Annotated in this window: 51 protein-coding genes and 8 pseudogenes (1 of these 59 cut by a window edge); 25 read left to right on the forward strand and 34 right to left on the reverse strand. The window is 54.7% G+C overall.

Annotation, left to right across the window (positions count from 1 at the left end; all coding sequences use genetic code 11):
• Positions 1 to 147: 147 nt before the first annotated feature.
• The 4 genes from FY156_27875 to FY156_27890 form a co-directional block, all read right to left on the reverse strand.
• A complete protein-coding gene (locus FY156_27875) occupies positions 148 to 1,047 on the reverse strand; it encodes an AraC family transcriptional regulator (protein UXS05383.1) in 900 nt (299 codons plus the stop codon).
• Positions 1,048 to 1,116: 69 nt separating this feature from the next.
• Positions 1,117 to 1,341 carry a hypothetical protein gene (locus tag FY156_27880; GenBank protein UXS05384.1) on the reverse strand — a complete coding sequence of 75 codons (225 nt, stop codon included), beginning with the start codon at positions 1,339 to 1,341 and terminating at the stop codon, positions 1,117 to 1,119.
• A gap of 124 nt (positions 1,342 to 1,465) precedes the next feature.
• Positions 1,466 to 2,065, reverse strand: a complete 600-nt coding sequence (locus FY156_27885) for an NADPH-dependent F420 reductase (GenBank protein ID UXS05385.1) — start codon at positions 2,063 to 2,065, stop codon at positions 1,466 to 1,468.
• A gap of 26 nt (positions 2,066 to 2,091) precedes the next feature.
• Complete coding sequence (locus FY156_27890; GenBank protein UXS05386.1) at positions 2,092 to 2,988, reverse strand: pirin family protein; 897 nt, start codon at positions 2,986 to 2,988, stop codon at positions 2,092 to 2,094.
• 99 nt (positions 2,989 to 3,087) lie between these two features.
• Between FY156_27890 and FY156_27895 the strand changes: the two genes are divergently transcribed.
• Together FY156_27895 and FY156_27900 are read left to right on the forward strand one after the other, a co-directional pair.
• On the forward strand, positions 3,088 to 4,002 hold the full coding sequence (locus tag FY156_27895; protein UXS05387.1) for a LysR family transcriptional regulator: 915 nt from the start codon (positions 3,088 to 3,090) through the stop codon (positions 4,000 to 4,002).
• A gap of 376 nt (positions 4,003 to 4,378) precedes the next feature.
• Positions 4,379 to 4,711 (forward strand): annotated as a pseudogene (locus FY156_27900) (helix-turn-helix domain-containing protein).
• Here FY156_27900 and FY156_27905 read toward each other — a convergent pair.
• From FY156_27905 to FY156_27935, 7 genes and pseudogenes are all read right to left on the reverse strand, one after another.
• Positions 4,705 to 4,854, reverse strand: a pseudogene (locus FY156_27905) (helix-turn-helix domain-containing protein). The pseudogenes FY156_27900 and FY156_27905 sit on opposite strands and share 7 nt — an antisense overlap.
• Before the next feature lie 120 nt (positions 4,855 to 4,974).
• Positions 4,975 to 5,984, reverse strand: a pseudogene (locus FY156_27910) (IS30 family transposase).
• A 203-nt stretch (positions 5,985 to 6,187) separates the two neighbouring features.
• Entirely contained in the window at positions 6,188 to 6,592 is a 405-nt protein-coding gene (locus FY156_27915) for a helix-turn-helix transcriptional regulator (protein ID UXS05388.1), read from the reverse strand.
• A gap of 606 nt (positions 6,593 to 7,198) precedes the next feature.
• Positions 7,199 to 8,056: an alpha/beta hydrolase gene (locus tag FY156_27920; GenBank protein ID UXS05389.1), complete on the reverse strand. Its 858-nt coding sequence runs from the start codon at positions 8,054 to 8,056 to the stop codon at positions 7,199 to 7,201.
• A 391-nt stretch (positions 8,057 to 8,447) separates the two neighbouring features.
• Positions 8,448 to 8,894 (reverse strand): annotated as a pseudogene (locus FY156_27925) (hypothetical protein).
• Positions 8,895 to 9,232: 338 nt separating this feature from the next.
• Entirely contained in the window at positions 9,233 to 9,529 is a 297-nt protein-coding gene (locus FY156_27930) for a PRC-barrel domain containing protein (GenBank protein UXS05390.1), read from the reverse strand.
• A gap of 190 nt (positions 9,530 to 9,719) precedes the next feature.
• On the reverse strand, positions 9,720 to 10,619 hold the full coding sequence (locus FY156_27935) for a helix-turn-helix transcriptional regulator (GenBank protein UXS05391.1): 900 nt from the start codon (positions 10,617 to 10,619) through the stop codon (positions 9,720 to 9,722).
• Positions 10,620 to 10,881: 262 nt separating this feature from the next.
• On the opposite strand from FY156_27935, the gene FY156_27940 reads away from it, so the two are divergent.
• Complete coding sequence (locus FY156_27940; GenBank protein UXS05392.1) at positions 10,882 to 11,784, forward strand: DMT family transporter; 903 nt, start codon at positions 10,882 to 10,884, stop codon at positions 11,782 to 11,784.
• Between the two features lie 519 nt (positions 11,785 to 12,303).
• Here FY156_27940 and FY156_27945 read toward each other — a convergent pair.
• Complete coding sequence (locus FY156_27945) at positions 12,304 to 12,486, reverse strand: hypothetical protein (protein UXS05393.1); 183 nt, start codon at positions 12,484 to 12,486, stop codon at positions 12,304 to 12,306.
• 236 nt (positions 12,487 to 12,722) lie between these two features.
• Here FY156_27945 and FY156_27950 point away from each other — a divergent pair, with 236 nt between their 5' ends.
• The 3 genes from FY156_27950 to FY156_27960 are packed head-to-tail and all read left to right on the forward strand — an operon-like array spanning position 12,723 to position 14,717.
• Positions 12,723 to 13,631, forward strand: coding sequence for a Ku protein (locus FY156_27950; protein ID UXS05394.1), 909 nt, complete (start codon positions 12,723 to 12,725; stop codon positions 13,629 to 13,631).
• Between the two features lie 11 nt (positions 13,632 to 13,642).
• Positions 13,643 to 14,452 (forward strand): Ku protein, encoded by an 810-nt coding sequence (locus tag FY156_27955; protein ID UXS05395.1) that lies wholly within the window; start codon positions 13,643 to 13,645, stop codon positions 14,450 to 14,452.
• 1 nt (position 14,453) lies between these two features.
• Positions 14,454 to 14,717 (forward strand): hypothetical protein, encoded by a 264-nt coding sequence (locus FY156_27960; protein ID UXS05396.1) that lies wholly within the window; start codon positions 14,454 to 14,456, stop codon positions 14,715 to 14,717.
• A gap of 323 nt (positions 14,718 to 15,040) precedes the next feature.
• On the opposite strand, the gene FY156_27965 is transcribed toward FY156_27960, so the two are convergent.
• Both FY156_27965 and FY156_27970 read right to left on the reverse strand, forming a co-directional pair.
• Complete coding sequence (locus FY156_27965) at positions 15,041 to 15,343, reverse strand: DUF982 domain-containing protein (protein ID UXS05397.1); 303 nt, start codon at positions 15,341 to 15,343, stop codon at positions 15,041 to 15,043.
• A gap of 226 nt (positions 15,344 to 15,569) precedes the next feature.
• Complete coding sequence (locus FY156_27970; protein UXS05398.1) at positions 15,570 to 15,773, reverse strand: hypothetical protein; 204 nt, start codon at positions 15,771 to 15,773, stop codon at positions 15,570 to 15,572.
• A 686-nt stretch (positions 15,774 to 16,459) separates the two neighbouring features.
• Between FY156_27970 and FY156_27975 the strand changes: the two are divergent.
• Positions 16,460 to 16,669 (forward strand): annotated as a pseudogene (locus FY156_27975) (transposase).
• A 245-nt stretch (positions 16,670 to 16,914) separates the two neighbouring features.
• Entirely contained in the window at positions 16,915 to 17,853 is a 939-nt protein-coding gene (locus FY156_27980) for a helix-turn-helix domain-containing protein (GenBank protein UXS05399.1), read from the forward strand.
• A gap of 258 nt (positions 17,854 to 18,111) precedes the next feature.
• On the opposite strand, the gene FY156_27985 is transcribed toward FY156_27980, so the two are convergent.
• From FY156_27985 to FY156_28005, 5 genes are all read right to left on the reverse strand, one after another.
• On the reverse strand, positions 18,112 to 18,552 hold the full coding sequence (locus FY156_27985) for a transcriptional regulator (protein ID UXS05400.1): 441 nt from the start codon (positions 18,550 to 18,552) through the stop codon (positions 18,112 to 18,114).
• A 129-nt stretch (positions 18,553 to 18,681) separates the two neighbouring features.
• On the reverse strand, positions 18,682 to 19,260 hold the full coding sequence (locus tag FY156_27990) for an EAL domain-containing protein (protein UXS05401.1): 579 nt from the start codon (positions 19,258 to 19,260) through the stop codon (positions 18,682 to 18,684).
• Positions 19,261 to 19,883: 623 nt separating this feature from the next.
• Complete coding sequence (locus FY156_27995; protein ID UXS05402.1) at positions 19,884 to 20,816, reverse strand: EAL domain-containing protein; 933 nt, start codon at positions 20,814 to 20,816, stop codon at positions 19,884 to 19,886.
• Between the two features lie 617 nt (positions 20,817 to 21,433).
• Positions 21,434 to 24,082 (reverse strand): autotransporter domain-containing protein, encoded by a 2,649-nt coding sequence (locus FY156_28000; protein ID UXS05611.1) that lies wholly within the window; start codon positions 24,080 to 24,082, stop codon positions 21,434 to 21,436.
• Between the two features lie 1,108 nt (positions 24,083 to 25,190).
• Positions 25,191 to 26,300, reverse strand: a complete 1,110-nt coding sequence (locus FY156_28005) for an alpha/beta hydrolase (GenBank protein ID UXS05612.1) — start codon at positions 26,298 to 26,300, stop codon at positions 25,191 to 25,193.
• Positions 26,301 to 27,888: 1,588 nt separating this feature from the next.
• Between FY156_28005 and FY156_28010 the strand changes: the two genes are divergently transcribed.
• From FY156_28010 to FY156_28030, 5 genes are all read left to right on the forward strand, one after another.
• Positions 27,889 to 28,455: a L,D-transpeptidase gene (locus FY156_28010; protein ID UXS05403.1), complete on the forward strand. Its 567-nt coding sequence runs from the start codon at positions 27,889 to 27,891 to the stop codon at positions 28,453 to 28,455.
• Positions 28,456 to 28,806: 351 nt separating this feature from the next.
• Entirely contained in the window at positions 28,807 to 29,331 is a 525-nt protein-coding gene (locus tag FY156_28015; protein ID UXS05404.1) for a hypothetical protein, read from the forward strand.
• A 118-nt stretch (positions 29,332 to 29,449) separates the two neighbouring features.
• The gene (locus FY156_28020) at positions 29,450 to 30,097 is read left to right on the forward strand and encodes a thioredoxin fold domain-containing protein (protein ID UXS05405.1); all 648 of its coding nucleotides are present in this window, start codon (positions 29,450 to 29,452) and stop codon (positions 30,095 to 30,097) included.
• Between the two features lies 1 nt (position 30,098).
• Positions 30,099 to 30,917, forward strand: a complete 819-nt coding sequence (locus tag FY156_28025; protein ID UXS05406.1) for a TlpA family protein disulfide reductase — start codon at positions 30,099 to 30,101, stop codon at positions 30,915 to 30,917.
• Positions 30,914 to 31,468 carry a hypothetical protein gene (locus tag FY156_28030; GenBank protein UXS05407.1) on the forward strand — a complete coding sequence of 185 codons (555 nt, stop codon included), beginning with the start codon at positions 30,914 to 30,916 and terminating at the stop codon, positions 31,466 to 31,468. The genes FY156_28025 and FY156_28030 overlap by 4 nt, the downstream gene beginning before the upstream one ends.
• A 144-nt stretch (positions 31,469 to 31,612) precedes the next feature.
• Here FY156_28030 and FY156_28035 read toward each other — a convergent pair.
• Both FY156_28035 and FY156_28040 read right to left on the reverse strand, forming a co-directional pair.
• Positions 31,613 to 31,759 (reverse strand): annotated as a pseudogene (locus FY156_28035) (type II toxin-antitoxin system RelE/ParE family toxin).
• Entirely contained in the window at positions 31,753 to 32,061 is a 309-nt protein-coding gene (locus FY156_28040) for a type II toxin-antitoxin system RelB/DinJ family antitoxin (GenBank protein ID UXS05408.1), read from the reverse strand. Before FY156_28040 ends, FY156_28035 begins: the two are co-directional and overlap by 7 nt.
• Before the next feature lie 211 nt (positions 32,062 to 32,272).
• Here FY156_28040 and FY156_28045 point away from each other — a divergent pair, with 211 nt between their 5' ends.
• On the forward strand, positions 32,273 to 32,473 hold the full coding sequence (locus FY156_28045) for a type II toxin-antitoxin system VapB family antitoxin (GenBank protein ID UXS05409.1): 201 nt from the start codon (positions 32,273 to 32,275) through the stop codon (positions 32,471 to 32,473).
• Positions 32,470 to 32,853 (forward strand): type II toxin-antitoxin system VapC family toxin, encoded by a 384-nt coding sequence (locus tag FY156_28050; GenBank protein UXS05410.1) that lies wholly within the window; start codon positions 32,470 to 32,472, stop codon positions 32,851 to 32,853. Before FY156_28045 ends, FY156_28050 begins: the two co-directional genes overlap by 4 nt.
• Positions 32,854 to 33,366: 513 nt before the next feature.
• On the opposite strand, the gene FY156_28055 is transcribed toward FY156_28050, so the two are convergent.
• The gene (locus tag FY156_28055) at positions 33,367 to 33,780 is read right to left on the reverse strand and encodes a hypothetical protein (protein ID UXS05411.1); all 414 of its coding nucleotides are present in this window, start codon (positions 33,778 to 33,780) and stop codon (positions 33,367 to 33,369) included.
• Between the two features lie 426 nt (positions 33,781 to 34,206).
• Here FY156_28055 and FY156_28060 point away from each other — a divergent pair, with 426 nt between their 5' ends.
• Positions 34,207 to 34,479: a hypothetical protein gene (locus FY156_28060; GenBank protein UXS05412.1), complete on the forward strand. Its 273-nt coding sequence runs from the start codon at positions 34,207 to 34,209 to the stop codon at positions 34,477 to 34,479.
• Positions 34,480 to 34,635: 156 nt separating this feature from the next.
• On the opposite strand, the gene FY156_28065 is transcribed toward FY156_28060, so the two are convergent.
• A complete protein-coding gene (locus tag FY156_28065; GenBank protein UXS05413.1) occupies positions 34,636 to 35,235 on the reverse strand; it encodes a hypothetical protein in 600 nt (199 codons plus the stop codon).
• Positions 35,236 to 35,256: 21 nt separating this feature from the next.
• Entirely contained in the window at positions 35,257 to 35,574 is a 318-nt protein-coding gene (locus tag FY156_28070) for a PepSY domain-containing protein (protein UXS05414.1), read from the reverse strand.
• A gap of 430 nt (positions 35,575 to 36,004) precedes the next feature.
• On the opposite strand from FY156_28070, the gene FY156_28075 reads away from it, so the two are divergent.
• The gene (locus FY156_28075) at positions 36,005 to 38,152 is read left to right on the forward strand and encodes a catalase (protein ID UXS05415.1); all 2,148 of its coding nucleotides are present in this window, start codon (positions 36,005 to 36,007) and stop codon (positions 38,150 to 38,152) included.
• Between the two features lie 78 nt (positions 38,153 to 38,230).
• Here the strand turns inward: FY156_28075 and FY156_28080 are convergent, their stop codons facing one another.
• Together FY156_28080 and FY156_28085 are read right to left on the reverse strand one after the other, a co-directional pair.
• Positions 38,231 to 38,500, reverse strand: coding sequence for a DUF1488 domain-containing protein (locus FY156_28080; GenBank protein ID UXS05416.1), 270 nt, complete (start codon positions 38,498 to 38,500; stop codon positions 38,231 to 38,233).
• On the reverse strand, positions 38,497 to 38,775 hold the full coding sequence (locus tag FY156_28085) for a hypothetical protein (GenBank protein ID UXS05417.1): 279 nt from the start codon (positions 38,773 to 38,775) through the stop codon (positions 38,497 to 38,499). The genes FY156_28080 and FY156_28085 overlap by 4 nt, the downstream gene beginning before the upstream one ends.
• Positions 38,776 to 39,333: 558 nt before the next feature.
• Here FY156_28085 and FY156_28090 point away from each other — a divergent pair.
• The 3 genes from FY156_28090 (at position 39,334) to FY156_28100 (ending at position 40,840) form a co-directional block, all read left to right on the forward strand.
• Complete coding sequence (locus FY156_28090; protein ID UXS05418.1) at positions 39,334 to 39,543, forward strand: cold-shock protein; 210 nt, start codon at positions 39,334 to 39,336, stop codon at positions 39,541 to 39,543.
• A gap of 130 nt (positions 39,544 to 39,673) precedes the next feature.
• Positions 39,674 to 39,898 (forward strand): hypothetical protein, encoded by a 225-nt coding sequence (locus FY156_28095; protein ID UXS05419.1) that lies wholly within the window; start codon positions 39,674 to 39,676, stop codon positions 39,896 to 39,898.
• Between the two features lie 132 nt (positions 39,899 to 40,030).
• Positions 40,031 to 40,840 (forward strand): transglutaminase family protein, encoded by an 810-nt coding sequence (locus FY156_28100; protein UXS05420.1) that lies wholly within the window; start codon positions 40,031 to 40,033, stop codon positions 40,838 to 40,840.
• Positions 40,841 to 40,941: 101 nt separating this feature from the next.
• Here FY156_28100 and FY156_28105 read toward each other — a convergent pair.
• A pseudogene (locus FY156_28105) lies at positions 40,942 to 41,064 on the reverse strand (ATP-binding protein).
• A gap of 233 nt (positions 41,065 to 41,297) precedes the next feature.
• A complete protein-coding gene (locus FY156_28110) occupies positions 41,298 to 42,401 on the reverse strand; it encodes a hypothetical protein (protein ID UXS05421.1) in 1,104 nt (367 codons plus the stop codon).
• Positions 42,402 to 43,272: 871 nt separating this feature from the next.
• Here FY156_28110 and FY156_28115 point away from each other — a divergent pair.
• Positions 43,273 to 43,856 (forward strand): annotated as a pseudogene (locus FY156_28115) (hypothetical protein).
• Positions 43,857 to 43,977: 121 nt separating this feature from the next.
• Here FY156_28115 and FY156_28120 read toward each other — a convergent pair.
• The 4 genes from FY156_28120 to FY156_28135 all read right to left on the reverse strand — a co-directional run bounded on the left by FY156_28120 (position 43,978) and on the right by FY156_28135 (position 48,135).
• The gene (locus FY156_28120; GenBank protein ID UXS05422.1) at positions 43,978 to 44,262 is read right to left on the reverse strand and encodes a type II toxin-antitoxin system RelE/ParE family toxin; all 285 of its coding nucleotides are present in this window, start codon (positions 44,260 to 44,262) and stop codon (positions 43,978 to 43,980) included.
• Positions 44,259 to 44,567: a type II toxin-antitoxin system RelB/DinJ family antitoxin gene (locus FY156_28125; GenBank protein UXS05423.1), complete on the reverse strand. Its 309-nt coding sequence runs from the start codon at positions 44,565 to 44,567 to the stop codon at positions 44,259 to 44,261. The genes FY156_28120 and FY156_28125 overlap by 4 nt, the downstream gene beginning before the upstream one ends.
• A 330-nt stretch (positions 44,568 to 44,897) precedes the next feature.
• Positions 44,898 to 46,790 carry a molecular chaperone HtpG gene (gene htpG / locus FY156_28130; protein UXS05424.1) on the reverse strand — a complete coding sequence of 631 codons (1,893 nt, stop codon included), beginning with the start codon at positions 46,788 to 46,790 and terminating at the stop codon, positions 44,898 to 44,900.
• Positions 46,791 to 47,220: 430 nt separating this feature from the next.
• The gene (locus FY156_28135; GenBank protein UXS05425.1) at positions 47,221 to 48,135 is read right to left on the reverse strand and encodes a LysR family transcriptional regulator; all 915 of its coding nucleotides are present in this window, start codon (positions 48,133 to 48,135) and stop codon (positions 47,221 to 47,223) included.
• Positions 48,136 to 48,258: 123 nt separating this feature from the next.
• On the opposite strand from FY156_28135, the gene FY156_28140 reads away from it, so the two are divergent.
• The 4 genes from FY156_28140 to pyk are packed head-to-tail and all read left to right on the forward strand — an operon-like array spanning position 48,259 to position 53,368.
• Complete coding sequence (locus tag FY156_28140) at positions 48,259 to 49,575, forward strand: MFS transporter (GenBank protein ID UXS05426.1); 1,317 nt, start codon at positions 48,259 to 48,261, stop codon at positions 49,573 to 49,575.
• A gap of 1 nt (position 49,576) precedes the next feature.
• Positions 49,577 to 50,665, forward strand: coding sequence for a tartrate dehydrogenase (locus FY156_28145; protein UXS05427.1), 1,089 nt, complete (start codon positions 49,577 to 49,579; stop codon positions 50,663 to 50,665).
• Positions 50,662 to 51,930, forward strand: a complete 1,269-nt coding sequence (locus tag FY156_28150) for a glycerate kinase (GenBank protein ID UXS05428.1) — start codon at positions 50,662 to 50,664, stop codon at positions 51,928 to 51,930. Before FY156_28145 ends, FY156_28150 begins: the two co-directional genes overlap by 4 nt.
• Positions 51,931 to 51,940: 10 nt before the next feature.
• The gene (pyk, locus tag FY156_28155; GenBank protein UXS05613.1) at positions 51,941 to 53,368 is read left to right on the forward strand and encodes a pyruvate kinase; all 1,428 of its coding nucleotides are present in this window, start codon (positions 51,941 to 51,943) and stop codon (positions 53,366 to 53,368) included.
• A 150-nt stretch (positions 53,369 to 53,518) separates the two neighbouring features.
• Here the strand turns inward: pyk and FY156_28160 are convergent, their stop codons facing one another.
• Entirely contained in the window at positions 53,519 to 54,670 is a 1,152-nt protein-coding gene (locus tag FY156_28160; protein ID UXS05429.1) for a GGDEF domain-containing protein, read from the reverse strand.
• Between the two features lie 224 nt (positions 54,671 to 54,894).
• Positions 54,895 to 57,671: the 3' portion of an autotransporter outer membrane beta-barrel domain-containing protein gene (locus FY156_28165; protein ID UXS05430.1), read on the reverse strand. It continues 229 nt past the right edge of the window; 2,777 of the gene's 3,006 nt are visible here — the last part of the coding sequence; the start codon falls outside the window, past its right edge — the gene reads right to left on this strand; the stop codon is at positions 54,895 to 54,897.

Consider the following 57,671-nt stretch of genomic DNA (forward strand, 5'->3'; position numbering starts at 1 on the left):
GTCACATTGTTGATCCTCCCTGATCGCCTTCGTTTTGCCGGACCAAAGAATGCCGTGCATCAGACCTGAGGCGGTATAGTGGTTCTCCGGAGCCATTACCCGATCCTGCGAGAATGATTTCTTGCAGGGGACGTACAACACCGCCCGTCATTGCCAGGTCGTCGCGGGCATTGTCTTCATTTTCTCGATGTCCTTCTTCGGAGGAAGGCCAAACATACGGGCATATTCACGCGAGAACTGGGATGGACTGTCGTATCCGACGTTAAAGCCGGCTGAAGCCGCATCGAGCGCCTGCGTGATCATCAAGCGGCGTGCTTCCTGCAGACGGATCTGCTTCTGATACTGAAGCGGGCTCATGGCGGTTACGGTCTTGAAGTGCTGATGGAATGACGAGACGCTCATATGCACCTGCGCGGCGATCTCCTCGATCTTGAGCGCTTTGTCATATTGGCTTTTGATGATGGTGATGGCCCGGTTGATCTGCGCGAGTTTGCTTTCTGCCATGGCGATTTGACGCAAGCGGTCACCCTGTTCGCCAAGCAGCAGCCGGTAGAGGATCTCGCGCTCGGCGAGTGGCGCCAGGACAGCTCGATCGCTTTCACGACCGCTTTCCAAAAGCTCAGCCAGCCTTATGACTGCATCGAGCAGCTGCGTTGGCACATCGCTAACTGCAATGCCGCGTTGCGCCTCTTCATTGCGCAGGCCACCAGGTACAGCAGCACTAATGATATCGGCGATGGCCGCCGGCTCGAGATCGAGCCTCAGGCAAAGATAGGGTTTCTCTGGCGACGCCACGAGGATCTGTCCTGCGATTGGGAGATCTACGCTGACGATAAGAAACTTCATTGGTTCATAGACGAAAGCCTGATCGGCGAGCGTCGTTTGCTTTCGACCCTGTGCGACGAAACACACTGCGGGCTTGTGCAAGATTGGGACCGCCTCCGTCGGCGTAACTGATCGGAGGATATGAACCCGCGGGACATCTGTCTGCGTCACGCCGTCATTACGGCAATTTTCAGCGAGGATGCGCGCCAGACGCTCGATCATCTATGTCTCTCAAAATGTTCGGGAATGTGGAAACGAAGATAGCCGCGAAATTCGCGGCCATCAATATCCTTAACCCAGCTCCCAAGAGAAGCCACGCTCTCGCTGCCTTCTTCGCGCGCGAAGGTACGAAGGGGTGATTGACTGCGAGACTTCCTTGTCTCGGTTGGGGTTGTTGGTCAGAATTCCAAGACGAGACAGACCCAAGTCGGCGTGATGCTCGACCGAGAGGAGATCGAGCTCCTTCTTCATTTGCTTCTGGCGGCAAGACCGGACCATATTGGTAAAGAATTCCATCTGTCACTCCTCTCGTTTCGTTCGATGATTGTTGATCTCACAGATTTCGGAAGAGGTGGTAATACGATGGCCTTCGGAAATTGCATGATCCTACAAAGCTGAGTGTCGCTGTGTTCCCGCCCGATCAGTCCTTGAGTAGAGTGAGCGCCACAAGGGGCTGACCGAAATGCTGCACCGCGCCGGACGCCTTGAAGCTTCCGAGGTCAGAGGGCGCAAAGCCCAAGCGTGCGATCAGGTCGGAAACCTTTTTGCTAGCTTCAGGGAAATTGCCCGAAAGAAAGACGACACGCTTTCCGCTCGGCTTTACCGGGTCCGATGCGAGCACAGCTGCAGGCAATGTATTGAACGCCTTGACGAGCTCGGCGCCAGGGAACAGGTCGGCGACGATTTCCGACGACAGTCGGCCACCGAGGTCGCGGGGCTTGAAAGCGGGAAAATCGATGGCGTTCGTGGCGTCGACGATCGTGCGGCCTTCCCACGCCACATTTTTCTTGGCGACTTCGGGAACGGCATCATAGGGGACTGCAAGGATCAGCACATCAGACGAAAGAGCCTGGTCAAGGTCAACAGCCTTGACCGTGCTGCCGAACTTGTCAGTGATGGACTGAAGCGAGGCCGGCCCGCGTGTATTTGCGATAACCGCGTCGACGCCAGCCGCGTGGAAGCGCTCGGCAAGTGCAGAGCCAATAGCGCCAGAACCGATAATTGCATAGGTAGTAGTCATGATAGTTCTCCTTTGTTGAGTGATTGTCAGTTGAAGTTGTCGGGGAGGGGAATGAATTCATCGTCGCCCGGGACGCCGGGAAACTGTCGTTCGCGCCACAGATCAGCGGCATGACGAATGCGATCCTGGTCCGTTGCGACGAAGTTCCAGCGGATGAACCGCTTATCGGGAAGCGGCTCTCCCCCGAACGCGAGGAACCGGGCGGGCTCGCTCGCCTTGACCACGATTTCTGCGCCAGGTTTGAAAACGATAAGACGGTCAGGGCCGTGCGTGCCGTCCTGGCCCACGATTTCGATGGCGCCACTCACGACGAAGATGGCTCGTTCGATATGCTCGCCGTCGATTCTGTAGCGAGCCCCAGCCTCAAGCTGGATTTCTGCAGAGAAAAGGTCAGAAAACGTGGTGGCAGGGGAGCGACGGCCATGCAGACTGCCCGCGAGCAGCTTCATATTGATACCTTCGCCGTTCACTGCCGGGAGTTCGGCTGCGCCGATGTGCTGGAAAAGAGGCGCTGTCTCTTCGGACTGTTTCGGAAGGGCAATCCAGCTTTGCAATCCTGAAAGCCTCCCGCCGTCTTTTCGGATGTGTTCCGGGGTACGCTCTGAATGGACAATACCAGCGCCAGCGACCATCAGATTGACCTCGCCGGGGCTGATCGATTGCACGTAATTTTCGCTATCACGGTGCAAAAGTTCGCCCTCTAGCAGGTAGGTAAGTGTCGAGAGACCGATATGCGGGTGAGGACGTGTGTCGATACCTTCACCCGCGCCGAAACGCACCGGGCCGAAGCTGTCGAGGAAGATGAACGGCCCAACCATTTGCCGCATGGCGGCAGGCAAGGCGCGTCGGACGGAGAAGCCTCCGAGGTCCCGGGTCGATGGCAGGATGATTTGCTCGATGTCAGCGTTCGACAAGTAAGACATTGTCTTCTCCTGCTGTTGAAGTTTATTGAGAGAAGCTATGCCCACTGGACGTTTCGGAAAACTCATATAATTTCGGCGAAAACGATCGAGGAATTCGAAATGTCAGATCCCGGCCAGCCGACGCTTGATCAACTGAAAGTGTTTATCACCGTTGTGGAAACCGGAAGCTTCGCCGCAGCATCCCGTAAGCTTAACCGAGCCACTTCCGTAATAAGTTACACGATCGCCAACCTGGAGGCCCAGCTCGGCGTCACGCTGTTTGATCGCCTCTCGACGAAGAAGCCCCAGCTAACCGTGGAGGGAAGGACCGTACTGGCCGAGGCTAAAAGTGTCGCTCATGGTATTGATAACTTACGCGCCAAGGTTAAGAGCATGCTGCGCGGGGTGGAACCCGAAGTTCACCTTGCCCTTGACGTCATGCTGCCGGCGGCGCGGGTCATGGATGCGCTTAAAGCATTTCGCAAGGAGTTCCCCAGTGTATCGCTCCGTCTTTACGTTGAAGCCCTTGGTGCCGTCACCCAAATCGTCCTTAACCGGACAGCCTCGGTCGGAATCAGCGGCCCGCTGGATGTAGAGATCGCCGGTCTGGAAAGGATCGGGGTTGGATTCGTAGAGCTTATTCCCGTCGCGTCCCCAGACCATCCCCTGGCCGGCGGATCGCATCCGCCCGGCGCTGCACGAGGCCATATTCAGTTGGTCCTGACGGACAGATCGCCTCTTACACAAGGACACGAGTTTGCCGTCGTGGGAAACCATACATGGCGGCTAGCAGACCTGGGTGCCAAGCACATGCTTCTCAAGGAAGGTATTGGTTGGGGCAACATGCCCGAACCCATGGTGCGTGACGATATCGAAGCGGGTCGGCTCGTCCGGCTGGATCTCCCTGATTGCAAGGGGGGGCCATACCGCCTCCAGGCGGTCTACCGAACCGACACGCCCCCAGGACCGGCCGCCCGGTTTCTAATCGATCATTTCCAGAGCCAGGACATCGATAATCCTATGGCAGCGGGATGAACCTTTGGAGGATGAGTCGCTAGCACCCGTCCAGCCGAAAGCAATCCGGACACGCCGAAATTGCGGCTAGGTTCAGACAATCGAGTGAGACCAAGGCGACCGCCACGGCGACTCCTCGATGCCCAGAGCAGCGTCGTTACAAAGGTCTCCTCGGTAGGTGATGAGGCTCCTACACGAGCGGCCCCTGAATTGAATCGGCTTGAGCTTTCGTGACGCGCAAAACTGAAGAGTTTCATAACCTAGATTTTTGTAGGAGCACGGTTTAGCTTGTAATATCAGTAGCTTAATTATGTGGCAGCAAGGTTGAAATGTCCGCCAGTTTGCAAAATAGAAATGTCACACTCCCCGGGTCTGATTGGCACCTGGGAGATTGCAGATGGGATTGATAGCGATGAGCGAGCGCGATCTGCAGCGGATCGAGGTTTTGTCGAAGGTGACCGCCGGTCGTATGACCGTGGTGTCGGCGGCGCATGTGCTTGACCTGAGTGAGCGTCAGCTGCGTCGGCTCTTGCAACGGATGCGGACTGGCGGCGCGGCGTCGATCCGGCATAAGGCGATCGGCCGGCCATCGAACAATCGGATCAGCGACGGCGTTCGGGATTATGCGATGACGCTGGTTCGCGAACGTTATGCGGATTTCGGGCCGACTTTGGCCACCGAGAAGCTGACTGATCGCGACGGCTTGCGTGTGTCGCGCGAGACGGTCCGCATCCGTTGCAAGAGCCGACGCAGCTGACGCTCACTCAGGTCAAGCACATGCGCCGCCGACACCACGGTCATACGACCGGCGGTCACCTTCGACAAAACCTCGATCCGCTGCAGATCGCGCTCGCTCATCGCTATCAATCCCATCTGCAATCTCCCAGGTGCCAATCAGACCCGGGGAGTGTGACATTCCAACTTTGCAGAAACAGGACACTTTAACTTTGCGTGTGAGTTCATGCTGAACCGCGACTTGCGGGGCATCCGAAGCTAACCGGCATGCCGCATCTGCGCGAGAACTTTCTTGCGGAAAACTTCTGCAGGCGTTCGATAGCCAAGGCATTTGCGCGGCGTTGCGTTGAGCCGACTGCAAATTTCTATCAAGTCCGCGTCGGTGACCGTGAGTGGGTCGACGTCTCTTGAAAGCCATTTCCTCACCCGGCGGTTGGTGTTCTCGACAGTGCCTTTTTGCCACGGCGATTGGGGATCACAGAACCAGGTTTGCGTACCGATGCTTGCCTGAAGATAGGGCCAATCAGTGAACTCTGTTCCGCGGTCGAACGTGATCGATCGGCGGGCAAGGTGGGGCAGGGCTTGCAGGACACGAACAAGGCCATCCATGACGGGCCGGGATTGCCGGTCGTTGTTGCGTAGGAAGATCGCAAAGCGGCTGACCCTTTCTACGAGCGATGTGACGTTTGCCTTCCCAAACTTCTTTCGGAACTGGATCAGATCGCATTCCCAATGACCAAATTGTTTGCGCTCGGCAACAGCATCCGGCCGCCGCAAGATGTTGAGTTCTGACTAAACCGTTGTCCGTGCTTGCGTCTTGCATGTCGTGGTCGCCGTCGAGCACGATGCTCTGGCAGATGCCGCCACAGCTTGATCGCATGCCCGTCGGACGAGTATGCAAACTTATAGATCGTTTCGTGACTGACCGAGACCGGATGGCGCTCCAGGCGCATACGGCCAGCGATCTGCTGCGGCGACCAGCCATGCATGATGCGTTCGATCACCGACTGTCGAACGTACGAGAACCGCGCCAGCTTGCGTAGTTTCGCACGTCGTTCACACGACATGGCGTGCGCAGTCACGCAGTAATAGCCGGTTAGATCGGGCACAACCTTATCGACAAAAGTGTTGCGTTTGATCTCACGAAAGATCGTTGAGCGATGCCGGCCGAGCTGCTCTGCGATGGCACTAACAGTCAGCCCGGCCGTTCGCCAGCGGGCTATCTTACGACGTTCATCAAGATCAATGTGGGAGTAGGTGCGTTCCATTGCATCTTCCTTGTGACTGATAACCCATTGGTATCATTCGCAAGTCGCACTTCAAGCTTGAACCCACCCGGCTACACACAAAGATCGCATAAGATTTATTATGGAACTTTCTCGTTAGTTTGGATGCATTGAGCTATCTACCGCGTCATTCTCTGGATTAGAAGCCAAGGAGCAACGTTATTCGATCACGTCTCCCCACAACATCACTCCTCATTTTCGCTCAACGCCTTTACGAGATTAAAAATTTGCCGTCGAACATGAATATCTCGGATCCTCATAAAGTTTTGGCTGAGTTGCGTTCCTTCTATCGAAGCGATAAATTTATGACCACCTGAGGATACATCGACGTTTTCGATTGATGCCCACTCGCTTCCGGGTGCATCCTCAAAGAAAAATGCGATCGGGACGTTTAAAACGGTGGCTAACGATTGGAGGCGACTGGCTCCAACTCTATTGATCCCGCGTTCGTACTTTTGAACTTGCTGAAATGTGACACCTAGACTTTCGCCGAGACGCTCCTGGCTTATTCCAAGTATCTTCCGGCGAAGTTTTATGCGACTACCCACATGAACATCAGTTGCATTAGGTTGCTTTGCTCGCAAGTTCACTCTTCCCTTCGTTGGGGCATTGAACGATTAACGTCATCCCAAGAAACCCCTGTTTGCGACGCAAAAAATGCTTCGTTGAGAGCTGTTCTCTCGGGGAAATCCATAGTGTCTTTCCCAAGACCACTACGATCGACGGGAAAGTTTGAATGACCCCTGATACACGTGCTCCATCACTAGAGCTACTGTCTTCTCTATGGGTTCATTCGATGCGATGTTCACATTGCCGTCTATGACCGCGAGGGTTTCGTCAACCAACGCGTCCCGATCAGCTCCACTGATAAAGTAACGAAGGGCGTAACGCGCAACAATTCTCTCTATCGGATTTCCAGATCCTGATCCAAGTAGTGTCATGACATGCACTCCAGCAATGCAGGCGGGAGCACGTACAAACTCTCAGGCATCAGCGCCCACATATTCGCTGCTGACGATCACGGCAGTATAGAGGACGTTCTGGCGGTGTCGAGCAGTACGCTCTCCTGGCTTGGAGAGCGCATCACGTTCCGGATACGATCTGCGGAACACGCCTCAATCCTGCAACCGCGACGGCAAACCTTCAATCGCTTTAGTCCGCGGGCGAGCGCCACTTCGTTGCAGCGCTGGCTATGGTTACTCTCCTAAAACCTCACCGCGCTGCAAGATTTGAGCTCGATCGTTCACGAAATCTTCGAAGCGAAGAAGCAACTCGTTGAACCTCGTCGTTTGCTCCCAGTGAACGGCATGGCCAGCTTCCTTAATGCGAATTGGCTCGCCTTCCCAGGCGTTCGCGAAATCCAGACTGTCTATGTAGTCGAGGTTTATCACCGCATCATTCTCACCATTTACGATCGCGATAGGGATTGGTGATGTCTCTACGGTCTGACGCTGATTGCTACCCTCACCTCTCAAGGCCGCTTCGATCATAAATTGGCGCGCAATACCGTCAGTCCGCCGCACGGCATTAAGAAAGAACTCTTCACCAGCACCGTTACTACCCAGCGCGAGTTCGGCAACCATCCCCACCTGATCATCGCTCAACACCGGACTGCCAGTATAGGCCATTTCAGGGCTAGGTTTGAACCCCGCCTGCAAGCCCTCCGAAGAGTTCGCTATTGGCGGCGTCCCATAAATCATGGCTCCATCTATCGAAGCTTTCTTCGCCAACATTTCGAGGACGACATGTCCGCCCAAGGAGTGCCCGAGCGCCACGAAGCGGTCCACGTTCATACCCTCCAATGCCTCAAGCAGTGCATCCGCATAACCAGGGATGCTGTATGTGCGCTGGGGATTAATGGCGTCGTCCGAATAACCGTGTCCGGGGAGATCGAACGCGATCACACGTCGCACTCCAGATAGAGCCTTAATCTGAGGCCTGAACGCCTCTTTGCAGAGCGAGTTGGCGTGTACCATCACCAAAGGAACGCCGGCCCCTTTAGTATCGATGAAAGCAATTGACCCGTGTGAAGTGCTAATCCCCGACGTAAACATATCATCGCCCCTCGGTTGATTTTTATTAAATTCACAACCAACAGACGGACGTCATCGTCAAGTCACAGTTGCTAGAACATAAGGTCTTTCTCGCCACGAAAATCCGCCACGGAATAAGCGTTGACTCAAAATAGTATCAGTTTAGCTTCGATTTTAGCCCTGATGTGATTTCGATCTTCCGGGGTAAACCCGGCTGCTTGGGAGGGCAGCCGGGTTCCTTATCCCGAAAATCGCGATCAACCTTTAAATGATGGCGGCCGCGGAACCGAGCGTCGGCTGGCCCGCGCGACTCCGTGCATCCCCTCGACACAAGCGAGGGTGCTGACCTAGCCGTCATAACTAACCGATCTCTCGGATAGCTACTGCACCACCCCTTTTCGTCGTACAGGTGTCACAAACGATACCGATTGCGTTCGGCAGCGATCTGCTCCTCAGTGTACGGGTCAGCGGTTTCGTCGAATCGTGTCCAACCCTCTTTGGTGTAGGCTTGACGTCGAGCGCCCAGATCGACGGCTCGAGAGCCGTTGAGAATTGCCTGGGACGCGACAACTTTGTCGTCGTCGACCTTAGCGGCGACGACCGCGCCACCACGACGGACGCCTTCGGCATAGAGATGTGCGTCCTCTTCGGAAACACCCGACTCGATCAGCCCACCGACAATACCTCCGGCCGCGCCGCCGACGACAGCGCCTGCAAGGGCCCCTGCAGCCGTAGCTGCGAGCCAGCCTGCGGCTACAACCGGACCAACGCCCGGAATTGCCATAATCCCGAGGCCTGTGAGCAAGCCGCCAGCGCCACCAGCAACCGCGCCGATGCCAGCACCCGTGCCCGCACCCTCGGCGGCGAGCGGAGGCTTGAGCTCATAAGCCCGCGCTACTCTGCTCTTTGTAGTGTCGGCAGGTGGCAAACCAGACTCGTTTCAGCGGTAAGAATGCATGCCACCTACTCGTAGGGCTGGAAGCTACCGTCATCGCAAATAATCTGGACGTCCGAAGTTGCACCCACCCCCCTTCGACACATGCCAAATCAAATTAGAAAAGGCGCGGCTTCGTAGAGCCACGCCTCTCAATGACGTCAGACCAGCGGTTAAAAATAGCCTGACTGACAACGAAACTCTTGTTTGCGACATGTGTTCCGCCGCAAGAGCTATAATAAAGTGACCGCGCCACAAAGACGTTAATCACGATGTTCTGGCATTTCCTTGAGCTGATCCTTTGTCCAGGACGTGAGAGCATGGACTTCTCCGTCCTCGTCTCGCATGAAATCCAGATCAGTTATCGAGACTGCAACAGGCTTCGCTCCAATCCCGAGGAAACCTCCGACATCGATTATGACTGTGCTGTTCGCTCCGATGCCGTGAACGTGGTCTACTTTTCCGACCTTGTGGTCGTCCGCTCCGTAGACGGTCGTCCCTTCGATCAGCGACGCTTTAAGTTCATCGGTTGTCAGGCGAACGTGATTTGTGTGGTCCATGATATTCCTCCTTTGAATAAATGGAGAACTCACGGAGCGCGTTGGTGTTCCGAAGGTGAGCGTCGGACGGGTCGCCTTAAGGTTCAGATTGGCATTTGAGTGGGTTACGCCCTACCAAAAGACAGCCGATTCACTCCTCCAAAATATTACGGAAGCAAACGACGAACCGAAGCAAACAAATCGGTTCCCGTCACTGAATAGTCTTTCGCCATTGAGCCGGTGGCATACCCACCCGGGTGGTGAATGTCCGCGTAAAATGAGCTTGGTCAGCGAAACCACAGAGAAAGGAAATCTCAGAGATTGAGAACCTGGTTCCTAGCAGCATTTCCTTTGCCTTTTCGATCCGACGAAGCAGCACCCATCGATATGGAGGGTGTCCCATCGTTAAACCAAAGGCTTTGATAAAGTAGCCCCTGGACAAGCCGCACTCGGCCGCAACAGCTTCAATCGAAATGTCTGACGAGAGATTCTCTTCCAGCAGTTCGATCGCGCGCCTTTTTTGCCAAGGTGCCAGATAGCCCTGTATCGGTTTGCTTTGTCTCAATCCACCGTATGTCTTGCAAAGGTGAAAAGTCAGTACGGCGGCGACATGATCCTGAAACAGACGACATGTGGGGGTCGTACTGCTCAAAGATGGCAAGCACGCTTGAGCGAGGCCTTTAACAACCTCATCCTCGATATCTTGTCCCGGTTTCGCGGCGAATGTGTCGATCGCGCGGCCACCTAGTTCCTCTTCGTAGAGCGTCAACGCAGAGCGAGGTATATGAAAGCCGAGGCCATCAAATGTTGATTTCATCTCGGCAGTCCAGGTTCTCCGGTAGTCATAGATGGTGAAATTCCCAGCACGCGATGTCTTGAAATTGACGTGCCTGTTATCGACCCACAAGTTCCCCTGGTAATCCTGCAAATTGAACGCGACGAAGAATGCGTCTTCGTGGAAGTGAGGATCGATCATTCCATGGCCGGGCTGCCGGCATGAAATCCTTGCCATTGTCACTTCCGACTTTCCGAAAATCGGTGCGACCACGATCTCGGACTGTCGGGAACGAAAGAAAGCCATGTCTTGATTGCTGGCGATACTGCACGGCATGGATTCGTCTCAAAAAATTATGTCTGAAAACTATTCTGCAGTTCCGTTACCATCGCCCGCCCCTCCCTGTAAACGGTGCAACCAATGTGACCGCTATGGTCATCTACGGCAAAGACGTCGCCGACTCTCACGGTTTAAGCTGGAACTTTGCGGAATGCCCGGAAGACTGCAGTTTAAATGTTCAGTGCGGGTGTATAGAGGTTCACAATCACGGCGCGGATCGCCCCATTCGCTCACCGTGTTTGCATCGAACACATTAGAAATGCAGCCTACAGAAATGATGAGATTACCGACATCGAGCTTTAGCGTCCTCTTGCTTATTATTTTTGCAGTTTGCCGAGGCAGCGCCTACAGCCTGACGACGGTCGCCCTTGCCTATCTATCCAGCGCAACCATTACATTTTTGCGTCTGGCAATCGCCGCAGCGGCTCTGCTGGTTTGGGCATGCTGGACTTTCGGCGACTTTCGATGGCTGAAAAGTGATTGGAAGCCAATTTTCATTTTCGGAATTTTCGGTAACTCGCTTCCCAACGGTCTGATAACGGTCGGGCAGGAAACGGTACCAAGTGGTCTTGCGGCTGTCATGATGGCGCTTATTCCAATATTTTCTGCGATCATGGCTCATATCTGTCTCGCGACGGATAAGTTAACGCTGAAGTCGTTTGCTGGCGTGTTGATAGGGTTCTTCGGTGTGTTCACGATTGTCAGGGCGCGCAGCGACCTGGAATTGGATGGGCCCATGCTTCCAGGTCTTGGCCTGATGACGATAGCCGCCCTGTCAATTGCGCTTAGTATCGTATCAATGCGCTTTTACCGTCCAGCAAACCAGAAGGCGACTGCTTCATTTAGCCTGCTCGTAGCAGCGGCGACCCTTGCTCCGTTCGTCAGCCTTTCCGATTTCTCCCAAACGGTGCCAACCCATATAATTCTCATCTGCTTAGTTCTTGGATTGGTTTGCCATGGTCTCGCCTGGATCGTGATGATAGCGCTGTCACAGCGAGCGACAGCGGCTTTTGCGTCATCCACAAACTACTTGATCCCTGTCGTCGGTCTGATGGTCGGCGCTATTTTTCTCAGTGAGCCCATCTTCTGGACAGATGGCCTAGCGTTCGGGCTCATCATTGGAGGCACGGCCCTTTTGCGCGATCGGAAACCAGGGGGTTAGCTTCGGCCGCACGCACGCGGCTCTGTGAATCCACGAAACTGCTCTAGCCATCTTCGATAACCGAACGCTCCTACACCTACGGCACCAACACCTATTGACGAAGATCGGAACATGTTGGATGGATCGCGCGGTTGTGGATGTCACGCGCAGCCAAGTCGGGCTTACGACGGGTTCGGCCGTTTTTTGATTCAAAGTACGCCAAGCTTCAGAAGCGTATTTCATTTTGGTTAGTCTTCTTATCTGCATTGCAGCGACGCCTTCACTATGACGTCGCTGCGAGGAGCAATCACCGAGGCTGTTACGTCACAGCGCGGGCCAGTCGTTCCACGGTTCCTCGATTTCTTCCGGATCATCCGCTGGGTGGGGGTCATATTCGTAGGCCGAGCGGATGTTTACAAGCTCAGGCTGCATTCTTGCAATAACATCTGGGAACTGGAGACCCCGGGACGACATACTGGTCGATCAGCTCATCCAGCTTGAACCTTGCTTCATCAGATAGCTTATCCGTCATATCCCGCCTCAATGCTTGGGACGATGGTCACTTTTGTCGCCCTCGCCCGGCTTCGCGTCGTGTTTGGCTTTCCGGCGCCTGTCTGCAGAAAGCGAACGGCCCACGTCCACGCTTTCCTTAAACTGACCTTTGTCGTTTCGACGGACGTAGCGTTTGTCGGTGCTTGTATCGATAAGTTCGCGATTTGACATAACAGCCTCCTCCTTCTGATTGAGCAGAAAGAACGCTCATGATTCCAAAAGGATGCCAAATCTATCGACGTCAACCTGTCCGCTGGACCTTCGGCACTACCGCAGCTCATCCGGTGGAACCAGAATCATCTTGTCAGCCAATCGAACTAACCCATTGAAAATTGATTCGTTTCGAGTCGGAACGAATCACTTCGATTGGGCTTTGAGTCGCATCAAAGTGATTCGGAGTAAGCGTCATGGCGAGTGGTCATAGAGCACAATGGAAAGGTTTCCTGAAGTTTGGGGAAGTCAGCTGCGGAGTGGCGCTTTACACGGCGGCCAGCACCTCTGAACGGATAACCTTCAACACGATCAACAAGGCGACCGGAAACCGCGTCAGTCGCATCTTCATCGACAGCGAAACCGAAGAAGCGGTTCCAAAGGAAAGCCAGACCAAAGGCTTCGAGATCGATAACGGTCGTTACATCATCATCGATCCAGATGAGATCGCGGCGGCGATCCCAGAAAGCAACAAAACGCTCGAGATCGAGGCGTTTATCCCATGCAAGGATGTCGATGACGTCTACTTCGACAAGCCGTACTACCTCACACCTGACAAGATGGGCGAGGATGCCTTTCTGGCGCTTCGCGACGGGATGAAGAAGTCTGATGTCGCGGGGATCGCCCGTACGGTCCTTTTTCGTCGGATGCGGACAGTCCTGATCCGCCCACACGGCAAAGGGCTTATCGCGACGACCCTTAACTTCGACTACGAGGTTCGCTCCTCTAAAACCGCGTTCGAGGAAATGCCGAACATCAAAGTTGAAGGTGAGATGCTGGAGCTTGCCAGGCACATCATCTCGACGAAGAAGGGCGATTTCGATCCTGCCACCTTTGAAGACAGGTATGAGGCAGCGCTGAGCGAGCTTGTGAAGGCAAAGCTCGAAGGCAAGCCGTTGCCCAAGGCGAAGAAGATCGAGGTTTCCAAGCCGAACGATCTGCTTGCAGCACTCCGCGAGAGCGCTGGCATGATGAAATCAGCCGCAGCCAAGCCGAAAAGAACGGCGGCTAACGCAAACAAGGGCGTGGGTCGAGAAAAGGCATCGAGAGCGTCTCCCTCGAAGGCAGGCGCAGCCAAGGCCGCAGGTCAACGCAAGGCGAGCTAGGGAGAACAGCCATGGCACCGCAATACTATTGGAAAGGCTACCTCAAGCTGTCGCTGGTCACCTGCCCTGTCGCAATGAAACCCGCGACGAGTGAGAGCGAGAAGGTCCGCTTTCATACCTTGAACAAGGACACCGGAAATCGTGTGGTGAGCCAGTACATTGACTCGGTGACAGGCAAGCCAGTCAAAGACCAGAACGAAGCCAAGGGATATGCGAGAGGTGAGAACGATTACGTCATCCTCACTGACGACGAGTTGGACGCTGTCGCTCTCGACACCGTCAAAACCATCGACATAGAGAAGTTTGCTCCAGCAGACTCCATCGAATGGATTTATCTCGAGAAGCCACACTATCTCATCCCAAGTGACACTGTGGGAGAGGAGGCATTCGCAGTTATTCGCGACGCGATGAAAGCTGACAACGTCGTGGGGATTTCGAAGCTTGTAATTGGCCGGCGAGAACGTGCCGTCGTTCTTGAACCCCGCGACAACGGGATTGTGCTGTGGTCGGTCAGGTACGGTGACGAGGTACGGCCGGAAGAGAGCTACTTCAATGACATCGCAGATGATGCCGATCCAGAACTCGTACCCCTTGTACAGCAACTCATCAAAAAGAAGACGGCCAAGTGGTCCCCGGACATGGTGAGTGACCCAATCCAGGAAAGTCTCCTCAAGCTAATCGAAGATAAGAAGAAGGCGATGCCCAAGAGGGCGGCGAAGGGGAAGAGCTCTGTGGCGGCACCCGCGTCGAATGTGGTCAACATCATGGATGCTTTGAGGAAGTCAGTCGAGGCTGACCTCAAGAAGAGAAAGGCTGGGTGACATGCATCTCACCGATACACGCGTTCAGCAAGAAACTGATGGCTGGAAAGTGGAATTCGTCGGAGACGACGGCGACAGCGTGTCGGTCCACGTTGCCGAGGCACAAGCAAGAAACGAAACCGAAGCAATGCAGCATGCGAGAGCCATCATGGTCGAACTGACAGCGTTCGGGACGCGTGGTGGAGGCCGGAGCCTCAACAGGTACGATGCGGAAAGCAACGGCAACTTCGATGAGGACGAACCGTTCCCGAGCACAAAGCACTGAATGTGACGTGTTCAGGAGGTCAGCCAGCCAGTTCAATTCGCTTCCGTTGCTGAAGCTGCAACCCTAATAGCTCAGTCCGCCAGGGGTCCGATCCATCCGAAGGCGATTGCCGAGACCCCGCCTACCACGACAGCATTCAAGAGAATAAGTGAGATAACAAATAACCTTTCCATGGTTGTTTCCTTTCAAGAACGGAACTTGACCCGAACGACATGTTAAAGAAGGCAACTGCCCTGACGCGCTCGCTGCGAGTTGAGTAGTCTCCAAAAACGTAGGGCAAGCCATCAAACCTGTCGGAAAGGCCCGCCAAAGCGGGCCAGCGCCTAACCTGTCGCATGGGTATGGGAAATATTGCCGTCCCTTGGATCGGAGCTAGCTTTCACCAGAGGCATGCCTGCCTCAAGACAAGCCGCAATGAAGGCTTCTCTCGCGACCTCAGATGGTAGAGTCCAGGCCAGCGCTGCTCGGCATTCCTCGACAGCTCTTGTGTAACGATCGCCGCGACGAAGCGGCCACTCGTTCTCTAAGACATCCAAGGCGTCATAGACGCTCAGAAACGTCCTCTCGAGTCCGCATTGAAGTCGTGCACGTACTGGTGCTCGAAACGAAACATCTTGGCTGTTCATCTCTAACCTCCAATCTAAACAACCAGATTCAGAAGCACAAACAAGATTGGTTGTCATAATACGGCGATCAAGATGCCGAGCAAATTTTTTCAGATTTGGTCCGTTACCGTACAGAAGATCTTTGACAACGCTCAGCGTCCGCAGGTGCTCAGCCGCCGAAACTATCTCGCGTGAACGGCTCCACTAGACCCCAGTGCGGTTCGTTGTGCTTGCGTGACGACAGCGTTTAGACGCCGGCAAAGATACCAACGATTAATACCCCTTCCAGCACGGCTCCGAGTGAAAAAAGCGACTTTGAAAGTATGGCACTCGCCCCTGTTCGCTGTTCGAACAAATGATGACATCCAACAGCACTTACTAGGCCCGCGGCGATCAGGCTCATGAGGCCAATCATGCCGACCAAGGCAAACATTTCAGATCCAAAAATCATAGGTCGATCCTCCAACTCAACGCGCCGTTTGTATGGGTTTGCCGAACTCAGACGTTTACCACCGAACCTGCTCGCGTTAAAATCGTTCAAATCGCTGACGATCCTACTCAGTCAACCGCATCACCGACCTGAGGGGTATTTTTGCGATCAACGAGCCATCGTAGCGCACCACCTCAAACTCAGTACCATCTAGCACCTCATCTCGAATGATTTTCTCGGCAAGCATCTCTCTCGCCGCCTTCAGCGCTTCAACGAGTGCCTACTCGTCGCCTGAAAGTATCGCGCCTTCATTGTCCTCTGAAAGGCCCTCAGAGTCACGCACGTGAAAGAAGTACCGAGGCATAAGTTGGTATCCTGAATTGACAGTCCACGGAAACTCACCATGTCATGCATAGTTCCTTAGTTATGCGTACATCCTGAACGATGACGTCATTGAGCTCGCGAAGATTGGCCTTTCGCTGTTTTCTCCGCCGCGATCTCGAACAATACACTGATGTTATTCCGCTCGTGACCGAAGCTCTCGGCCTGGGTCAAGATTGGAGAGCCCAAACTCCACCAACGCCAAACGCCGCATTGTCGCGATCAATTGAGTATCAATCTCGATCTCTTAATTTGAACTGCCCCCACTTTCGACGGGACAGTCGGCATAAGCAGAACGGCTCAAGCACAGGCTTGGGTACAGGCTTATGTCTAACGCGTATCGACACGCTGAATTGCTGACAGGTGATGTTCGCCGCAGGCGATGGACAACCGAGCAAAAGCTGACGATCATTGAGCAGAGCTTCGAACCAGGCGCGAAGGTATCGTCCACTGCTCGCCGCCATGGCGTCGCGCCCAATCTGCTTAATCGGTGGCCCAGGCTTTTGAGCGAGGGAGGTGCTGCAGCCGTGGATTCCGCCCGGTTTTTTAGGGGCAACTCCATTGCCACCTAAAATTATGTTATGTTATAACTTATCGAACACCAGTAATTCGGTCAGGACAGGTAGGAACGATTTGACGAATTTTAGAAAATGCTTGAAAGTACTCCGGTGCGTTAGGCTCCGTTGCTCGAGCCAATCCCCAAAGAAACCACGGGCCAAGTCGTCAGTTCTATCATCACATCAGACGGTATAGCCCGATGTGTGCAAAAAGAACTGTTGTAATGGCGTTCACTACCTATTCTACAGCGTTGGACCTAGCTGGTCCAATGGACGTGTTTGCGGCGGCAAACGCATTGCTCGCACCGCAGGATGGATACCGTCTTTTGTATGTGTCGCCGCAACACGGGCCAGTTCGACTTTGTAACGGGTCGCGTATTTTACCCGACCTGAGCTGTGCCGAAGCAAACGGTGATTACGATGTTGTCCTTGTTGCAGGTGGACCTATATACACGCAAGACCCTGCCCTTTGCACCTGGTTAGCGGATGCTTGTCGCCGAGCACGCCTTTTTGGCTCGATCTGCACCGGCGCGTTCGCGCTCGGTGATGCAGGATTGTTAGATGGACATACGGTCACCACACATTGGGAATTTGCACAAAAACTCGCGGCGTGGTTTCCCACGACCATAGTCGACGCAGACCGCATCTTTATAAGAAGTGGTCCGCTCATCACATCGGCCGGTGTGACAGCCGGAATTGACCTCGCGTTGGCACTGGTTGCGGAGGACCACGGTGCGAAACTCTCGTTGCGGATTGCACAGCAACTTGTGGTCCTGGACCAGCGCCAGGGTGGCCAGTCGCAATACAGCCCCTATCTAAGTGCAGCACAAGATGCAAACATGCCCATATCGCGCGTTCAGGCCTATGTGAATGAAAATGTCGGCGAAAACTACAATCTGGAAAGACTAGCCGCTATAGCCGGAATGAGTGTTCGAAGCTTCTCGCGCCATTTTACGCTGATCACCAAAATTACGCCTCGCGAATTCATAGAACGAGCACGGGTTGATTGCGCTCTTCGTTTGCTCGAAGGGACGGGATCGCCTCTAAAAACGATTGCGCACAATTGTGGTTTTGGAAGCGCGGACAACATGTGCCGAGTGTTCAAACGGCGCCTTCGCGTCTCTCCGAGAGATTACCGAGAGCGATTTAACCGCGAACTTTAAGGCGCAGTCGTTCCGACGCCTCGTCTAGAGGGGTGAAGGCGCACTTGAGCGTCTTCTGTTGGTAGGGCCACTTTTCAAAATTAATCCGACGCAGGCCACGTTTAGATAATATATGATTTTATCGACGATAAATCTAAAGGCTCTTGGTGGCGCACCCGTCCGGAGATGTTGGGTTCCCTTCAGAAATTTAGAGAAAGCCTATGTTAGGTTTCTGCATTTCACTGCGACTGAGACACGAGTCATTGTCGTTTTAAAGCATTATCGGTCCGCTTTCAGACGGCGCCGGCGATCGTGTTTACTCCCCAGGCCCGTCTCCTTAGCCAGCCTAGATCTCTGCTTCGCATAGGCAGGCGCAACCATCGGGTAGTCGGCAGGTAGCTCCCATTTATTCCTGTATTGCTCAGGGGTCATTTGATATTTCGTCATAAGATGGCGTTTAAGTGATTTAAACTTTTGGCCGTTTTCCAAACAAATCAAATAGTCGTCGTTGATTGACGCTGCTACTGGCACCTTCGGGATCGGTTTTACAGGCGTAGCTACTTTTACGCACGACATCACTCCAATCAATGCGCCGTGGACGTCATGGATTAATTTCGGCAGTGTTTCTATTGAGACGAGCTGCGTACTCACGAAAGCAGTCACAATATTCGCGGTTAGTTCCACGAGTCGATCATCGGCGATTTCAGCTCTATCATCCATCCAAATGCCTCTATGTGCGAAATTTCGTTCATCCCGATCGAAAAAGGATAACTGCCGTCCGCAAACCGATGCGATTCCGCACCCACGACAACGTCAGCAAAGAAAAAATCGAGCGAAATGCGATTATTCTTATCCATGGTGTATCGGCCTAGTGCCAAATCCAGAGAAACTCACTCCGCATCCAGCTCTCTGAATGGCCATGATAAATCCTATCATTTGCGACCTTTTTGCCAGAACTGAAGGCTCCCTGATTTCGATAACCAGTCGGGCTGCAATTGAAGGATTTCTACGTAGTGTATCTTTGAGTGATGCCCACCAGACATCGTCAACGGCAGATAATACCGAGACTTCACAACCGAGCTTGATTTCCGTGCGTTCTCTCAAACGTTTAATCGCCGACTGGACGACGTATCTATCAAACGCACGTGTGAGCCGGAGCCTTTCCAGAACCCTCAAGAAAACTCCTGCCCCGATCACTCGGTTGCCGTTTTTGACCGCCCGTGCATGACTTTTGTAGTATGGATATTCCGTGCCATTTCCACTCGTTTCCAGTGGATACTCAACCAGTTCTAACTCCTGTTTGGCGAGCGCGTCATAAACCGCGACAGCGATCGCCATATCCTTACGATATTCGTTGATAGCGAGCCATGATGGCGATCCATATCCAATATCGTGATGTCCTGTCCCCTCGTCGCTATCAACGCTCATGGCGACACTTATCTTGGTTCGACCTAGATCGATCGGCCGCTCGCAACAAAGCAGTAGAGCCGGATGAACTCTTGAGAAATCGATTTCGCTGTCCCAGCCCCACCCTTGGATACGCAATCCGCAAGGTTCGATTGTAAGAGCACCGAGAGAGTCGGGCAGTATAGATTCGGTTCGACGGCACACGGCGTGAAGCACTCTCGCCGCAACTCCGTCGCCGTAACACTTCGCAATTTGGGGTAGGTTCTCTAGAGTCAGTCGAATGGAATTTCGCTCAGTTTTTATTGGGATGCTTAACTGATCAACGTTTACCCTCATCCTAAAAGGCCTCGCGAATGCCAGCCAATCAGTACACCAAATAAAAGGGATAAGAGGGCAACGGCTAAAACCGTCACATACCCTGCAACTAGAAAGCCAACCAACAAGCCAGAAATAGCGAATATCATCCCCAAGAAAAACACGGGTGTTACCTGGACAGTAGGCACATTCTCTCTAGCCGGCATGTTCGCAACCTCCGATGTTCTGCAAATGGGCTGGGAAATACGATCGGAATCGCTTGGCGGACCATGCGCAGCACCTGCTTGAAATGCGACCGTCGTTTGAGCGCTATCGGGCGAACGCATTGATCAGAAAAATCGATCCGCAGTTACTCTCTGCGGCCAAACTTGACTGAGGCCACCTGCATGGTCGCCGAGTGTTTTTTCACAATAGGGACGTTCCGCCGCATGCATTCTCTGACCTGCTGGCAAAGGCCGAGAAATGCCATAACCCTGAAGATGCGTTGCACCAGACAACGCAGCCAACTGAGCCTGCTCTACGGTCTCAATACCCTCCATTACAATGATCGGAGAGTAGCAAGAGGCAAAATTTATAAAGTGCGCAAGTGACTCATCATAGAAGGTCGAGGGCCCGATAGGATCCAAAAAAGACCGATCAATTTTGACAATATCGAAGTCGAGCAAACGCACCAAAGCTGGTGACGCATAGCCCGTCCCGAAGTCATCGAGAGCAATTTTACAGCCCACCTCACGGACTTCAGCCAGCATCGCTGATGTCGATGCCATATCTGAAAGTGGACGTGTTTCAGTGAGTTCGAGGATCAAACGCGATGCAAGATCGGGACGAGAGCGGATCTGACCCGATATTCCATGCCAAGCAGCACGATCAGATAGGTTATCGGCTGATATGTTGCACCCGAAAACCGCATCGCGGTCACGATCCAACTCGCTGAGCACAAGCCGCAGCATGTTCTGATCAAGCAGTGAGATGTGACCGGAGGCCTCCAGCTGTGGAATGAAGCTACCAGCACCATAAAGGATACCATCCACACCCTGTATAGTAGCTAGACACTCTTGATAAAATACACCATCGGAAGCGGCGACTGGCCGAACCGCTTGCGTATTGAACCCCGCCCGACCATCAGCAATAGCCGATTTGATGGCATCAACGTGCCCTTCGCCTAATGAGCCCTGGTGATCAAACATATTCGCCTCCAACTGCCCGGAAAAGAGTGTGCTCAAAACGTGCTTGGCCGAAGCCAAGCCCAGAAAATCGCCCACAGTCACTCCGCTTATATTTATGAACGAAGGCCTCGCCAGCACCTTGAGGCACAGACAGGCCGAACAACCAACGGCATCCACGGCGGCTGCGTGAATCGGGACAGAAAGACTTGCCTATGAAGAAAGTCTAGCCGTCATGAAGAGCAGTGTAGAAGATATATTTCGCAGATAGAACGGCGTGGGACCGGCATATTCTGCCAATCGTCAGGCCATTGTCGCCAGACGTTGTACATTTATTGTTTTCGTGGGACGCACGACGAACCGCCTCAGTACAAAAGATATATGCGTATCCTGGTGGCACGGTGAATAAAGCACCAGTGAGATTAGCCGATCTTCATAGACATTCCTTGTTTCTGATTTACGCAATTCTCCGTGGGCGGGGAAGTGTTGTGCCGGTTACCCCATTGGATCATCGAGCAGCGATAGATGTACTGGTCGATCTTTACCCTCCGAAACATAGTGTGAAACGACGTGGGGGGGGTGGCTGGTAAAATATCCGTCGCCTGAAGCGGGCCCTCGCCCATAGAACAAATGGCCCCCCGAAGTCGGAGCTGGAGGCGCTCAAACTTCGGGGGGCCAGAAAGTGATGAAGCAAATTGCTGCTGTGTGAGCTTGCCTTAGAATTTCACACTAAACTTCGCATTCACGCCGTTGTTGGTTGTGCCCGAGCCGAATTGTCCATTGTAGGAGACGCCCAGCTTCGCGGATTTAGTAAGGTGAATGTCAAAGCCTGCCTCGATCAAGGCGACGTCCCTGGCAATCGGAGCCCCTGAGACCGTGAATGCATCGGATCGGACAAAGCTTGCTGTCGACGTGGCGGTGACGTCGCCATAGCTATGCCTCCAGCCGATATCGCCGCGCGCCGTCACCAACGTCTCACCGATGTCGAGTTCCGTCGCCGCGCGCAAACCAATCGTGGTGAACCAGGTGTTCATCGTTGCTGAGGTTACCGACAAAGGTGCTGCGGTAAGACCGACCTCACCAAACTCGTCGCTGTTGAAATGCACAAAACCGGCATTAGCATAGGGTTCGAAAATGGAGCGATCCATGTTCAACTCATACCCCACCTCTGCGAAGAGCTGCAGTGTTGAGGCGTCATACTCACTGGACAGGCGATCGGATAAGCCAGGAAAAGCGACGTTACGGTTCATCGAAAGATCGTGCCATGTGTGCGCCAATCCGGAACGGAAATTGAGCGCGGAACTTTCAGACAGCGTCCACTGTGACGCCGCGTAAGTTCCGAGTGTGTAGTTCTTGCTGTCACCCGACGAAGAGCGTTCGTTCACATCAAAGCTCGAGTGGCCATAACCCGCCATGATACCGACGCGCCATGTATCTACTTCTACGTCGATCCCACTGGCAAAACCACTAATTGAGGACGTAACCTCACCGTAAAGCCTGTTGCCATCATGGCTGCCCCATACACCGTAAGCGTCGCTCCAGGCAAAATATGGCTTTGTGTCCTGCACATCACTGGTGGCGCGCACTCCAAATGTCTGTTGCATGCGGCCATTCATTGTGTTCCGAACGAAATGCGACTGATCAACCAGAATCCCGGCCGCTGTCGCGTAGGCTTCACCTGACAGGCGATCAAAACTGGCCCGCGCTTCGTCTGCATTCAACATTAGGAGATCATTATAGAGTGCAAGGGACGAGCCGGACTGGGCCAAAGTATCCAGACCTCTCGCTGTCGCAAGTTGGTTCGGTGTCTGCGCTACGGTTGGGAAGAGATAACCATGGTCGTTTGCCAGGGCTATTTTAAGATCGACACTTTTGGGCGCGTATACCAACCCGACATTCAAAAAAGCCGAACTCGATTGGGTGTCGGAAAATACACCGTCGACACCGCCATCTGCGTTCAGGATGCGATAGCTCCGTTCGGTCTGGTAACTGGTATCAGCATCGACAGAAACAATGCGGATATTGCTGCCGGCGAGATTGGCTTTCCCTGTCACGTTGACCAGATCGGAGCGACCGTCACCCGCAATTTCCGTTTCAAAATACGAACCGGGAGCCAGCCGCAAATCGCCGTCGATAGTCAGGGTACCGATTGAGTTGCCCGCAGCGAGCGTGCCGCCAGAGGAAATACCGGTTACCGATCCGACACCTGAACCAACAGTCCCGGAGCCACCCAGCTTCGCACCTTCCAGCACGGTCACGCTTCCACCGAGCACCGCACCTTGACCGGCCTTACCCACAAGCAGGCGACCGTTCTCGACAGTCGTGATGCCCGCAAAATCTGAACTGTCGGCTGTTAAGAGAAGTGCACCCGGACCGGCCTGAACAATCTCGCCGGTTCCGCTGATTGTGTTCGCTGATATGACATCGCCGGATCGCTTGAAAACCAGTTTGGCATTGTTGGCGATGTCGCCCTCGATACTACCGGATGTGCCTCCATCGCCGAGTTGAAGTGTACCGGCTTCAATCGTTGTGCCTCCAGAATACGTGTTCGTGCCGGTCAGCGTAAGGGTGCCAACACCAACCTTGCGGAGGCCTCCTGGGGTCAATTCCTCAGTCTCAATAATCCGGCCTACTCCTTCCAAAAGTTGGCGATAAGCCTGCGAATATCCGTCGTGAATCACACCTGTAATCTGATCGTTACTTCGAAGTGCACCGGTAACCAAACTTGCGTTTCCGATATAGACGTCACCAGCGCCGGAAAGTGATCCTACTTCAATAGGGGTCCTTCTGTCAGTGGCGGCCTGAATTGTGCCCGTTTGATCGTTGATGATAGTAGCCGATCCACCCTGTCGTTCTCCACCGAAGAGAACGAACCCCTTCGTTCCGTTGGTTAAAGTTGCGCGGTTGAGACTACCGGTACCACCTAGAACGATTAGGCTTGCCTCGTTGTGCAGATGGGCAGTTCCCCCGTCACTAACACCGACAAGACTAATCACGCTTCCGCTATCAATTTTAAGAGCCGAAGCGCCTAATGTAGAATTGTCTTGAATTGTGAGAGAACCACCTCGGCTTTCGACTGTTGCAGATCCGAGAGAAGCTCTCTCCGACAAGGCGATGCGCCCCCCTTCCGACAACTTGATATTTGCGCGACCTGCGATCGAGTCGTGTGCGAATTGCACTGTGAGACGCTCGACAGTAATTTCACTGCTGCCTGCTGATGAGTGGTCACGAAACAGAATTTGGGGAAGGACATTATCGAGCACGCCACCTGTAACGGCTCCCATGTGCAATTCTATAACGCTTGGCTGTTCCATGCCTATCGAACTTGTGCGCAGTCGAAGATTGGTGGCCGACGAATCGTTCATGAAGCCGATACGGCCACCGTTTGCCACGGTAATCTGATCCTCCAGCTTTAGCGATGACGTTTTGTCATAAAATGCAAAAATGCCCTTATCCATGACGGCAATCTCTTTGGCACTAACCGCTGGAGCGGAGGTGCCTGAGAAAATGAAAACGCCTCCTTGTTCGATTGTGATTTTTTTGGCAGTCGTTCCCGAAATAGTAGATTGCACTTGATGGCCTTTAATCAGCACATCCGTGCCTGAATCAGGCACTTTTCCAGCCTTCCAGTTACCAACGTCAGTCCAGGAGTTGCCAGGACCGACAAACACGGCCTCTTGCGAAAAAGCGGTGACGCTCATTCCCGTGAGGATAGTGGTACTGAGCAAGAGCGTAGAAATCGACTTACATGCTGACATTCTCTTCACAGGCATTTCCCTTCTATTCACAGGGAACACATTGGTCCAATGTGCCCCGTGTTCCGATCGTCTTAACGTCGGGATCCTCGAGTTTGATATTTGATGTGCAGCCGTAGAATGGGCGTATGCGACCCGCAACGCGCTCGATACTGCGCTTCTCGCCAAACGTACGTGCCTTTCGGCCACCAGCGCCGTTTAGGAGCTTCTAAGGAGCTATATCTCGAGCAGCCTTGAGTTTTGAGCACACCAGGCGGAACGCAGCTTAGCCATTGTCGAGTTTGACGGATCAATCGACAATGCCGGTTGACCACACGATCCCACGCTCGAATGTCGAGTTAAGTCCTGAAATACTTCCCACGCTCTGTGATCTGCCCATCTATCTTTCTGGTTTGGACGGCCGACAGGCAAACGTCTGTAGTTGCGATTGGGCGTCTTGGGGGCCTACTCATCGCAGTACAACCTGGTGTGGCGAGTACGATAGTTCATCATCGGTTTGGTCACGGTACGGAGCCGAGCGTATTATCAGCAACGCCTGGGGCCCAGAAAAAACCTGAGCCGCCGCCAACCTTAAGAACAGCCATTAGAGATGTTTGAGGCGCGCCGCTGATCGTTATTCTAGGGTAGCCAATAGCGACTGATTGAAAGGTCGGCATTCGCCGAAGATCACGGAAAGAGCCCGCTAACAATTCTTCCAGGAAACGGCAAGAAACGAGAATCAATGCTCCGGATTGACAATTTGGCTCGCGAGATGAAATGGACTGGACAGGGTTACTCCGATCGCATCGAATACGAATGCTCCCGCTCGACCAAACTCTGTGCCTTGCCTTCCGACGCTCTTTTCTAACTGCGGTAGCAACGCCGCGAGTGCCGTATATCGGTCATGATTAAGCGGACCCGACGCTTCGACATCTGAAACGTCGATAAATTGTACGCCATAGCGCAAAGCAACCCGCTGAACAGCAGGGTTTTCAACATTCAGCGCCCCAATCCGTTTAACATCAGCGCCTAGTAGAGACGAAACTTTGAGTGCACGATCATCTCTTGAGACCATAACGGTTAGAGGCGGTTTAAGCCGCCCGACGACCTCGACCTGTTTCCGAAACACGTCGGCGTCAATATCTGGAGCTGCCAGAACGACCTGAAGTTTGGCAATGACGTCGTCTCGTCCCTGGAAGCGCAATTGGCGCAAGGCTTCCATGACGAGCCATCCTCCCATGCTGTGCCCGAACACAATGATCTTCCGCTCCGGAGATTGCAGGGCGAGGTTCGATATGACATTCGCGAGTGCATCTCGTGAATACGTCGCGGACTGTTTGTCCGCGATATAACCCGTGACCTTTGCCTGCGAAGGCCACGAAAACACCACCGGTACGCCATCGATATCCGCATCGGCAGCCATCTGTGCTGCCCGGAATAAGGCTTCCTGGTAGCTGTGATTGTACCCATGCACGAAAAGGCCTATCTGCTTCCCTGACTTGGCGATCCGGCCAAGATGAGTATTGAACTCGAGTTCGCGGAGCATATTCGCGCGTGTCACGACGAAATCTGTCTTGGGATTTGGCGCTCCCCTCGCCCACTCGATTTCTCCCTTTTCATGCTGAGGCGGAATAGAAATATCAAATCGGGCGTAGTTAGCTCGTGCTGCGCGCTTCGTTCCGAAGCCTTTACCCTGATCGTTTTCCTGGCGTGTGCTTGCCACGTAGGCGGTTACCGTCTTCGCACCGTGTACTTTTGTACCCCTTGCTTGCAATACGTCCGAGCCCGGCCTGCGTGCGCACGATGAGAGCGTGATGAGAACGAGAAAGAGTGAAACTAGCAAGCGCATTATGGACATATACGCCAATAAGACGATCTCCTTCTTGATCCTAACTAACGCTCGCAATTGAGCAACGTGTGCAGAATCTAAGTGACATAGAGGGGATAGTACCCACGCGCGGACGCACCTAACCTCAATAGAATAATGGGAGAAGGTTCTGTTTTGAGGGTCTCATAATCCAACAATTCCGCGGTTATACTACGTGCAACAATAGTGCTCCGAGAAATGATCCGATCAAAGCAGCGAAAACTTTTGCCAATACTATCATTACATCTATCCGCCGATAGGTAATTAAGAACGACACCAGTTCCGATACGACCGCGCCAACGATCATAGACATCGCAACAACACGCCTATTGTTTGGGTACGCTAGGAGAAAGAGGGCAGATACAACGGCGAAGAAAACAGCACTCACTGCCGCCTTATTAGCAAGTCGTTCACCGCAGTTTGGCCACCAGATTGCGGTGACGAAAGCAACAATTAGTGAGATCCACGCCAAAACATCGAGTATTTCTACTCCTGACATTCCCGAACATTGCAAGCCACCCATCCAATTGATAATTCACTTCGTCACCCGGCGATTGAAGCGTACTTCTCCATTCGCCCTCGAAGGCTCTTGCTTGCCTCTGGGTATAGGTGGACGTGACCCAACACCAAATTGCATGCATTCGGCTGGAAACTAAGGGAAACATTGTCACAGCGCAAAGAAGTAAGAGGGTCATTTCTTGCCAAATTTACCGCCATTTCAGCCACGGCTTGTTCCATAACTTATGCTTGGATTTTATCCCACTTCTCGGGTGGTTTTACCGCAGCGGTGATGCGAAGGGGCAATTCGGCATGGGTATTTCAAATTCTTGTCACCATCTCCTCGGGGGTGAACGCCCGCGCTGAACTGATCGATCCGCGATCAGTAGCGTTCCCCAAGGCCTTGGGCAAAACAAATACTTGGAAGCATCGTTCCTGCCAAGATATTACTGCGAAGGACTTTTTTGGACCAACGCTGACTAGGTATCCAGAAACTACGGTCTCAGCGCGAGGGAATAGTAGTTTCCAAAGACGGTGACTGTGGAGCTACCCGAATATGTTCGCATCGTCATTCGATTATTACTGGAGCTGCGAAGAGGGCCATGCCAAACAAGGTCCACATTGCCAAAGTTTGGCCGGGAGTTCGGTTCGGCAACCCGTGTGACCACCTGCGCACGGTGTCAACAGAAATTGTATTGGCGGACTAACGAGATCGCGGTCTAATCGAAGGGCCGTGTTGATCCGCCATTCCACATCAGGAAATTATCTCATTTTTGTGCCCGGGATGACAAGTTTCGGACTGCCACTCTCCGATCATATTTTCTGCTGCCTATCGAACTCGACCCTAGAGAGCGACCCGTTTAAGCCTGCCTTAAGGTGAATGCTAGCTATCGAGGATACCTAGTGAACATTCGAGGGATCAATCTTGACTTCGCAGAGCCAGCCTTCAATTCTAGTAACGCGCCGCGCATTCTTTGCCGGCATCGGAACCGTAGCACTCGCAGGTTGTACTACCAGAACGGAGTTGCCACAAGCAGTGCCCGTAGCGGCGCCCCGACTAGCTACTCCTCCGATGTATTACGCCATGCCCTATGAGCAGTTCCCCATTCCAGAAGTCGACGTTTCCAAGGTCGCCCCGAAATGGTGGCGCGTGGACGTGGATTATCCAACGGACGAGAAGCCGGGCACAGTTATCGTCGATACGCCCAATCGTTACTTGTACCATACGCAGTCAGATGGTCGGGCGACCCGCTACGGTGTTGGCGTCGGGCGCGACGGCTTTCTTTGGTCGGGTCGTGGACATGTGGCCTACAAACGGGATTGGCCGCGCTGGAACCCTCCAAACGAGATGGTGGCGCGGCAGCCGGAATTGGAGCCTTTCAGTATTGCAAACGGCGGAATGGATCCCGGTCTCAACAATCCCCTTGGATCTCGCGCGCTCTACATCCATCAAGGTAATCGGGATACGATCTACCGTATTCACGGCAATCCCGAATTCGCAAGTATCGGACGCGCAGTCTCATCGGGTTGCATACGCATGATCAATCAAGATGTCATCCATTTAGCGGATAATGTCCGGGATGGCAGTGCAATTGTGGTGATCCCCGATCGCGACGGAGCGCAGGCTGTATTGAGCTAGCGGGCAGAGAGCCGCTTTTTAGTGTCCAAAACCAGTTTTAAGGCAGGCTTAAGAGGCGTGTTAGAAAACCATCGTGCTTCTCTGTTGCAGCCTTGGAGTTTTTAAATGCCTCTGCCTCTGCCTCTGCCCCGCTGCGTTTGGCGCTGGGCCCTTTCTGGAATGACAGGACGCAAGGGCTGACGAATTCGGCCCGACCATGGACAGAGGCCTGCTGCGCCTGGCTCTTAGATTTCACGGTAGGAGTGACGCGCCGATGTTCACCAATGCTATGCACGAAGTCACCTCAGCGGGCTTAAGGCTACCTTAAGGGGAAGCAGCTCTGTCGCCATTTACTTTACAAAGGAGCTTTGGATGATCAAACGTACCAATGCACGTCAATGGCCTTGTAGCGTGCCAGGCTGGAGTAACGAGGTCGACAAAACGTCGGTCTTTTCGCGCCGCGAATTCCTTGTGGGGTCGGGTACGTTGGCTGGTACTACCTTAATTCTACCGAGCCAAAGCGCTGTCGCGGCAACGACAGTGGTTCGAGACGTAACATCCTATCAGATGACCCGCTCGCTTCTTACAGCAACATATCCATTCGGGCTTATCGATATACGGGCCGATTGGTGTCCACCATGCATCACAATGGAGCGTGACATATTCCCACATAAAGATGTGAAAGCCGCTCTAAAAAACGTGGCCCTTATAAAAATTGATGTCACTGAGATGAATTCTTCGGCCCGGCACCTATTGTCGCTACTGCGTGCTGATGGACCACCAGCCCTCTTCGTGATCGATATGCATACCGGTCGTGAACAGCCATCGACGCGTCTAGTCGGCTCAATTGAACGCGATCAACTGCTCCTGATCCTTCAACCCTTCAGGTCGACCTGACAAAAACGTCATTCCGCTTATGCGCTTGACGTTTTGACATCTTAAGACTGCCTTAAGTCGAACGAGGCCTGTGCGGCCAATGGTGAGCGTAGAAAAATACAGTTCCTGGCGGTCGAACATGTTCCTCGCATTTCTCTGGCGATCGGTCGCTATCCTGCTTCTCCTGATGATGCCAACGGCGGCATCCAATAAGCCTTTACCGGTTGAAGAGGCATTCCGGCTTTCTCTCAACAAGAACGGCGATGGGCGGATCGTGCTCAATTGGGATATCGAGCAGGGTTACTATCTGTGTCGAGATCACCTCCAGGTTAGGGATGTTGATATGGGAACTGATCTATTCCTCCAAAAATCACCCACGCGCTCGTTGACCAACTTCAGTATGGCCACCTCCACTCAGGACGCCCAGGGTGGCGTGATATTCTCGTCAATAGACGATCTCAATGAGCTAAGCTTCGCAGTCGCTACCTCCAAGGACAAGCCGACGTCGGTCTACTTCACAGCCGATTGGTGCGTAACGTGCCGCACCATCGAAGAAAACGTACTTTCCGAACGTGATGTCATCACTGTAGCTGGACGCTTCGAGCCCCTCAAAATCGATTTGACCGAACTCTCAGATGCAAAAAAGAGACTGATGACTGAGCTTTCAGTCGTCGGTCTTCCGACCATGATTCTGTTTGAGAGTAACGGTCTGGAGAAGACTGTTACACGGCTCGTCGGTGATATGGCGAAATCGTTGCTCTCTACCTCGCTTTCGGAGGTCAAGTAAAATGAACGCGGTCTCAATCGGTCCACTTGTGTTCTCAAATGATCGTTTTGCGGCGCTTGTTGCGGGGGTGGTGTTCTTTGTAGCTTGCAATGTCGTGGTTAGAAGAGTGGATGCGCGTTTTGGACCATGGGGATGGAAAGCTTTCTTGATCTTTGGCATTTGCGCGCGCCTCGGACACGTGCTCGTCAATGCCGATGCTTTCGCTTCGGAGCCCCTTAGAGTATTTTCGATATCGCAAGGCGGATTCCACCTAAGCGTTGGTGCAGTCGGCGTCCTTGCCTACACGGCTTTTTACTTTCGCCGTGATCTGTCCAACGCGGCTTGGACACTGATCCCGGGCGCTCTGTCCGCATTCGCCGCAATGCTAGTAGTTGCGCTTGCTGAGGGAACACCACCTATTGGGCTGCCTGCCGCGAACTTCTCCAACTTACAAGGGGAACGGGTCAACCCGTCCACGTTCCAGGGTAAGCCCATCGTCATTAATCTCTGGGCGAGCTGGTGCGCGCCCTGTCGCCGCGAGATGCCGATGATGGCAGAGGTTGCCGATGGAAACGAGAAAGCCACTTTCCTGTTTGTGAACCAAGGCGAAGGAAGGACGGAAATTGATCGATATCTCAATCACGAGAACATCCTGCTGGAACACGTTCTGCTCGACCCATTGGGGCAGTTTAGCCGCAACTATAAGGTTCCCGGTCTACCAGCTACGCTATTCGTCGGTGGCGATGGCACGTTGCAATCCGTGCATATGGGTGAGATATCAAGGGAGGCATTGATCTTGGATATAAAAAATCTCCAGGATGCTGGTGGTCCTGAAGATTGACGATCAGTAATATTGGCGACAAGCAAATAAGTCAAAGCGCCGGGCACCTGTGTCTGTGGTCGCTCAAGGCTCGGGGAGCGGCAGCCGCGTTTCTTATCCCGATCATCGCGATCAACCTATATGATGGCGGCCGCGGAACTTGCCTTCGCGGGTACTATGAAGCATTGCAATCAATCACCAGCGAGGAAAGCCTTGACATCACGAGCTGGATCGAGTGGTTCCTTGATCGTCTAGGCAATGCCGTCGGCGAGGCACTGCTAACCCTCGACAACGTGATGCTCAAAAATAATTTCGGGCAGGCGCATGCTGCGAGTGAACTTCATTCGCGACAAGCCAAAGTAATCAACCGGCTGCTAGAGGGCAACTTCCAAGGCAAGCTCACGTCAACAAAATGGGCAAAATTGACGAACGCATCCCAGGAAACAGCATCTCACGACATTGCAGACCTGATAGAGAAAGGCGTTCTGCAAAAAGGCGAAGCTGGTGGACGCAGCACGGCCTACGAGTTGGTTTTAAACTATTCTGCAAAGCACCCTCCTCAACGCGGATAACATCCAGTCGTCAGTGATTGCTGCAAGACCACCTCTTCTGCGTAACCCACTGCGCTCATTTTTCAGGCGGGCAGTGTCCCTTAAGGGCGGGGCAGATTGCAAGCCTCGGTGAGCTGCGCTGGAGTCATCGCGACCATGGCTGGGACCCACGCGACCACTGGCAGGAAAATCGAGCAAACGACGGGCAGCAGAGACTATCCGTTCATCTATCAGAACGGCTGCAGGATTATCGGCCTCAATGTATGTAAAGATGGCGTCTCGATCCGATAACGCCGACCAAAGATTCACGATTCTCGCGCACCGGCTTTAAGTCGGGCGGCGGCTCGACGTTTCGCAAAATGCGCCTCGACCCCGTCGTCTGATAAATCCGGGCGAGTATCGTTCAACGCTTCGAGAACCTTGGTACGAAACCAAGCGTCATGCGCTTCACTGCCAGAAAGCAATTCAAGAGGCAGTGCACCCTCGTTAGCAGTCCGAGTGAGCATGATACGAACCGCATCTGACACCGTGAGGCCCATGTTTTCAAGCACCGCAGACGCGCGATCTCGAATTTCTGCCTCAATACGAGTTTGAACAAGTGCGTTTGCGGCCATGGCAATCTCCAATATCTCGCAACACTGCAATTCATTTGCATAACATTTTCTAGATAAAGTTCATCCCGCCATATCCACGACTGCTCTTTTAAGCTCTTGATGAGATACGAACCTGTGACCCGCGATAAGTCTGGTGGCAATGGACTGCTCGTGGGGTGTAGATTATAGCACCAATTGGTGCTATAATCGCATCAAAGTTTGGGAGCTACCTATGCGATCTACTATCAGTCTTGACGATGAGCTCATGGAACGTGCCAAGTCCCTTACAGGCACAAAGGAAACGGCGGCTCTGGTGCGTCAAGCACTCGAGACTTTGGTACGAGTCGAATCCGGCAAGCGGTTGATTGCTCTTGGCGGTACTATGCCTGAGGCCGAAGTAGCGCCCCGCCGCCGGAGCGAAGTGAGCAAGTGATCCTTGTCGACAGCTCAATCTGGATTGATCATTTTCGACACGGCGACTCGGAGTTGACCAAAATCATCGGAGATGATCAGTTGCTTTGCCACCCGTTCGTTGTCGGCGAGCTGGCTCTGGGCAGTCTGCGAGATCGGGATGCGGTACTAGCGTTTCTTGCAGCTCAGCGTGAGGCAGTTGTCGCGACACATGCCGAGGTGATGACCGTCATTGACCGCTATTCGGTATTCAGCATGGGAATAGGCTATACTGATGCCCATCTGTTGACTTCAACCCTCCTCGATCGACGATCAAGCTTGTGGACAAGGGATAAACGCCTCGCTGCTGCGGCTCAGAAGGTTGGCGCGGTGCTTTATCCTTCCGCGAATATTCCTCACTAGACATCCGGGAGGAGCTCTGGCGCGCTGATAGCTAAGCTCTTGATAGGATATGAACCTTAGCCGCCGATAAAAATTCTAAATTTTAGACGCAGGGCCCAAACTTGCTGTGACGAGGATCTGGATCGCTCCAGCTAATGAGTCCGCGTCCTAGTTCGTTATGGTGGCGCTCCCGAGTTCGGCGTCTTTCCGTAGTGCGTCCTCAATCTCCGCAGAGGAAACTTGCAGGAACTGCCGTTTGACCGTTTGAGCGGAAATCGCAGGTATCTCAAGGTGGGTCGCCACGCGCCTGTAGGCCGAAAAACTTAGACCTTCAATGAGTTCTTCGTCTACGACGAGACGATACGTACCTGCGTCTAGAGGTGCAACCAGGCTACTTAGTACAAACGGGTGCGCGAAAGTGATCTCGCTGTTCGTCGTTCTCTCTATCATGTCCCTAGTATCCTCTGTTCTATTGCATAGCCTCTCGCTGAGAGGCGAAATGAGTGATGGGGCACTGCCAACCGTTCTTCTTGATCAGAACAGCTTTGGACTGTGATGGGGATGACCAAGGGGGCGTCGTACCGCGCCGCCTTCATTTTCCCAAGACTGCTCGTCCGCTTCAATTGATCGGGTAGGCACTTTCCGGGATATTCGAAGCACATACCTCATGTTGCGGGGCAGTCCACGAATGGCATACGGGACGAGCGCCGACTGATAAGAGGGTCGATGCAAACTCGCCCTCCCAAGACGGCGTTTAAGTTGGGCTGCGAGCGCATCTGCGGATTTCTCGCCCGCAAGAAACATTCTCATTACGAGAAATGCGGCAGTGTTAAATTGTCTCTGATCATCATTCAGCAATGCGGCGTTATAGCCGACACTCTTCAAGACTGACTGGATTATCTCCATTTCCTCGGGGGAGATGCCAGAAAAGTTGGAATCGGAAGACATCTCGTCCTCCTCTTATTGGGGCTAGGGTGACCTGCCCTCAACCAGTAGCGCCCTTAACATGACCACTGACAACCCAACTTTGCGCCTGAATGACCCCTAACGCAAGCGAATAAGGCTTCAGTAAGTGATCCCTCAAACGTTTGGGGCTCCTGAACGCCCGTCCGACCCACCAACCTCGAACATTTGGATTTGACATGGGAACTCTGAAATTCCAGCCTTCGTGTCAAAGTCTTTTTAAACTCTCCTTGAGCTGCTTCGAAAGAGGGCCGCTTAGGAAATTGCCACGCACAGTGTTTCGAGTTTACTGCTCATTGGACTCTTTCAGGAAAGAAGTATAGGTTGGGGCTATCGTCAGCAACCGATTACGTAGGCGCTGGCGGCTAAGGGTTATCACGTGCTCTTGCCTGCCGAAACAGGAGAGCAACAATGGTTCCCTCCGTTTATCAAGGCATCAATCTGAAATTCGGGGTTGAAAAGGTGCTCTATGATCGAGCATCGCTTTACTCGCCGACACCCGCCAAAAAGCGAATGATTGTTGAAAAGACAATTCTGGTTGCGTCCCGCGATCTAAATTTCTTCACGCATAAGGATGTCGAAGAAGAGCTTTTCCGGGTTATGCATCGCGTTGTCCAAGAGCAACTCGCGTCAATGTTTTTTCCCCGCAGATCACGCGCGACTTTAGGCGTGGCAGGTTGTTGAAACCCTAAACTCCTAGCAAAGATCGAAGCTATTATCGGGTGAGCCTCCCGGCCGCTGTAGGATTATCTGCCTCGATGTATGTGAAGATGGCGTCGCGATCCGACGACCCCCTGGATTTGAAAGAAAAGGCCGGCAGATGCCAGCCTCTCTTCGTTGTTAGTTCTGGCGTCTGTAGCGCATACGCTCCTGTTCGATTTCAGCTGGTTCATAAGGATCCAGCGTGTCATCAAAGCGTGACCAGCCCTCTTTGGCATAGGCCTCACGGCGCTGATCGGGATCAACCCAGTTGGACTGGCGAAGGATGTCCTGCGCGTCCGCATAAAGGCTGTCTTCCACTTTCGCGGTTACCAGCGTGCCGCCGCGGCGAACGCCTTCCGCATAGACGTGAGCATAGTCTTCCGGGACGCCGGACTCCGTCAGCGCGCCGATAAGCCCGCCGGCGGCACCGCCTGCCACGGCACCGGCTACTGCGCCCGCCGCTGTTGCGGCAAGCCAGCCTGCGGCAACCACCGGTCCGACGCCGGGAATTGCCATGATGCCGAGGCCGGTGAGCAGACCGCCCACGCCACCAACGGCGGCGCCGATGCCGGCACCTGTGCCGGCGCCTTCAGTGGCATTTGTAGACTTGCCGTGGCGTTCATCTGCATTGTTGGACACGATGCTAATATCCGAGGATGGCACACCGCGTTCTTCGAGCGCGCTAACGGCCGCGCTGGCATCGGAGTAGTCGTCGAAAAGTCCTGTAACGATCTTCATAGGATTCTCCTGAAAATTGAATTATTTAGCGACAATGTTGCCCTGATAGTCGAGCGCGAGGCTTACCGGCTTGCCATCTTTCGAGGCCTTGGCCTGCCAGACACCCTTGTCATCCTTCATAAGGCCAGTGATATCGGTATATCCGGCTTCCGTGAGGCGTGTTTTCGCCTGTTCCTCGGTAAAACTGTTGGCGCCTTCGACAGGCGCTGTAGGATTCTTGGTCTGGGGCGTGGCCACGGCGGGCGTTTTCCCGTCGGTTGCCGGGGCGGGGGTGGTCTGTGCGAAGGCGGCAAGCGTCGAGGCGCCGACAAGCGCTGCGGCTAAGAGAAGTTTTTTCATGATTTTTTCCTCGTTGTAGCCTTTCGAGCAGGCTCCCACAACAAACACTATGCTCGCGGCATGGTTCCGCCGCCTTGCAAATAGAATTGGATGGCGTTTGCGTTTCCATGACGGTGAATGGCTTGCCGACCTGGTGCGTCGGGGCATTGCGGCGGGATGAAAATTATTTTGTCGCCGCAGGAACGTCGCTTCGGTTCGATGGTTCTCCAAGTCCAGCACTCAAAATTTGATCGGATTCCCAGATGCCTGCGGAAAAGACATTGCATGACGTGTTGCCTGACGGACTCGAGGGCATCGGCTGTTCCGCAAACCAGACACTGAAGGCCCAGCCGAAAATGGCGTGAGCCGCCCACTCTGTTCGGGCCGCCTTTCAAGGCGGCTTTTTCATTTCTGGGCCGCGATAGGCCCCTTCCAATTCAGGAGGCACACCATGACAAAGACGACCAACAGCAAAACACCGCAAGACAAGACCGAGACCGTCACTATTCACGACCAGAAGCTGGAGCGCGGCGCCGGCGGCGAGCTGCATCAGGCGGCCGAAACAGACGCGTCTGTGCTGACAACCGCCCAGGGCGGGCCGGTTGCCGACGACCAGAATTCTCTGCGGATCGGGGCGCGCGGGCCGCTGGTCGTGGATGATTTCCATTTCCGTGAGAAGATCTTCCACTTCGACCACGAGCGCATTCCCGAGCGCGTGGTGCATGCACGCGGTTACGGCGCGCATGGCTTCTTCGAGACCTTCGAATCCTTTTCTGCCTATACCAGGGCGGATTTCCTGCAGCGAGCGGGCGAAAAGACACCAGCCTTCGTCCGCTTCTCAACGGTTGCCGGCAACAAGGGTTCTGCCGACCTTGCGCGCGATGTGCGTGGCTTCGCCGTCAAGCTCTACACCCAGGAAGGCAACTGGGATCTCGTCGGCAACAATATTCCGGTGTTCTTCATTCAGGACGCCATCAAGTTCCCTGACCTGATCCATGCCGCCAAGCAGGAACCGGATCGGGCGTTTCCGCAGGCGCAGACCGCCCATGACACGTTCTGGGACTTCATCAGCCTGACGCCGGAAAGCATGCACATGATCATGTGGGCGATGTCGGACCGGACTATACCGCGGTCCTTCCGTTTCATGGAAGGTTTCGGCGTCCACACCTTCCGCCTGGTCAATGCCAAGGACGAATCGACCTTCGTCAAGTTCCACTGGAAGCCGAAGCTGGGGCTTCAGTCGGTCGCCTGGAACGAGGCGGTCAAGATCAACGGTGCCGATCCCGATTTCCACCGCCGCGACCTCTGGCAGGCCATTCAAGCCGGCAACTTCCCGGAATGGGAATTGCAGGTACAGCTGTTCGACCAGGACTTTGCCGACAGCTTCGACTTCGACGTCCTCGACCCGACAAAGATCATCCCCGAGGAAATACTGAAGCCGCAGCCGATCGGACGGCTGGTGCTTGACCGCATGCCCGACAACTTCTTCGCCGAGACCGAGCAGGTCGCCTTCATGACCCAGAACGTGCCGCCGGGCATCGACTTCAGCAATGATCCGCTGTTGCAGGGCCGGAACTTCTCCTATCTCGACACCCAGCTGAAACGGCTTGGCGGGCCAAACTTCACCCACCTGCCCATCAATGCGCCGAAGTGTCCCTTCGCGCATTTCCAGCAGGATGGCCACATGGCCATGCGCAATCCTGTCGGCAGGGCGAACTACCAGCCGAACTCGTTTGGTGAAGGTCCGCGGGAATCACCAAGCCGCGGCTATCGGCATTTTCCGGCGGAAGAACAGGGAAGCAAGGCGCGGCTTCGCCCCGAGAGCTTTGCCGATCATTACAGCCAGGCACGACAGTTCTATATCAGCCAGACACCACCCGAACAGCGTCACATCGTTGCCGCCCTGACATTCGAACTAAGCAAGGTGGAGACACCTGTTATCCGCGAACGCATGGTGTCGCATCTGATGAACATTGACGAGACGCTGGCAACCACCGTTGCGCAGAAGCTGGGATTCAAGTCGATGCCGAAGCCGGCGGATGCAGCCATGCCGACCCGTCAGGATCTGGAGCCCTCACAAGCGCTCAGCATCGTGGAGCGCGGCCCTAAGCGCTTCGAAGGCCGCAAGCTCGGTATCCTCGTCACCGATGGGGTCGATGCCAAGCTGCTGAATGGCCTGATATCGGCGATTGCCAAGGAGAAAGCCGTCTGCGAGCTGATCGCGCCGAAGGTCGGCGGCGTCACGGCCTCGGATGGAAGCTGGTTTGAGGCCCATCACATGATCGATGGCGGGCCGTCCGTTCTTTTCGATGCGGTCGCACTGCTGACCTCCGCCGAAGCGATAGACGATCTGGTCACTGAGGCAACGGCACGGGACTTCGTGGCCGATGCTTTCCAGCACTGCAAGTTCATCGGCTATGATCAGTCAGCGCTGTCCTTGCTGGAAAAAGCCGGCATTGCCGACGCTCTTGATGAGGGCACCGTTGCCCTCCCCGGGGAGGAAGGCCTCGCCGGCTTCGTATCGAACCTCGGCAAGCTGCGTGTCTGGGGTCGGGAACCTTCAGTAAAGCTCGGAAAGGCTCCGCCGCCAGTGAAATGAAATCACCAGCGGGCACGGCAGCGATGCCGCGCTTGGTGACGTCGGCACCTTCGGGAAACGAATAATATCTGGCGACAGTTAATCGAGGTCGGAGGCTGTCAGGATATTCATGTTTCGACGCGATTTGGCGTAGACCTTCTGTGCCGCGGCATAGATGGCCGTGCGCATCGCGTCGAAAGAGGAAAGGCACTGGGCTTCCGACATGCTCATGGCTTGTCCCCGGCCCTCGGCGAGCGCTTCGGCCTCGACAAAAAACCGGATTTCAAACATGCCGTCATAGCCGAAAAAGCGAACCGCTTTACGCACGTCGTCAAAACTGCGGGCCGTGTTGGGGAAAGCGAGCGTCATGACTTGCTCCCCGTGCGCTCTTTCCTGCGCAAGGCGTTGCGCCGGTTGAGGGACAGCATGCCATCGGTCGCTTCCGCTATGCTGAGATGGGTCAGCCTGCGGCGGCCGATGCGCACCGGCACGCCGGTGAAGACATGGTATATCGTCCAGCTTTTATCCCTCTCGATCCGTCTTCCATATTGGGTCTCGAGCGTATCGGAGACGGGAGCGCCGCCTTCGTTCTCCCAGGTCTCTATCCTTAGCGCCTGGCGCCGGTGTTCGTTACACGTTTCCATGGTGTTGCCTTTCGTATGGAACTGGCACGCGGATTTCGTTCGCGTGGAGCCCGTTTATTCTGCACCGCTATCGCCGCCGGACGAACGTTACGCGGAGGCATAAAGAAATGGCTGATGGTCTATGATCGCCGCTACCGGCACGCGCCTCTCGCGATGAGTCAAACTTCGCGGCATGGTCAAAAATGACACCGCAGCGCTTGCGCAAACATTTGCAATCGGACGAAGGGAAGAAGACGGCGCCTTTCTGACACCGCAGCGCCATGCGGCCAGCATGACGAAGCCTAACCATGCGCCCGGATTGCGCGGAAAACAAGGCGATGGAAGGCCACACGCCTTCTAGGAGGGAGACAACTTTGTGGCGAGATGAAATTTCGTCAAAAACCAATAGTTGACACTCCAGCAGAGCCAGGATATAAGGGGCAATCGAATTTGCTTGCTTAGCTCTGCTTGTCACGCGTATGGCACCGCGTTCTGAACGAACCTTTCCTTTCAAAATCGCTATTATCCTCCGCAGCGCATAAGTGCTGTGGTTTCTTTATCGCTATGAAAGGGTTCATCATGACCACTGGCACAGTTAAATGGTTCAATTCCACCAAGGGCTTCGGCTTCATTCAGCCTGACAATGGCGGCACCGATGCGTTCGTCCACATCTCCGCGGTTGAGCGCGCAGGCATGCGCGAACTCGTCGAAGGTCAGAAGATCGGCTTCGAGCTGGAGCGCGACAACAAGTCAGGCAAAATGTCGGCCTGCAATCTGCAAGCTGCCTAACGGGTCTGCGCTTCCCTTTGACCACGGATGTACTGGCACTGCCGGAAGCACACCAACCCAATCAAGGCCAGGCAAATTGCCTGGCCTTTTGTTTTTCGCTCGCTGGCCGAGCCCTATCACCGGAACACCCATGACAGAAAAATACAGTATTTCCCGCCAGAAGGCCGAACTCGCCTTCAGCCATATCCAAACACAGTTCTTCGCAAAGGAAAAAGCGCTTGAAGAGCTCGATTCCATTGCGCAATCCCGCGATGCAAAGACCCTGCGCCTTCGGGAAGCCCGTCTTGCGAAGGAATTATCGGATCGTACCGCCGCAACATCCGCTCTCCTTGCCAAACGCGCCCGCGCGCGCTGATCGATATCCGCGCCGTGATCGTCCTCCGCACAAGACCTGCCTTGACAACCTGACCACCGGCCGGAACGTCGCGAGCGTAAAAGCGTTGCAGACTAAAGGACATGACGATGGCTCTTTCAGGGACAGTGCTGCATGAAGATACGCGCCGGGTTCAATATTGCCTATGAATGCGAAAATGAGACGGCGATGCTGCTGGTTCTCAACATCCATCCCGACCGGCGCGCGGATTTGCTCACCGAACAGGTCCTGACCTTCGACCGGCCGATCGAGGCCTGGGGATATCTGGACATCTTCGGCAATGCCTGCAGCCGCATATCCGCACCGCTCGGACTGACGACGATCTCCACGCGCTTCGACATATATGACGGCGGCCTGCCGGATCCCGTTCCTGAAAACGCCTTCCAGCACGATATCAAGGATTTACCGGACGATGTTCTGGTGTTCCTGCTGGGCAGCCGCTACTGCGACACCGACCGGTTGGCGGACTTTGCGTGGAAAAACTTCTCCGCTACACCACTCGGCTGGCCCCGTGTTCAGGCGATCGTCGATTTCGTCCATTCCCATATTGTCTTCAACTACGAGAAAGCCGATCCGCTGAGGACGGCTTATGGCGGGTTCAACGACAGGACCGGCGTTTGCCGCGACTTCGCGCATCTTGCTATCACCCTCTGCCGCTGCATGAACATCCCGGCCCGCTATTGCACCGGTTATCTCGGTGATATCGGCGTGCCGACAGACCCCAACCCGATGGATTTCAGCGCTTGGCTTGAAGTCTATCTCAGCGGCCGCTGGTATACGGTCGACGCCCGTCACAACACGCCCCGCATCGGACGCATATTGATGGCGACAGGACGCGATGCCACAGACGTCGCGCTGTCCACCGCATTTGGACCGGCTGTGCTGAAGCGGTTCGAGGTGGTTACAGAAGAATTGGCTGGATAACGACCGGTAAAGCGCGAAGGTTCGCGCCTGCCTTTTTTGCCATGGCGCCTCTGCGGGCGATAAACGAAACATCCTGTCGCCCTAGAGCGAAAGAGCAGCTAAGATTCATTGACGGGCGTGTCGGCGAAGTCGAAGTCGTCGATGTCTTTTGCCAAAGGCAATTTGGCGATGCTGAGCTGGTAGCGGATGGACCGGGTCTGTTTCTCGAAGATCTCCGACTGCAGGAGTCCAGCGTGGCCCAAGCAGGTAACGAGTGCACGAGACTACCCGTCTTAGTTGATGCATGCAAAATCAGAAGCGGTGAGAGAGTTGGTGGCGAAGCTGTAAAATCGTATCCGATCATTCTTGGTAGCGGATAGCAATTCCGGTCTCTTGATGAGATTCGAACCCAAGCACCCCGACGGAATAATCCAGATCCAGTTTATTTCCTTTGTTTGACTGGATATCTACTTTCTTATCAATCGTTCTTTTCCCGTAAGAGGACTCGGGACTTTTCTATTTCATCAGCCGGTAGAATGCCGAACGTGCGATGGACGGACGGTTGATATTGCCTCTGGACGGCATCAACGCCCGCTGTGATCGCGCTTCTCCAAGATGGGCCTCTGCCCCATGCTTCGCGAAGAGCATCGGCCAGATCACGGCCAGCTCCGGTTTCCTGCAATGCCTCAAACAGCATTCCGGCCTGACGCAAGTCCTTTTCTTTCTTTGCCCTTCCACCGGCGTCATCTTGACGCCGACCGGCCACGATCAGTTTGTGAACGGCGAACCGTGATGGATCGGGCACCACGACCGAGACACCGGCACCATGCAGCAAGATCGTTCGCACCGGATCGCGGATGAGGAAGTCCATATATCGCAGAGGTTCGGCAGAGGCTCCGCCGAGAGCCGGCATTTGCGCCGGTTGATCCGCGTAATCTTCCGATCCCCGGTTTGTCGTCAGGAACTCTACTCGGTAACCGGTCGAGTTGCGGAAAGCATTGGAGCGAGGGGAGCCAGAAACATGAGGTACGGCCCGGAATGACGGATCGATGGACTGAAGTAGAGCGACAATCGGTGGAATTGAATCTTCGACCTCGCTCGAGATCGCGTAATCTTGAGCCAGATCCGCGTCACCTGTCAGGATCGCAGCCATAGGCAGGCGGATACCGAGATGGGCCGCATAACATTGGAACGCGACTGTGCCGACGAGGACACCACGGAGCCGGAATAACCCAGCCGATGCCAACGCTTCAACAACTGTGCCTGTGAAGCGATCCGGAGCAATTAGACCCGCTTCGCGCGTCAGTGCCGCCACTATCTTTCGCCGGTTCTGGTAATCGTCCTTTTCGCCCCTGAAGGCTTCAACCCGGGTTGTGATCTCGTGATCATCAGCAGGGCCGACATAGCGGCGCTTTTGACCACCTTTGCCATCCGGCTGGTCGAAATACCAGTATGAGCGGTTGTCGACCTTGACCGAGACAAAGCGACCAGTTGGGGGGAAATCGGCCGACCACTGCGCATCAAAAGTCCGTTGCTGTAACTCCGCGACCATCGTTCGGAACATGAGGTCGATTTGCTTCATCTGAGGCACCCTATAACATTTCCTCAAATCTAGTATAGTAAACCTATTTTCGCAAGCCGGACAACGGGAATACGACACAGACAGTTGAGATTTTCAACGGGCCAAAATCGTCAATCTTTCCAGGCGAACGTAATCTGCAACAATTGAAAAATTCAGCGTCACCTAAAAGGAACCATCAACCTCGTTATTCCAAAATAGTTTTTTGCTCTTGAAGAGAAGCGAACCAGACCTTATTCAGAGCATAGCGTCGAGCACGAGGGAGCCGACGCTCTTACCGATCGCGCACCTTAAGTCCATCTTCGGTTTCCGACTTATTCAGGCACCCTGTTCGGAAGCCCTTTGTCGTTTGGGTTCGGAGCCGGCGTCTCTCTTGTATCTCGCGGCGGATGTTGGCGAGCGTCCGGCTCGGCGGACGCCACCTGGTCCTCGGAAGAGCGGACAGGCTGCTCTTTAGGGTCGGTCGTCTTGGAGGGGGCCGAAATTTTCCTGGGCATGGTCAGTTCCTCTAGCTTCACCGACAAAAACTGGCGGGTCACACGGAAGGTTCCGAGTCCCGAAAGCGCTGCTTGGTTCGGAATCGATCTTACCGAGCTGATGAGGCGGGCCTCGTAGCAGGCGGGATCAATGGCCAGCGCCTTCGAATAAGCTGCCCGCCCCTCTTCGAGCAGCCCGCGACGCTGGAAAGCAAGATCTCGCGTGAGGTGAGCCTCGCCGTCGAAAAGTCGGCCACAGTAGCGGCGAAATAATCAGTCCGCGGGCGGAGTAAAAAAACCGGCCACGTATTTCCTTTCCGCAATGAGCGCAGGAGGGACAGGGAGCTATACCGTGGAACTTTATTTGTGGGTTCGCCTGGCTGTTTCCGAAGGGATGACGTGGCCACTATCCGACCTTAGAACGTCGGCTTCAGGATATGAAATGCGGTGAGCTGCGCTGGAGTGATGGCGACCATGGCTGGGAGGTCCTTATCCCATCGGTCGCGTTCAAAAACTCTGGCTCCTCCTTCTTCGGACAGAAACCGTTTCGGCTGGTACTGCCCGACCTTCTCGATCTCTACAAATACCTTGATGCCTATATCGACCGTCATCGTGGTGTCCTCCTTGGAGGAGCCAAAGATCCCGGAACCCTGTCCGTAAAGACGGTGAAGACCACCAGCATCGACGCAGCTTACAACTCGACCACATTCTACGAGGCTTGGAGAACCGTCATCCAACGCTATGGCATTTATAACCCTTATACCGGGCGAGGTGCCATCAAGGGCCTGCTGCCGCATGGACCGCATAACCTGCGGGACATTCTCGCGACGCATATTCTGAAGCAGACCGGATCCTACGAGCAGGCCAGCTACGCAATTCAGGATACCCCCGATGTCGTTCAGCAGCACTACGGTCGCTTTCTGCCGCAAGACAAGCCGCACTGGCTGCCAAGATTCTCAATCAGGTTTGGGAAGCTGCGTAAGATTGAATGAGATGCTCGGATCAGATCCCCATACCATGTTGCATCTGGACCGAGCCTCCTCCTCTCGCTCTTGACAGAAAGCGAACAGTTGGTCTCCTCGCGAGCGCGGTCATCAGCTTACCTACAGATATTCTGGCCATTCCCGCGCGCCATGAAGTACGCGAAGGATCCTAACTGTCGCCTCTGTCGTGGTGTACGCGGCAATGTAGGGCGTACCATTGATGACAAGTTCGAGTGTCCCTGCAATTCGACCCACGCGACCACTGGCAGGAAAATCGAGCAAACGACGGGTAGCAGAGACTATCCGTTCATCTATCAGAACGGCCGCTGCAGGATTATCGGCCTCGATGTATGTGAAGATGGTGTCTCGATCCGACAACGCAAACGCCGACCAAGCAAGATTCACGATTCTCGCGCACCGGCTTTAAGTCGGGCGGCCGCTCGACGCTTGGCAAAATGCGCCTCGACCTCGTCGTCTGATAAATCCGGGCGAGTATCGTTCAACGCTTCGAGAACCTTGGTACGAAACCAAGCGTCATGCGCTTCACTGCCAGAAAGCAATTCAAGAGGTAGTGCACCCTCGTTAGCAGTCCGAGTGAGCATAATACGAACCGCATCTGACACCGTGAGGCCCATGCTTTCAAGCACCTCAGAAGCGCGATCTCGAATTTTGGCATCAATACGTGTTTGAACAAGTGCGTTTGCGGCCATGGCAATCTCCAATATCTCGCTACACTGTAATTCATTTGCACGACATTTTCCAGATAAAGTTCATGCCGCCGTATCCACCACTGCTCTTTTAAGCTCTTGATGGGGGCCGAACCTTCGACCCGTAAAGAACAAACCAATCTAAAATTCAAAGATTCCAAAATAACAGAAGCTTAGTGGGCTGGTCACCTAGCGGCTGGCAATAACCTGGGATCATGATCTGAGAACCGCTGCCCATTCCCAGAGAATGCGAAACATTCAGCGATCGCGTTCATCAACCGCTGTTCTAAGGCATTATGGCGAGGCAACCGAAGACCGCCTCGCCAAGACCTTTTACTTGCTGTGCCCGATGGCCAGCGCAAACAGCCTTGCCTGTCGTTGGGCAAAAGCACGTGGGTTAGCTGGTCTATCCCCGTCGAGAATGCGCGCTTCATCGAGCAACAGCCACACCGCATCCTCGCGAAAGGCCAGATCGTCAAGCGATGCGATGGCTTTAACAAGCTCGTTCTGCGCGTTGATCTCTAGGATTGGCCTCAATGCGGTCTGTAAACGCCCCGCTCCTTGAAGGAGCTTTTCGAGCTGGCGATCGGGGCCATGTTCCGACGCGACGAGGCAGACCGCGCTTTCGGTCAACCGATCGGAAATACGTACGTCAGCGACCTCCTCACCAAGAGCGCTTCGCGCGAAATCGATGAACGCCTCGACTTCAGGAGAAGCTTGCCGGTCACGCTCATCGGTGCCGCCATCGCCGGTCACTGCGTTCAGATCGGCAAGGCCCTGGGTAACGGATTTGAACGGCTTGCCCTCGAAATCTGGGGAGTTAGTTGGCCAGAAATTATCTACGCCATCGGTCAGCAGAAGTACCTCTATCCCTTTGGCTCGAAAACCTTCGAGTTGCGGCGACGACCTCAGTTGGTCGAGATTAGAGCCGCTAATGTAATATATCGCCGACTGCCCTTCCTTCATTGCGGCAAGATAGTCGGCCAGGCTTCGAGTTGCCCCATCGGATACGGTACTCCGGAAGCGCGCCAGCTTCAGCAATTGCGCGCGCCGCTCGAAGTCCTCGTAGATACCTTCCTTGAGGATGGCGCCGAACAGATCCCAGACCTTGGAAAACGTCTCGCCTTCGCCTTCAGCCATCTTCTCCAGGGTGGAAAGGATCCGGCTCGTTACGCCCTTTTTGATAGCGGTTAGCACGGGACTTTCCTGGATCATCTCTCGGGAGATGTTAAGCGGGAGATCCGAGGTGTCGACGATGCCCCGGACGAACCGCAGGTAACGCGGCAGCAAGTCGGCTTCGTCAGTTATGAAGACGCGCTTCACGTAAAGCTTCATGCGACCCTGTCTGTCTGGGTCCAACAGATCGAATGGTTGAGAGCCCGGGATGAAGGCCAGCGTCGTATATTCGTGGCGGCCCTCAGCACGGAAATGCACGTTAGCTAGCGGCTCGTCGTACTGGCCCGAGACACTACGATAGAAATCATCGTAGTCTTGCTTGGATATCTCGTTCTTTGGCTTGATCCAGAGCGCTGCACCATCGGAGATCTGTGACGGTTCAGCGCCCTCTTTTTCAACGAGGCGGATAGAAACGGGTACGTGGCCGGATTGATCGCGAATAATCTTCTCGACTGTCCATTTGCTGGCATATTTCTTCGCATCGTCCATGAGATGGAGCACCACACGCGTGCCCCTTGCTGGCGCCGCGCCAAGATCGACCGGGACGATTTCATAACTTCCCTTGCCGTCGGACGACCATTGCCAAGCTTCGTCCTCACCAGCACGGCGGGAAATCACATCGACCCTTTCGGCGACCATGAACGAGGAGTAAAAGCCAACGCCGAACTGGCCGATCAATTCGGCCTTCTCTCCAGCCTTGGCAGCCTCAAGCCGCTCCATGAAAGCCTTTGTCCCGGAGCGCGCGATCGTGCCAAGCGCGTCGATCATCTCTTCGCGGTTCATGCCGATGCCGTTGTCCTCTATGACGAGCGCGGGCACCTCCTCATTGAGCGTCACGAGAATCGCGAGCTGGCCTCCATCCGACGAGAGCTGCGGCTTGGAAATCGACTCATACCGCAGCTTTTCGCACGCATCCGCCGCGTTCGAGATCAATTCCCGGAGGAACACATCTTTGTCCGAGTAAACCGAATGCACCATCATGTGCAAGAGCCGGCTGACATCGGCTTCAAACACGTGTTGCTCGGGCTGCCGCCCTTTAACTCTTGTCACTTATACCTCCATCGCAGATAAATCGGCGATGAAATGGTTTCTCTGGGATTAGAATTCAAGCGCTGTCTGCCGCTTGGCAAGCGTTGGAATAAAGTCTTTGGACGAAGACTGGATTCTTTGCATCAAATGCGGATCGGCCAATTTCCAAAACTCTTCGAGCCTCGCCAAGTGCCTCTGCGAAACGATCCGGGTTCTCGTTCTGTGGAAGACGAGTTTGCAGACTGAGTAACCTATCCCCCGCTATTGAGCGGATACGAAAGAGCGACTTGTTTCGCTTACGAATGAGGATCAACCGATTCAGAGATATCGCCCAACCTGTCGAAAACAGGGACAGGCGATCAAGTGTGCCGCAACATTCTGTTTCGGCTAATCGGCGGGCCGGCCGCAGCAAAACTCAAATTGGCTGGTTCGATGTACAGCTTGAACAAGTTCAGGCATTGGAGGCGTAGCGCTCAAGATTACCGTTCAGCACCTCCAGCATCTGGTCGCGGCGCGGATCCCGAACCGCCTTAACCCACGCAACGGCGAGTGGTAGGCGGTCAGACTTTCCTTTTTCTGTGACGCGCAAGGTGATATATTTGACGCCGTCCAGCACGAGTTTTGACGTCCACCGGGGCACCAGCGCCGAACCGATACCTGCGGCCACAAGATTGATGATCGTTTGCTTTTCATCGGCAACTTGGGCGATCCGGGGGCGAAGGCCCGCCTCTGCGAACAGGCCGAATGTCAGATCGTGGCTGTGTGGCCGTGCACGCCTTTCCGGAACGATAAGCGGTTCGTCGGCAAGATCGCTTATAGAAATCTCCTCCTGTTGCGCAATCATGCTATCAGCTGGCACGGCAACGACGACAGTTTCCGAAAACAACCTTTTTATAGAGAGGTTGCGACTGAGCTTTTCGCGCGGCCTGATCAAAATCAGGTCGAGTCGGCCAGCAAGAAGTTTCGGTATCAACCGGATTGACTTATCCTCGACCAGTTGCGTCATCGTCTCAGGTGATCGAAGACGGAAATCGTGCAAAAGTTGAGGAACAAGACCTGCGGCCGCGGTGTCGATCGCACCAATACGCAGGACGTGAGCGGGAGATTGGCGTGAGGTTCGAAAGCGATCCGCCACAGCCTCTAGCCGGCTGATAATAGGCAGAACCTCTTTCAACAGGATTACCCCGTCTTCCGTCAGCTCGACGCTTCTTGTCGTGCGGGAAAGAAGTCGCGTCCCCAGCGATTCCTCGAGCAGGCGCACGTGCCTTCCGAGGGAAGCAGGCAAAATACCCGTCTTTTGAGCAGCCTTGCCGAAATGCAGTTCCTCAGCAACCGCGACAAAACATCTTAATTGTTCGAGTTCCATGGACGCCTCATAATATCATTTAATTATATAATTACTTGAACGTAGGATTTTCTCAAGCGGCGGCATACGGTTTGTGGATGGCGCAGGAGGATGCGTCTCATCGAACATCGGGAGGAGCTTGCTATGTCCAGCGAGTTGGAAACGCGCGTCCTGCGCAAAATTACGTGGCGCATCGTGCCATTCATCATGGTTCTCTATCTGATTGCCTTCATCGACCGAGTGAACATCGGCTTCGCTGCCTTGACAATGAACCAGGATCTTGGGTTCTCATCGACTGTCTTCGGGATGGGCGCCGGTATCTTCTTTCTGGGATACTTTCTTTTCGAAGTTCCCTCGAACCTTATTCTCGACAAGGTGGGCGCTCGCATCTGGATTGCCCGCGTCATGATTACTTGGGGTATCATCTCGGGTGCCATGGCTCTCGTTCAGGGCACGACAAGCTTCTACACGCTGCGCTTCCTACTCGGTGTGGCGGAAGCCGGATTTTTCCCCGGTATCATTCTTTATCTTAGCTACTGGTTCCCTGCCCGTCGAAGAGCCGCAGTAACGGCGATGTTCATGGCTGCTGCACCTCTTGCGACAGCTATCGGCTCCCCAATTTCCGGCGCGCTGCTCGAAATGCATGGAATTTGGGGACTGGCTGGCTGGCAGTGGATGTTTATCATCGAAGCTGTTCCCGCCGTCATTTTTGGTGTCGTGGTCCTCTTTTATCTGACGGACCGCCCAGAAAAGGCCAAGTGGCTCACCGATGAGGAGCGTAACTGGCTCGTCCAGACCATGGAGCAGGAACGTGCGGGCAAGCCGAAGGCAAGCCATAGCATTTGGGCCGGTCTTGCTGATTTCCGCGTGCTGGCACTGGCGCTCGTATACTTCGGCACCTCCGCAGGCCTCTACACCCTCGGCATCTGGTCCCCACAGATCATCAAAAGCTTCGGGCTCTCGTCGCTGCACACGGGCTTGATCAACTCCATACCGGCGGTGTTTGCAGTTGTGGCTATGATCCTCTGGGCACGCCATTCTGACAAGAGGAATGAACGTACCTGGCACGTTGTCGGCGCCTGCCTGCTGGCATCAGCTGGCCTTGCCTTCGCCAGCGGCGCAACCACAGTCTTCGCCGTCCTCGTTGCGCTTACACTGGTCAATATCGGTATCAGCGCATCAAAGCCTCCTCTTTGGAGCATGCCAACCCTGTTCCTGTCAGGCCCGGCTGCTGCTGCAGGCATTGCCACCATCAATTCGATCGGCAATCTCGGAGGCTTCGTTGGCCCCTCTATGATCGGATGGATCAAGGACACGACCGGAAGTTTTGCTGGCGGTCTCTACTTCGTGTCGGCGCTCCTCGTCGTTTCCGCTGGCGTCACATTGATCCTTGCTCGTGGCGCTACGAAACAAGCACCCTCCCCAGCGTCCACCCAGAACAAAATTCAGATTGGAGAATAACATGCGTGAATACAAGATTGCCGCCATCCCCGCCGATGGTATTGGTCCGGAAGTGATTGCGGCAGGACTTCAGGTTCTGGAAGCGCTCGAGAAGCGCAGCGGCAACTTCAAGATCCACTCCGAGACCTTCGACTGGGGTTCGGACTACTACAAGAAGCACGGCGTCATGATGCCGGCCGATGGCCTCGAGCAGCTCAAGACGTTCGATGCGATCTATTTCGGTGCCGTCGGCGCCCCCGACGTTCCAGACCACATCACCCTCTGGGGGCTGCGCTTGCCCATCTGCCAGGGCTTCGACCAGTATGCCAACGTGCGCCCCACCAAGATCCTGCCGGGCATCACCCCGCCCCTGCGAAATTGCGGCCCTGGCGACCTGGATTGGGTGATCGTGCGTGAAAACTCGGAAGGCGAATATTCCGGTCATGGCGGACGTGCCCACAAGGGTCTGCCGGAAGAAGTCGGAACGGAAGTCGCCATCTTTACCCGCGTCGGCGTTACCCGCATCATGCGATATGCCTTCAAGCTGGCCCAGTCCCGCCCACGCAAGCTGCTCACTGTCGTCACCAAGTCCAACGCACAGCGCCATGGCATGGTGATGTGGGATGAGATTGCCGCCGAAGTCTCCAAGGAATATCCAGATGTCACCTGGGACAAGATGCTGGTGGACGCCATGACCGTGCGCATGACGCTGAAGCCCGAAACGCTCGACACCATTGTCGCTACCAACCTGCATGCCGACATCCTGTCCGACCTCGCCGGTGCGCTGGCCGGTTCGCTTGGTGTCGCACCGACGGGCAATATCGATCCGGAGCGTCGTTTCCCGTCGATGTTCGAACCGATCCACGGTTCGGCCTTCGACATCACCGGCAAGGGGATCGCCAACCCAATCGCGACATTCTGGACCGCAGCGCAGATGCTCGAACATCTCGGCGAGCAGGAAGCCGCAGCGCGCCTGATGGCAGCTGTGGAACGGGTGACTGAGGCGGGCATTCTCACTCCTGATGTCGGAGGTACCGCTAACACGAAACAGGTAACGGACGCAGTCTGCGAAGCGATCGCAGGCTCGAATATTCTGGTCGCTGCCGAATGACCTGGGATGATGTGTCCGCCCGCAAGGTGCTGCGTCGAATTTTCGACGCAGCCGTAGAGAGTGCCGATCCGGCCAAAGTGGTCGCGACACATCTCCCTGAACCTCCTAAAGGCCGCTGTATCGTCGTCGGCGCAGGCAAGGCATCGGCAGCAATGGCAGCTGCGCTCGACACAGCCTGGGGTGATGTAGAGCTCACGGGACTTGTCGTCACCCGTTATGCCCACGCGGTTCCCGCCGGCCGGATAGAAATCATCGAGGCAGCTCATCCTGTCCCCGATGAGATGAGTGTCGAAGCCGCAAGGCGCATTCTCGGATCTGTCGAAAACCTCAGTGCAGATGATCTGGTCATCGCCCTCATTTCGGGCGGTGGCTCCTCTCTTCTGGTTTCGCCCGCTGGCAACATGACGCTTGCCGATAAACGAGCTGTCAATCAGGCATTGCTTGCAAGCGGCGCAACCATTTCGGAAATGAACACGGTTCGCAAACAGCTTTCCAATATCAAAGGCGGAAGGCTGGCGCAGGCAGCATATCCCGCAAAAGTGATCACGCTGGTCATATCTGACGTACCGGGTGATGACCCTTCGGAGATCGCATCGGGACCAACCGTTACCAACGACACCACGATCGAGGACGCCAGGGAAATCGTTGCTCGTTACGGGCTGAAACTTCCTGTTGCGGCACAGGACGTGCTTGCACAGGGCTGTTCGCTCGATGCATCCCGTCCCATGAATGCCGAAGTGCGGCTGATCGCATCACCATCTATCGCGCTGGAGGCTGCGGCAGACGTTGCGAAAGCCAACGGTTTGCAGACGCTCGTTCTCGGCGACGCGCTAGAGGGCGAAGCGCGTGAAGTCGGTACCCTCTTTGCAGGCATCGCAAAATCAGCCAAAGTGAAAGGGCTTCCCATCTCCGGTCCTGCGGTCATTCTCTCTGGCGGAGAGACGTCTGTTTCATTGCCCAAGGGATCGACCGGTCGCGGCGGTAGAAATACCGAGTTCCTTTTGAGTATGGCTATTGGCTTGGACGGATCAAAAAATATCTGGGCCATCGCAGGTGACACAGACGGCATCGACGGTGTGGAGGACGCTGCTGGCGCCATCGTTACGCCGGAAACATTGTCGCGTATGCAGGCGGCTGGTATTGCACCACGCGCCGCCCTTTCCGCACACGATAGCTACACCGCCTTCAAGGCCGCAGGCGATCTGGTCGTAACCGGCCCGACGCTTACAAACGTCAACGATATACGTGCAATTTTGATCGGTTAAATCCATGTTCATTCGCAGCAATCGTCGGGCCAAGATCGTCGCTACGGTCGGGCCATCCTCAAACTCGGCCGAAAAACTGCGCGAAATGTTTCTCGCGGGCGTCGATACTTTTCGGCTCAATTTCAGCCATGGCACCCACGAGGATCACGCCGCCTCCTTCCGCCGTATCAGGGCGTTGGAGAAGGAGCTGGGAACCTCCATCGGTATCCTTCAGGACTTGCAGGGCCCCAAAATTCGCATCGGCGTTCTGAGCGAAGGGAAACTTGCTCTCCCAAAGGGAGCGGCTGTCCGTTTTCTTTGCGGTACCGAGCCCGGAAAAGGTTTACTCGACATTCCGCTCCCACATCGCGAAATCTTCGCGGCCGTCAAGCCCGGGGATGATCTTCTTATCGATGACGGTCGGGTTCGCGTGCGCACCACAGGTGTGAGCGATGAATATATTGATGCTGATGTTATCGTTGCCGGGCCGATCTCGAACCGCAAAGGCGTCAACATACCCGGAGCGGTTCTGGATATCTCGCCGCTCACGCCAAAAGATCGCCGTGACCTGGAGTTCGGTCTAGAGCTTGGCGTAGACTGGGTAGCACTATCCTTCGTGCAAAAGGCCCGAGACATGATCGAAGCTCGCTCCCTCGTAAGTGAGCGCGCAGGATTGATTGCCAAGATCGAAAAGCCGTCCGCGCTTGACGAAATCGATGACATCATCCGGCTTTCCGACGGGATCATGGTTGCGCGTGGCGACCTCGGCGTGGAAATTCCGCCTGAGGAGGTGCCCGGACGCCAGAAAGAGCTTATCCGTGCCTGCCGCATGGCGGCAAAGCCGGTTATCGTCGCAACGCAGATGCTGGATTCAATGGTGTATTCGCCGACGCCAACCCGCGCCGAAGCTTCGGATGTTGCGGGCGCGATCTACGACGGCGCAGATGCAGTGATGCTTTCCGCCGAATCGGCGACAGGCTCCTACCCTGTCGAAACCGTCGAGATCATGAGCCGGATCATCGAAAAAACTGAGAAGCACAGGCTTTACCGGCCCATCGTCGAGGCGACCGAGCCTGAGCTGACGCAGACACCTCCGCATGCGGTTGCGCAGGCAGCGGCCGGAGTGGCGATTTCACTTCGGTCTCCCTTGATTGTTGCCTTTACCCTGAGCGGAGCAACGGCATCGCGGATCTCCCGGGCGCGTCCACCATTGCCCATACTTGCGCTAACTCCTTCCGAACAAGCCACTCGCCAACTCGCACTTTTTTGGGGAGTTGTCGCGGTTAGAGCCACAACAGTTGCAAATTACAAACAGTCCATCGACAACGCAAAACGCGCAGCAAGGGAAACAGGTCTTACAAAGTCGGGGGACCAGATCGTTATTGTTAGCGGCTTCCCGTTTGCAACACGAGGCAGTACCAACAATTTACGCGTAGTGGAGGTCGGGACGGCTTCGTAACAGCTCTGTCTGCGAGCCCGCGACGTTCAATCGGTTATGAGTTCATAGCAAAGCTCTTGAAGGGATAGGAATGTCTGACACATTAGTTCAGCTACTTGCTGACTTAGCGCAGATCGGACGATTTCCGGTCATAGAATGCTTTCGGCGCCTTTAGTAAAGGCCACTCGACTCCGCCTGCCTAATGCAATCGCGCCCATCGCTTTTTGCTTGGTAAAGTGCGCGATCAGCACGATCCATCAAGGCAGCTAAGTCCTCCCCTTTGTGCGCTACCGCAACCCCAAAGCTTGCCGTTGGAGTGAATTCGTTTGAAAGGATACCGGGCGATATTTCTTTGAAGGCGAGCCGGACGACCTCAGCAAGAGCCGAAGCTGTAGCGGCCTGGCCCGGTGCGAGCAAGATCGCGAACTCCTCACCGCCCAAGCGGCCGACGATCGCATCGTTGGGAGCGTTACCCTTGAGAATTTCGGAGAAAGCTCGAATGACGCGGTCTCCACCGCTGTGTCCAAAGCGGTCATTGATTGACTTGAAGTAATCGAGGTCGCTCACGATCACAGACACCCGTGCATCCGCGGACTGCCGCGCGATAGCGTTGAGTGCACGCGGCTCGAAGCCGCGACGATTAAGTAATCCCGACAAGGCATCGATCTGGGCATCCGACTTGATGCTGTCCAACACGTCACTTGCAATCACCGCGAATATACCTACGGCTGTCATTGCGCAAATAAGTGCGTCCGATATAGAGACAACGAGCCAATAAGCTCCTTCGAACCCTCCCTCTACGTTACCCGAAGCAAGCAAGAAAAGAGGGCGGAGAAGAAAGCCTCCGCACGAAATTATAATCAGACCGAAAAGTACCTGCTCGACCGGAGTGCGATCTCGAGCCTTTGCTACATCAAACAGCATCACAAGACCAACCGCCGCGAGCCCACCGTTCAGGAAAATGACTCGCATAAGCAGGCTTTGCTCCACAAACTGATGATAATAGAGAGCGCTCAATGCAAGTGCGGCGATACTCAAGACAGCGAGATATCTTGGTCGTTGTGCGCGCCTGATGGACAGTCCAATAGACAGTAATACCATGGAGGACATCAAGAATACGTTGGCCAGCAACCGTAGTAGTGGATCCCCGAGCGAAAAGGCAAAATAGAATATGACGAAACACAGTGCTCTCACCGAATATGAAAGAGCGAAGATAGCAATATAGGTAAGATGCCTGTGGTGGTGCCAGAGCACGAACATCGATATGCAAAACAGTGCAGACATGCCCGTATTCAACAGGCCTATGACGTCTTGATAACTCATATCTGACCGCCCATGGTGCCCGCCCTACGCACCTATATCGCACTCTTCAAAGTTGCGATAACACGGCTCTTGTAAATATCGGGTAAACCTGGCGCACCATGGGCAAGGCTTGGTTGATCTCGGCTAACAACCCGCTTCGCGGCTTCTATAGCGAGGCATCCGCGGTGACGCCTTTTCTTCCCTGACGTCTATAGAAGGTGATCTCACATGGCTCCGATCGTCCTTTAAAACTTCACCGTGAACCCAATCGTGCCATTGAAGCTGGTATTGCCGGAGAGATCAGCCAGACTGGTGTTGATGCCCGCCTGCCCGTGCACGGCATATCTTTCGTTATCCCAGGCATAGGTGCCGCCAAGGCCAAGCCCGCCCCAGAGACGTTCCTGCGAGTTACGGAATGACACGCCGGCGACGTCCGTTCTCGCATCAGGCGACAGGTCATAATAAAGATTGGCAATGCCATATGCCTGCAGGCGGCTCCGCACACCGGCCTCATCCGTCCAGCTGTTTTCATAATCCGATGACAGGCCTAGACGTAGCGTCAAATCATTGTCCCTGCCCAGAGATACGGCTGAACCAAAGGCATCGGTAAAGTCGCGGTAGCTCAGGCCGGAAAAGCTGAGCTGCGCCTGCGGGGTCAGGCTCCAGCCGGGACCGACGGCAATCTGCTGGCCTGCCTCGACACCCAGCGCATAACCAAAACCATTAATCCCCGAGGCAAGCCGGGTGGCTGCGGTGGTGGAGTTGAGGTCATTGTCAAACCAGGTGAGGTTAAGATGACCATCGACATAAAAGCCGCCATTGCCATACCAGGTCAACGTGCTGCCAAGGCCGTAACCATTGCTGCTGATGGTGCCATTGCCGTATGCCGAGGTGATGTCACCATTGATGGTGCCGTAACGCACGGACAAGCCGCCAACCAGATTGCCACCCGTTGATGACATGAGTTCAATGTCGGTCCCGGCCTGTAGCTGCCAGGTATCAACGGTGTAGTCTGCACCTGTAGTGGAGGAATGCGGTGACAGGCGATCATGTTGGCCGACTATGCGGCCCCAAACGCCGTAACCACCACCATCAGAACCCTGCCCGGTATTGGCGCTTTTGTCGCCGCTGACGCTCCAGACACGGCTTCCGACACGCTGTTGCAGTGTATCCAGCGAATTGAAGCGCTGCAGCACGGAGGAATAGGCCTCGTAAACCGGTGCACCGGCTTGATAAAGCGGCGTGCCTGACGACAACAGGGTCGAGCGCAGATACCAGTCACCGTCTGCTGGGGTGCTGACACCGCCCTGATACAGCCGGTAGGCATAAGCACCGGCGACCACGGCCTGATCACCTTCAAAAACATAACTGCCGAGTAAAGAGAACGTGCCGGCGGAGCTGCCGCCGACGTCGATGATCTTGATGCCTTCTACTGTCTGATCACCGGTGCCACCAACATTGATGACACGCACATTGGTGGTGCCAGATGTGTTCCCCGTGATAATCAACTGGTCGGTAGAAGACGTATCGTCGCCCAGCACGGTTTCAATTTCCAACGCGCCGCTGTTTCCGATATAGTCCCCCGCAACCGTCAATGTGCCGATGGAGTTGCCCGGTGCAATGGTACCGCCGGCAAAGTTGGTTGTGGTGCCCACCTGCCCGATACCCTGAAGACGGCCGCCATGCACCTCCATGGTGCCGCCGAGCGTGTTGTTGACCGACAATATGCCATCATAAACGCCTGATACGCCATGCAATGCTGAATTGTTGGCGGTGAGAATTGTCTGGCCGGAGCCGACCTGCTGCACGCCGCCGGAACCACTTATCGTGCCACCGAATGTCACCGAATCAGAGCGGTTAAAGGCTAAAATACCATCATTGGCAACGTCCCCCAAAATGCTCCCTGTCGTGCCATTGTTGCCCAGCCGCAGCGTACCGTCCGCAATTATCGTACCGCCGGTGTAACTGTTCGTACCGGTCAGGGTCAAAGTGCCCGAACCCTGTTTGGTCAAGGCACCAGTACCGGTGAGTTCAGGAGCAACGCCGATGTTGTAACCGTTGGTGTCAAAGAAAGCGCCATTGGCGTCCAACAGCACCTGCTGGCTGCCAAAACCGGTGAAAAAAGCACTGTTGTTTCTGGTTGCCCTGATGATACCGCCATCCAAGGTGACATTGGCGGTGCCCATGCCGCCGCGAACAAAATTGGTCTCCAGCACGCCGCGCGCGCCAACTGTGCCGTTTATATCCAGGGCGCCGACTGCGGTCGACGAGGAAATGCCAAGCCAGACACCATCCCGCACATAAACGCTTGCGCCATCTTCAATGGTGATGTCGCCCAGGCCGTAGTTGCCTAGATTGAGATTATAGTCGCCGATGGACCAGCTGGATCCGGCACCAGTAACGGTTACGCTTCCGAAACCCGCAGCACCGGCACCAACATATCCCTGCTGGCTGGATACCGTCGCACCATCTTCAATTCTCAAGGTGCCACTGGCATAACTGCCAACAGTGAGCTGGTCGGAAATGCTCCAGCTAGAGGAGGTGCCGGAAACAGTAGCGGAACTTGTGTCGGTGTCTCCGATAGTGGCAAGTCCGCTGGACACTTGTCCGCGATCTTCAATTCTCAGGATGCCGTTGCTGACGGTGATGCGGCCTGCATTTTCCCAGGATGAGCCGTCGCCGGACACCAAGACTTTGCCCTCGTTGGTGCCACCGATATAGGTATCGGCATTAACGATGAGTTTGCCGCCGAAAAGAACTTGCAAGTCGCCATCGCCGCTGTCGCCAACCCCGAAATAATCATTGCTGGTCCAGGTTGATGCGTTGCCAAAACCATCTGTGCCCGAGACAAGGGCGACGCCATCCACCACGCCGCTGGAATTGGTGACACTGGCCCCGCCGGTGACATTGAGCGTCCCGTCGACTACCCGTGTTTCGGCAGCGCTCAGAGTTGAAGCCCCACCTGCCACTGTCAATGTGCTGGTAGCTTCCACGGAGACAGAGTTAGCGGTAGCGGCGCCTG

This window comes from Agrobacterium tumefaciens, assembly GCA_025559845.1.
Classification (GTDB): Bacteria; Pseudomonadota; Alphaproteobacteria; order Rhizobiales; family Rhizobiaceae; genus Agrobacterium.

Coding starts and splice junctions, on each gene's coding strand:
- FY156_28055 (UXS05411.1), bottom strand. CDS start 33,780: ATGTCTTCCGATTCCAACTTTTCTGGCATCTCCCCCGAGGAAATGGAG.
- FY156_27965 (UXS05397.1), bottom strand. CDS start 15,343: ATGAACAGCCAAGATGTTTCGTTTCGAGCACCAGTACGTGCACGACTT.
- FY156_27980 (UXS05399.1), top strand. CDS start 16,915: ATGGCGTTCACTACCTATTCTACAGCGTTGGACCTAGCTGGTCCAATG.
- FY156_28145 (UXS05427.1), top strand. CDS start 49,577: ATGCGTGAATACAAGATTGCCGCCATCCCCGCCGATGGTATTGGTCCG.
- FY156_27955 (UXS05395.1), top strand. CDS start 13,643: ATGGCACCGCAATACTATTGGAAAGGCTACCTCAAGCTGTCGCTGGTC.
- FY156_28015 (UXS05404.1), top strand. CDS start 28,807: ATGATCAAACGTACCAATGCACGTCAATGGCCTTGTAGCGTGCCAGGC.
- FY156_28020 (UXS05405.1), top strand. CDS start 29,450: ATGTTCCTCGCATTTCTCTGGCGATCGGTCGCTATCCTGCTTCTCCTG.
- FY156_28110 (UXS05421.1), bottom strand. CDS start 42,401: ATGAAGCAAATCGACCTCATGTTCCGAACGATGGTCGCGGAGTTACAG.
- FY156_28010 (UXS05403.1), top strand. CDS start 27,889: ATGTATTACGCCATGCCCTATGAGCAGTTCCCCATTCCAGAAGTCGAC.
- FY156_28000 (UXS05611.1), bottom strand. CDS start 24,082: ATGAACGATTCGTCGGCCACCAATCTTCGACTGCGCACAAGTTCGATA.
- FY156_27930 (UXS05390.1), bottom strand. CDS start 9,529: ATGGACCACACAAATCACGTTCGCCTGACAACCGATGAACTTAAAGCG.
- FY156_28005 (UXS05612.1), bottom strand. CDS start 26,300: ATGCGCTTGCTAGTTTCACTCTTTCTCGTTCTCATCACGCTCTCATCG.
- FY156_27935 (UXS05391.1), bottom strand. CDS start 10,619: ATGCCGTGCAGTATCGCCAGCAATCAAGACATGGCTTTCTTTCGTTCC.
- FY156_28135 (UXS05425.1), bottom strand. CDS start 48,135: ATGGAACTCGAACAATTAAGATGTTTTGTCGCGGTTGCTGAGGAACTG.
- FY156_28070 (UXS05414.1), bottom strand. CDS start 35,574: ATGAAAAAACTTCTCTTAGCCGCAGCGCTTGTCGGCGCCTCGACGCTT.
- FY156_27990 (UXS05401.1), bottom strand. CDS start 19,260: ATGAGCGTTGATAGCGACGAGGGGACAGGACATCACGATATTGGATAT.
- FY156_27950 (UXS05394.1), top strand. CDS start 12,723: ATGGCGAGTGGTCATAGAGCACAATGGAAAGGTTTCCTGAAGTTTGGG.
- FY156_27920 (UXS05389.1), bottom strand. CDS start 8,056: ATGTTTACGTCGGGGATTAGCACTTCACACGGGTCAATTGCTTTCATC.
- FY156_27895 (UXS05387.1), top strand. CDS start 3,088: ATGTCAGATCCCGGCCAGCCGACGCTTGATCAACTGAAAGTGTTTATC.
- FY156_27960 (UXS05396.1), top strand. CDS start 14,454: ATGCATCTCACCGATACACGCGTTCAGCAAGAAACTGATGGCTGGAAA.
- FY156_28060 (UXS05412.1), top strand. CDS start 34,207: ATGGTTCCCTCCGTTTATCAAGGCATCAATCTGAAATTCGGGGTTGAA.
- FY156_27875 (UXS05383.1), bottom strand. CDS start 1,047: ATGATCGAGCGTCTGGCGCGCATCCTCGCTGAAAATTGCCGTAATGAC.
- FY156_28085 (UXS05417.1), bottom strand. CDS start 38,775: ATGGAAACGTGTAACGAACACCGGCGCCAGGCGCTAAGGATAGAGACC.
- FY156_27985 (UXS05400.1), bottom strand. CDS start 18,552: ATGGATGATAGAGCTGAAATCGCCGATGATCGACTCGTGGAACTAACC.
- FY156_28025 (UXS05406.1), top strand. CDS start 30,099: ATGAACGCGGTCTCAATCGGTCCACTTGTGTTCTCAAATGATCGTTTT.
- FY156_28040 (UXS05408.1), bottom strand. CDS start 32,061: ATGGCCGCAAACGCACTTGTTCAAACTCGTATTGAGGCAGAAATTCGA.
- FY156_27940 (UXS05392.1), top strand. CDS start 10,882: ATGCAGCCTACAGAAATGATGAGATTACCGACATCGAGCTTTAGCGTC.
- FY156_28095 (UXS05419.1), top strand. CDS start 39,674: ATGACAGAAAAATACAGTATTTCCCGCCAGAAGGCCGAACTCGCCTTC.
- FY156_28140 (UXS05426.1), top strand. CDS start 48,259: ATGTCCAGCGAGTTGGAAACGCGCGTCCTGCGCAAAATTACGTGGCGC.
- FY156_28125 (UXS05423.1), bottom strand. CDS start 44,567: ATGGCCGCAAACGCACTTGTTCAAACACGTATTGATGCCAAAATTCGA.
- FY156_27880 (UXS05384.1), bottom strand. CDS start 1,341: ATGGAATTCTTTACCAATATGGTCCGGTCTTGCCGCCAGAAGCAAATG.
- FY156_28045 (UXS05409.1), top strand. CDS start 32,273: ATGCGATCTACTATCAGTCTTGACGATGAGCTCATGGAACGTGCCAAG.
- FY156_28150 (UXS05428.1), top strand. CDS start 50,662: ATGACCTGGGATGATGTGTCCGCCCGCAAGGTGCTGCGTCGAATTTTC.
- FY156_28160 (UXS05429.1), bottom strand. CDS start 54,670: ATGAGTTATCAAGACGTCATAGGCCTGTTGAATACGGGCATGTCTGCA.
- FY156_27970 (UXS05398.1), bottom strand. CDS start 15,773: ATGATTTTTGGATCTGAAATGTTTGCCTTGGTCGGCATGATTGGCCTC.
- FY156_28090 (UXS05418.1), top strand. CDS start 39,334: ATGACCACTGGCACAGTTAAATGGTTCAATTCCACCAAGGGCTTCGGC.
- FY156_27890 (UXS05386.1), bottom strand. CDS start 2,988: ATGTCTTACTTGTCGAACGCTGACATCGAGCAAATCATCCTGCCATCG.
- FY156_28075 (UXS05415.1), top strand. CDS start 36,005: ATGACAAAGACGACCAACAGCAAAACACCGCAAGACAAGACCGAGACC.
- FY156_27885 (UXS05385.1), bottom strand. CDS start 2,065: ATGACTACTACCTATGCAATTATCGGTTCTGGCGCTATTGGCTCTGCA.
- FY156_28065 (UXS05413.1), bottom strand. CDS start 35,235: ATGAAGATCGTTACAGGACTTTTCGACGACTACTCCGATGCCAGCGCG.
- FY156_27945 (UXS05393.1), bottom strand. CDS start 12,486: ATGTCAAATCGCGAACTTATCGATACAAGCACCGACAAACGCTACGTC.
- FY156_28080 (UXS05416.1), bottom strand. CDS start 38,500: ATGACGCTCGCTTTCCCCAACACGGCCCGCAGTTTTGACGACGTGCGT.
- FY156_28100 (UXS05420.1), top strand. CDS start 40,031: ATGAAGATACGCGCCGGGTTCAATATTGCCTATGAATGCGAAAATGAG.